This window comes from Streptomyces sp. NPDC088812, from assembly GCF_044750285.1.
In the GTDB taxonomy this organism is placed as follows: domain Bacteria; phylum Actinomycetota; class Actinomycetes; order Streptomycetales; family Streptomycetaceae; genus Streptomyces.
This window is the reverse complement of sequence record NZ_JBIVJP010000038.1, coordinates 1-46,114: the sequence shown is the minus strand read 5'-3', so window position 1 is coordinate 46,114 and position 46,114 is coordinate 1. Positions and strand designations below refer to the sequence as shown.

The 46,114-nt window shown below is 73.1% G+C and carries 38 protein-coding genes; 19 read left to right on the top strand and 19 right to left on the bottom strand.

Annotated elements, in window-relative coordinates:
• Positions 1–675: 675 nt before the first annotated feature.
• Positions 676–1,761: a branched-chain amino acid aminotransferase gene (locus ACIP67_RS41825; RefSeq protein WP_401699621.1), complete on the bottom strand. Its 1,086-nt coding sequence runs from the start codon at positions 1,759–1,761 to the stop codon at positions 676–678.
• A gap of 208 nt (positions 1,762–1,969) precedes the next feature.
• Positions 1,970–2,374, bottom strand: a complete 405-nt coding sequence (locus tag ACIP67_RS41820) for a DUF2000 domain-containing protein (RefSeq protein WP_401699618.1) — start codon at positions 2,372–2,374, stop codon at positions 1,970–1,972.
• Positions 2,375–2,492: 118 nt separating this feature from the next.
• Between ACIP67_RS41820 and ACIP67_RS41815 the strand changes: the two genes are divergently transcribed.
• Complete coding sequence (locus ACIP67_RS41815) at positions 2,493–3,035, top strand: Lrp/AsnC family transcriptional regulator (protein WP_401699615.1); 543 nt, start codon at positions 2,493–2,495, stop codon at positions 3,033–3,035.
• A gap of 7 nt (positions 3,036–3,042) precedes the next feature.
• Here the strand turns inward: ACIP67_RS41815 and ACIP67_RS41810 are convergent, their stop codons facing one another.
• The 7 genes from ACIP67_RS41810 to ACIP67_RS41780 all read right to left on the bottom strand — a co-directional run bounded on the left by ACIP67_RS41810 (position 3,043) and on the right by ACIP67_RS41780 (position 12,220).
• Positions 3,043–4,206, bottom strand: a complete 1,164-nt coding sequence (locus ACIP67_RS41810) for an aminotransferase class I/II-fold pyridoxal phosphate-dependent enzyme (RefSeq protein ID WP_401699612.1) — start codon at positions 4,204–4,206, stop codon at positions 3,043–3,045.
• A 288-nt stretch (positions 4,207–4,494) separates the two neighbouring features.
• Positions 4,495–5,709 (bottom strand): cytochrome P450, encoded by a 1,215-nt coding sequence (locus tag ACIP67_RS41805; RefSeq protein ID WP_401699610.1) that lies wholly within the window; start codon positions 5,707–5,709, stop codon positions 4,495–4,497.
• Positions 5,706–7,658: an amino acid adenylation domain-containing protein gene (locus ACIP67_RS41800; RefSeq protein WP_401699608.1), complete on the bottom strand. Its 1,953-nt coding sequence runs from the start codon at positions 7,656–7,658 to the stop codon at positions 5,706–5,708. The genes ACIP67_RS41805 and ACIP67_RS41800 overlap by 4 nt, the downstream gene beginning before the upstream one ends.
• Positions 7,659–7,795: 137 nt before the next feature.
• Positions 7,796–8,971 (bottom strand): pyridoxal phosphate-dependent aminotransferase, encoded by a 1,176-nt coding sequence (locus tag ACIP67_RS41795; RefSeq protein ID WP_401699605.1) that lies wholly within the window; start codon positions 8,969–8,971, stop codon positions 7,796–7,798.
• Positions 8,968–9,603 (bottom strand): 3-isopropylmalate dehydratase small subunit, encoded by a 636-nt coding sequence (gene leuD, locus ACIP67_RS41790; protein WP_401699624.1) that lies wholly within the window; start codon positions 9,601–9,603, stop codon positions 8,968–8,970. The genes ACIP67_RS41795 and leuD overlap by 4 nt, the downstream gene beginning before the upstream one ends.
• A 17-nt stretch (positions 9,604–9,620) precedes the next feature.
• Complete coding sequence (gene leuC / locus ACIP67_RS41785; RefSeq protein WP_401699603.1) at positions 9,621–11,030, bottom strand: 3-isopropylmalate dehydratase large subunit; 1,410 nt, start codon at positions 11,028–11,030, stop codon at positions 9,621–9,623.
• A gap of 2 nt (positions 11,031–11,032) precedes the next feature.
• On the bottom strand, positions 11,033–12,220 hold the full coding sequence (locus tag ACIP67_RS41780) for a LeuA family protein (protein WP_389515507.1): 1,188 nt from the start codon (positions 12,218–12,220) through the stop codon (positions 11,033–11,035).
• A 551-nt stretch (positions 12,221–12,771) separates the two neighbouring features.
• On the opposite strand from ACIP67_RS41780, the gene ACIP67_RS41775 reads away from it, so the two are divergent.
• The gene (locus ACIP67_RS41775) at positions 12,772–13,554 is read left to right on the top strand and encodes a thioesterase II family protein (protein ID WP_401699601.1); all 783 of its coding nucleotides are present in this window, start codon (positions 12,772–12,774) and stop codon (positions 13,552–13,554) included.
• Here the strand turns inward: ACIP67_RS41775 and ACIP67_RS41770 are convergent.
• Entirely contained in the window at positions 13,473–14,813 is a 1,341-nt protein-coding gene (locus tag ACIP67_RS41770; RefSeq protein ID WP_401699598.1) for an APC family permease, read from the bottom strand. The genes ACIP67_RS41775 and ACIP67_RS41770 overlap by 82 nt on opposite strands.
• Positions 14,814–15,511: 698 nt before the next feature.
• On the opposite strand from ACIP67_RS41770, the gene ACIP67_RS41765 reads away from it, so the two are divergent.
• From ACIP67_RS41765 to ACIP67_RS41750, 4 genes are all read left to right on the top strand, one after another.
• The gene (locus ACIP67_RS41765; RefSeq protein WP_401699596.1) at positions 15,512–16,210 is read left to right on the top strand and encodes a phosphoribosylaminoimidazolesuccinocarboxamide synthase; all 699 of its coding nucleotides are present in this window, start codon (positions 15,512–15,514) and stop codon (positions 16,208–16,210) included.
• Positions 16,207–16,914 (top strand): SDR family oxidoreductase, encoded by a 708-nt coding sequence (locus ACIP67_RS41760; protein WP_401699594.1) that lies wholly within the window; start codon positions 16,207–16,209, stop codon positions 16,912–16,914. Before ACIP67_RS41765 ends, ACIP67_RS41760 begins: the two co-directional genes overlap by 4 nt.
• 64 nt (positions 16,915–16,978) lie before the next feature.
• Complete coding sequence (locus ACIP67_RS41755) at positions 16,979–17,419, top strand: hypothetical protein (RefSeq protein ID WP_401699591.1); 441 nt, start codon at positions 16,979–16,981, stop codon at positions 17,417–17,419.
• 5 nt (positions 17,420–17,424) lie between these two features.
• Positions 17,425–18,279: an HAD family hydrolase gene (locus tag ACIP67_RS41750; RefSeq protein ID WP_401699589.1), complete on the top strand. Its 855-nt coding sequence runs from the start codon at positions 17,425–17,427 to the stop codon at positions 18,277–18,279.
• A gap of 1,047 nt (positions 18,280–19,326) precedes the next feature.
• Here ACIP67_RS41750 and ACIP67_RS41745 read toward each other — a convergent pair.
• From ACIP67_RS41745 to ACIP67_RS41725, 5 genes are read right to left on the bottom strand one after another with little or no spacing between them, the layout of a single operon-like run.
• Complete coding sequence (locus tag ACIP67_RS41745) at positions 19,327–20,247, bottom strand: homocysteine S-methyltransferase family protein (RefSeq protein WP_401699586.1); 921 nt, start codon at positions 20,245–20,247, stop codon at positions 19,327–19,329.
• A 22-nt stretch (positions 20,248–20,269) separates the two neighbouring features.
• A complete protein-coding gene (locus tag ACIP67_RS41740) occupies positions 20,270–21,388 on the bottom strand; it encodes a trans-sulfuration enzyme family protein (RefSeq protein WP_401699584.1) in 1,119 nt (372 codons plus the stop codon).
• 33 nt (positions 21,389–21,421) lie between these two features.
• Positions 21,422–22,291, bottom strand: a complete 870-nt coding sequence (locus ACIP67_RS41735; RefSeq protein ID WP_401699583.1) for a class I SAM-dependent methyltransferase — start codon at positions 22,289–22,291, stop codon at positions 21,422–21,424.
• Positions 22,292–22,323: 32 nt separating this feature from the next.
• A complete protein-coding gene (locus tag ACIP67_RS41730) occupies positions 22,324–23,574 on the bottom strand; it encodes an aminotransferase class V-fold PLP-dependent enzyme (protein WP_401699580.1) in 1,251 nt (416 codons plus the stop codon).
• A complete protein-coding gene (locus tag ACIP67_RS41725; RefSeq protein WP_401699578.1) occupies positions 23,571–24,347 on the bottom strand; it encodes a hypothetical protein in 777 nt (258 codons plus the stop codon). Before ACIP67_RS41725 ends, ACIP67_RS41730 begins: the two co-directional genes overlap by 4 nt.
• A gap of 494 nt (positions 24,348–24,841) precedes the next feature.
• Here ACIP67_RS41725 and ACIP67_RS41720 point away from each other — a divergent pair, with 494 nt between their 5' ends.
• From ACIP67_RS41720 to ACIP67_RS41685, 8 genes are all read left to right on the top strand, one after another.
• Positions 24,842–26,290, top strand: a complete 1,449-nt coding sequence (locus ACIP67_RS41720; protein ID WP_401699576.1) for an MFS transporter — start codon at positions 24,842–24,844, stop codon at positions 26,288–26,290.
• A 98-nt stretch (positions 26,291–26,388) separates the two neighbouring features.
• A complete protein-coding gene (locus ACIP67_RS41715) occupies positions 26,389–27,660 on the top strand; it encodes an adenosylhomocysteinase (protein WP_401699574.1) in 1,272 nt (423 codons plus the stop codon).
• Positions 27,661–27,851: 191 nt separating this feature from the next.
• Positions 27,852–29,123: an MFS transporter gene (locus tag ACIP67_RS41710; RefSeq protein WP_401699572.1), complete on the top strand. Its 1,272-nt coding sequence runs from the start codon at positions 27,852–27,854 to the stop codon at positions 29,121–29,123.
• A gap of 193 nt (positions 29,124–29,316) precedes the next feature.
• Positions 29,317–30,342 carry an SGNH/GDSL hydrolase family protein gene (locus ACIP67_RS41705; RefSeq protein ID WP_401699570.1) on the top strand — a complete coding sequence of 342 codons (1,026 nt, stop codon included), beginning with the start codon at positions 29,317–29,319 and terminating at the stop codon, positions 30,340–30,342.
• 126 nt (positions 30,343–30,468) lie between these two features.
• Complete coding sequence (locus ACIP67_RS41700) at positions 30,469–32,694, top strand: iron-containing redox enzyme family protein (RefSeq protein WP_401699568.1); 2,226 nt, start codon at positions 30,469–30,471, stop codon at positions 32,692–32,694.
• Between the two features lie 17 nt (positions 32,695–32,711).
• Positions 32,712–34,550: a carbamoyltransferase gene (locus tag ACIP67_RS41695; RefSeq protein ID WP_401699566.1), complete on the top strand. Its 1,839-nt coding sequence runs from the start codon at positions 32,712–32,714 to the stop codon at positions 34,548–34,550.
• 62 nt (positions 34,551–34,612) lie between these two features.
• The gene (locus tag ACIP67_RS41690) at positions 34,613–34,780 is read left to right on the top strand and encodes a hypothetical protein (protein WP_401699563.1); all 168 of its coding nucleotides are present in this window, start codon (positions 34,613–34,615) and stop codon (positions 34,778–34,780) included.
• Complete coding sequence (locus ACIP67_RS41685) at positions 34,777–36,051, top strand: ATP-grasp domain-containing protein (RefSeq protein ID WP_401699560.1); 1,275 nt, start codon at positions 34,777–34,779, stop codon at positions 36,049–36,051. The genes ACIP67_RS41690 and ACIP67_RS41685 overlap by 4 nt, the downstream gene beginning before the upstream one ends.
• Before the next feature lie 326 nt (positions 36,052–36,377).
• Here the strand turns inward: ACIP67_RS41685 and ACIP67_RS41680 are convergent, their stop codons facing one another.
• A complete protein-coding gene (locus ACIP67_RS41680) occupies positions 36,378–36,845 on the bottom strand; it encodes a DUF6299 family protein (RefSeq protein ID WP_401699557.1) in 468 nt (155 codons plus the stop codon).
• Positions 36,846–37,221: 376 nt separating this feature from the next.
• Here ACIP67_RS41680 and ACIP67_RS41675 point away from each other — a divergent pair, with 376 nt between their 5' ends.
• The 3 genes from ACIP67_RS41675 to ACIP67_RS41665 all read left to right on the top strand — a co-directional run bounded on the left by ACIP67_RS41675 (position 37,222) and on the right by ACIP67_RS41665 (position 39,340).
• Positions 37,222–37,410 (top strand): hypothetical protein, encoded by a 189-nt coding sequence (locus ACIP67_RS41675; RefSeq protein WP_401699555.1) that lies wholly within the window; start codon positions 37,222–37,224, stop codon positions 37,408–37,410.
• A 15-nt stretch (positions 37,411–37,425) separates the two neighbouring features.
• The gene (locus ACIP67_RS41670) at positions 37,426–38,250 is read left to right on the top strand and encodes a PaaX family transcriptional regulator C-terminal domain-containing protein (protein ID WP_401699552.1); all 825 of its coding nucleotides are present in this window, start codon (positions 37,426–37,428) and stop codon (positions 38,248–38,250) included.
• Positions 38,251–38,881: 631 nt separating this feature from the next.
• Positions 38,882–39,340, top strand: coding sequence for an ATP-binding protein (locus ACIP67_RS41665; protein ID WP_401699550.1), 459 nt, complete (start codon positions 38,882–38,884; stop codon positions 39,338–39,340).
• On the opposite strand, the gene ACIP67_RS41660 is transcribed toward ACIP67_RS41665, so the two are convergent.
• The 3 genes from ACIP67_RS41660 to ACIP67_RS41650 form a co-directional block, all read right to left on the bottom strand.
• Entirely contained in the window at positions 39,294–40,727 is a 1,434-nt protein-coding gene (locus tag ACIP67_RS41660) for an amino acid permease (RefSeq protein WP_401699548.1), read from the bottom strand. The genes ACIP67_RS41665 and ACIP67_RS41660 overlap by 47 nt on opposite strands.
• Positions 40,728–40,882: 155 nt before the next feature.
• Positions 40,883–41,890, bottom strand: a complete 1,008-nt coding sequence (gene argF / locus ACIP67_RS41655) for an ornithine carbamoyltransferase (protein WP_401699546.1) — start codon at positions 41,888–41,890, stop codon at positions 40,883–40,885.
• Positions 41,891–41,999: 109 nt separating this feature from the next.
• A complete protein-coding gene (locus ACIP67_RS41650; RefSeq protein WP_401699543.1) occupies positions 42,000–43,223 on the bottom strand; it encodes an arginine deiminase in 1,224 nt (407 codons plus the stop codon).
• 169 nt (positions 43,224–43,392) lie between these two features.
• Here ACIP67_RS41650 and ACIP67_RS41645 point away from each other — a divergent pair, with 169 nt between their 5' ends.
• Positions 43,393–44,595, top strand: coding sequence for an SPFH domain-containing protein (locus ACIP67_RS41645; protein ID WP_401699541.1), 1,203 nt, complete (start codon positions 43,393–43,395; stop codon positions 44,593–44,595).
• On the top strand, positions 44,592–45,494 hold the full coding sequence (locus tag ACIP67_RS41640) for a hypothetical protein (protein WP_401699539.1): 903 nt from the start codon (positions 44,592–44,594) through the stop codon (positions 45,492–45,494). The genes ACIP67_RS41645 and ACIP67_RS41640 overlap by 4 nt, the downstream gene beginning before the upstream one ends.
• The last annotated feature ends 620 nt before the right edge of the window (positions 45,495–46,114 follow it).

Sequence of the window (46,114 nt, the reverse complement as noted above, 5' to 3'; positions counted from 1 at the left end):
CGGCCCGCTGGGCATCGGTCAACGACAACGGCGGAATCTTCGGACCCGGACGACTCATACCGAACCAACGGCGAATCTCCGACTCAGGTCACTAGGGCGCTTCTGACGGATCCCCGTGGACGGAGGAGCGGCGTTCGGTGTGTGCCCTCGGCGTGCGGCCGTCGCCCTCACGGGCTCGTGCCGTGCCGCGCCGTGTCCCGCACGGCCCGCCCAGGACGCCGTGCCGCGCAGCGCCGGCATGAGGGCGGGTGGGGTCCTCGGGTCGCGCATCAGCGTGCACAGCTCCGGTGAGATGTCTCCCAGGCTCTGGGCGGCGACCTCCACCAGCTGCTTGCCGAAAGCGAGGTCGCGGGTGGCGACGTCGAGGATGGTGCCGGTCAGTTCCGTGCGGTTCTCCCAGCCGACGACGCGCAGGTAGGGCCGCCAGTCGTCGGCGAGGCCGCCGCGCCCGGCCGCCCTTGCCGGAGGGGTGGACGCGGTGGGTGAAGTCCCGCCGAGGGGGTCGAGGCCCTGCTCGCCAGGAACACCTGGAGGGCCCGGGGACGGCTTGCCTTGCGTCCTCCGAGCCCGAGCCCGAGCCCGAGCGCAGCCCGCCCCGCCCCCCGGCCGCGTCAGCGGCGCCCCCGCGGACGCCGTACCGCCGCTCGGAGGACGCGGGGCAGGCCGACCCGGGGCTCAGAGGACGCGGTGCATCCAGCCGTGCCGGTCCTCCGCGCGGCCGTACTGGATGTCCAGGACGTGCCGGCGCAGGGCCACGGTGCGGCTGCCGGGTTCGCCGTCGCCCACGGTGAACTCGTAGCCGTCGCCCTTGAAGCGGACGATGGGGGTGACCACCGCCGCCGTGCCCGCGGCGAACACCTCGGTGACGCTGCCGTCGGCGGCTCCCGAGCGGAGTTCGTCCAGCGTGACGGTCCGCTCCTCGGGGGTCAGGCCGAAGTCGGCGGCCAGGGCGAGGACCGTGTCGCGGGTGACGCCCTCGAGGATGGTGCCGAGGGCCGGGGTGACGAGCCGGCCGTCCGAGGTGACCAGGCACAGGTTCATCGTGCCGGACTCCTCCAGGGTGCCCTCGCCCTCGCTGTCCAGGTACATGACCTGGTCGCAGCCGTGCTCCTGCGCCTCGATCTGCGCGGCCAGGCTCGCGGCGTAGTTGCCGCCGCACTTGGCCGCTCCCGTGCCGCCCCGGGCCGCGCGGGTGTAGCGGCTGCTCACCCAGAGGGTGACCCCGGTGACGCCGGAGGCGAAGTAGGGGCCGGCCGGGCTCGCGATCACCGAGTAGACCACCTCGGCGGCGGGGCGTACGCCGAGGAACGCCTCGCTCGCGAACATGAACGGGCGCAGGTACAGGCTCTCCTCGCCGCCGGGCACCGGAACCCACGCCTCGTCCGCCCGGACCAGCCCCTCCACGCTGGTGAGGAAGTCCTCCTCGGGCAGCTCCGGCAGTGCCATGCGGCGGGCGGAGCGGGCGAAGCGGCGGGCGTTGGCCTCGGGGCGGAACAGCCAGACGCTGCCGTCGGCGTGGCGGTACGCCTTGAGCCCTTCGAAGATCTCCTGCGCGTAGTGCAGCACGGCGGCGCTGGGGTGCAGCGTGTACGGCCGGAGCGGGCCGATCCCGCGGTCGTGCCAGCCCCCGTCCGGCGTCCACACCGCGGTGGCCATGTGGTCGGTGAAGTACCGGCCGAACCCCGGCTCCGCGAGGATCGCCTTGCGCTCGGCCTCCGGGACCGGATCCGTCGATCGGGACAGGGGGTAGTCAGGGACCATGGCCAACTCCTCTAGCCGTGACGGGTCGTGTGCGCGCGGGAGCAGCCGCTCCCGCCGCACCCGGTCCGTCATGCTAGCGGTCGTTAACGCCAGGTCATCACCCTCGCGGCAGCTCGCGCACACGGGAGCGGGGCCCGTTGTGCACCGCCGGCCCGGCCGGCCCCTCGCGTCCCTCCGGGGCCGCCTCACCGCCGCGGGAGGGGGCCGTTCACAGCAGGGACAGGTGCCTGGTCAGCTTCGACACCTTGTTCCTCGGGCCGTGCACGATCACGCCGAGGTACTCGAGCTCCTCGGCGCCGGTGGCCTTCAGGTCGGTGAGGTAGTCCTCGTAGTCCCGCGCCCGGCGCGCGGTCTCGGTGAGCGCGACCAGGCGTACCTCGTCGGCGGCCCGTGCGCGCTCCAGCAGTGTGGTCAGTTCCTGCGCGGAGGCGGTCAGGACGGGGATGGGGTGGGTGTTGAGGCCGGGGTGGACGCCGCCCGAGGCGTCCTCGCCGTCGCGCCCGACCCAGTCGCCGATCCGGCCGCCGAGGGAGAGGGCGAGCACGGCGGAGGTGTTCGCCGCGTGCGCCGGGGGCAGGTCGTCGCGGAGCACGAGGGCGACTTTCGTTTGCATGGTCTTTCACCTCAGTAGCGGCCGTGTGTCCATCACTTCCCGCGAAGAGTAGTCCGATGGACGCCAACTGGGCTGATCAGCCGAACACTTGAGGTACGTGCATGCCACAATGGGCCGCATGGACGAACTTGATTCGGCGATCATCCGGCATCTCCAGCTGAACGCCCGGCAGTCCAACCGTGAACTGGCCCGCCAGATCGGGGTGGCCCCGTCCACCTCGCTCGAACGCGTGCGCTCCCTGGAGGAGCGGGGGGTGATCACCGGCTACCGCGCGGAGCTGAACCTCGCCGCGCTGAACCGGCACTACCAGGCGTTCGTCGCCGCGCAGGTGCGGCCGCTCAGCCGCACGGTCATCACCTCCTTCCAGGAGGCGGTCGCCAAGCTGCCGGAGGTGGTGGGCGTCTTCGTCGTCGCCGGCGGCGACGACTTCCTGATCCATGTCGCCGTGCAGAACAACGAGGCCCTGCACGCCTTCCTCATGGACCGCCTCAGCCAGCGGCGCGAGGTCGTCGGCTTCCGGACGATCGTGATCTTCCAGCACGCCCCCACGCCGCTGCTGTCCGCCCTGCCGGAGGCGTACCCCGTGTCCGCGGCGGCCCCGTCACCGGGACGCGGAGCGGGGCGCGCACGGAACACCGGACGCCTGGCCGCGGACGCCTGACGGGTCCTCAGCGTGCGGCGACCAGCCGGGACACCGCCTCCTCCACCAGGTCGCCGCTCTTGCAGAAGCTGAACCGCGCGAGCCAGGCGGGGGCACCGGCGCCCTGGTAGAAGGCGCTCGTCGGTACGGCCACCACCTGCGCGCGCAAAGGAAGTTCACGGCAGAACCGGGTGCCGTCCTCGTACCCCCAGGGGCGGACGTCGGCCTGGACGAAGTAGCCGCCCTGGCCGGGGACGGCGGGCAGGCCGGCCTTGCGCAGCCCCTCGCACAGCCGGTCGCGGTTCTGCTCCAGCTCGTCGCGGAGCCCGGCCACCCAGTCCAGGCCGGAGGTGAGCATGGCGGCCACGGCCGCCTGGAACGGCGTGCCGGACGCGTACGTCAGGTACTGCTTGGCGGAGGCCACCGCCGCCACCAGGGGCGCGGGGCCGCAGGCCCAGCCGATCTTCCAGCCGGTGACGTTGAACGACTTGCCGGCGGAGGAGATGACCAGCGTGCGCTCGCGCATGCCGGGCAGCGAGGCGAGGGAGACGTGGCGGACGCCGTCGTACACCAGGTGCTCGTAGACCTCGTCGGTGACGACCGTCAGGTCGTGCTCCTCGCAGACGGCGGCGATCTGCGCCAGTTCCCCGGGGGTGAAGACCTTGCCGGTGGGGTTGTGCGGCGAGTTGAGCAGCAGCACGCGGGTGCGCGGGCCGACCGCCCGGCGCAGCGCGTCGGCGTCGAGGGCGAACCCGTCCGCGGTGACGGCGAGCGGGGCGGCCCTCACATCGGCGCCGGCCATCCGGGCGGCCGCCGGATAGGAGTCGTAGCAGGGGTCGAAGGTGAGGACGGTGTCGCCGGGATCGCAGAAGGCGAGGAGTGCGGAGGCGACGGCCTCGGTGGCGCCCGTGGTGACCAGGACCTCGTCGTCGGGGCGGTAGCTCACGCCGGTGGTCGTGAACCGGTGGCGGGCCACCGCCTCCTTCAGCTCGGGCAGCCCGGTCGCCGGGGGGTACTGGTTGCGGCCGGCGTCGATCGCGGCCACCGCGTGGGCGAGGATCTCCGGCGGGCTCGGCAGCTCCGGCACGCCCTGGCCGAGGTTGATCGAGCCGGTCCGCTCGGCGAGCCGGGTCATCTCGGTGAAGATCGACGTCCCGAAGTGGTGGGTGCGTTCCGCTGGGGACCAGCTCACGGCCATGGTGGTGACACGCTCCTCGCTCTGCCGGGCCGGCTGCGGCCCGGGGTGGGGATGAAGGGGGGGCGGACGCCGCGGGCGGGCCGGGCGGGCCGCTGGTCGCGGTGTCCGCCCGGCCCGCCCCTCGGAGCCGGTCCGGCCCGTACGGCGGGTGCCGGCCGGGCGCCGGGGCACGGGTGTCCCCCGTGACCCTACGGGCCGCCCGGCCCCGGCGGTCGTCGTCCGCCCGGTGCGATGGCCGGAAAGGTGCGCCGGCCGGTGCGCCGGTGCGGTCGCGGCACCGGGTCAGTGCAGGGTGACGGGCATGCGGGTGATGCCCTGGATGAAGTTCGAGCGCAGCCGCCGGACCGGTCCGGCGAGGTCGAGGCCGAGCTCGGGGTCGGTGATGCGGCGGAAGAGGATGCCCAGTTCGGTGTGGGCCACCATCGCCCCGATGCAGCGGTGGATGCCGACGCCGTACGACAGGTGGCGGTTCGGGGAGCGGCTGATGTCGAACACGTCCGGGGCCTCGAACTGCGACGGGTCCCGGTTGGCCGACACGTTCCACAGGGTGACGGAGTCGCCCTCGCGCACCTCGCGGTCGCCGATCCTCAGGTCGCTCGTGGCCACCCGCATCACATAGGCGTTGGTGGAGCTCCAGCGCAGGATCTCGTTGACCGCGCTGTCCATCAGGTCCGGCCGCCGCCTGAGCAGCGCGAGCTGCTCGGGGTGGTCGTGGAGGGCGAGCAGGCCGGTGCAGGCGGTGTACGAGGACGTCTCGTTGCCGCCGACCGCGACGTTCATGCAGTTGTAGAGGATGTCCTCCTCGGGCCAGGGACGACCGTTGCGCTCGGCCTCGATCAGGAAGCTGATCAGGTCGTCCCCGGGGTTGCGGCGCCGCTCGCGGACGATCTCCGCGAAGAACTCGAAGATCTCGGCCTGGATCACCGCCAGCCGCAGCCGTTCGTCGTCGTCGGTGTCGACGTAGACGGGATCGCGGAAGCCGATCATCTTGCGGGTCAGGTCGATCAGTTCGCGGGCCTGGGCGTGGGAGACGCCCATCATGGCCATCACCGCGCCGGCCGGCAGTTCCGGGGCGATGTCGGTGGCGAAGTCGCAGCCGCCGTCGGCCCGTGCGCGGTCCACCGCCGCGTCCACCAGCTCGGTGACCTGGCGGGCGATGCGTCCCAGGATGCGGTGGGTGAAGGCCCGGTGCACCACCTGGCGGATCTGCCGCTGCCGTGGCGGGTCGGCGGCCACCAGCATGCGTCCGGCGGACGGGTCGGCCTGGCTGCGGAAGGAGCCGCCCAGCATGGGGCCGCCCTCGGAGCTGAGGCCCTCGTGGTCGTTGTAGAGGCGCGCGACGTCGTCGTAGCGGGTCACGGCCCAGAAGCCGCCGCCGTCCTCCGTGGTGTGCCAGTGGACGGGGTCGTTCTCCCGGAGCCAGGCCAGCATGTCGTAGTGCCGCTGTGCGACGAAGGCGTCGGGATCGGTCAGATCGATGGTCAGTACGGTGCTCATGCGGTCACCGGCTCCTCACGCCTGGTGCGGACGATCCCGGCCAGGGCGCCCAGTTCACTGGTGGTCAGGATCTCCCGCGCGCTGATGTCCACCGCCAGCTCGCGGACCAGCCGTCGCTGCATGCGGAACGCCAGCAGCGAGTTGCCGCCGAGGGCGAAGAAGTCGTCGTGCACGCCGATCTCCTCGACCGCGAGCAGCTCGCTCCACAGCTCCGCCAGGAACTTCTCCGTCTCGTCCCGGGGCGGCACATGGTCGGCCCGGTGCCGCAGATGGGCGTCGATCAGCTCGGCGAGGCGCTTGGTGTCCCGCTTGCCGTGGTCGTTGGCGGGGATCTCCGCCACCTTGACGATCGAGCTCGGGACCATGAAGTCGGGCATCGCCTCCTGTGCGAAGGCGCGCAGTTCCTTCAGGGACACCTCGTCGTGCGGCACCACCAGCGCGACCAGGTGGCGGTCCGTGCCGGTGCCCGCCGCGAGCACGGCGACCTCCCGCAGCTGCGGGTGGCGGGCCAGGACCCGCTCGACCTCCCGGGGTTCGACCCGGTAGCCGCGGATCTTGACCTGGTCGTCGGCGCGTCCCACGTAGCGCAGCGCGCCGTCGGGTCCGCGCAGGACCAGGTCACCGGTGGCGTACATCCGGCCGCCCGTGGCGTGCGGGTCGGGCAGGAACCTTTCGGCGGTGAGGCCGGGCCGGCCCAGGTAGCCGCGGGCCACGCCGGCTCCGGTGATGTGCAGCTCGCCGACCGTTCCGTCGGGCACCTCGTCGAGGCCGGCGTCGAGGACCAGCAGTCCGGTGCCGGCCAGTTCCCGGCCGATGGGCACGCTGTCCTCCCCGTCGGCGACGGCCTCGACCCGGTGCGCCGAGCAGGCGGTCGTGCCCTCGGTGGGGCCGTAGAGGTTGTGGAACTCGCCCGTGAAGGCGCCGGAGAGCAGCTGGCGGCAGGCCTCCGGCAGGACGACGTCGCCGCCGGTGTGCAGGACGCGGAGCGTGGCGAACGCGTCCCGGTCCTCCTTGACCACGTGGTTGAACGCCATCGTCGGCACGAGCATCGCCGTGACGCGCCGGCGGCGCAGCTCGCGGCCGATGTCGCCGGTGAGCAGGTCCGGCATGGTCGGCAGGACCACGATCTCCGCGCCCCCCGCGAACGCGTACCAGGTCTCGAAGTGGAAGGCGTCGAACGACAGGCTGGAGACGTGCCCGACCCGGTCCTGCTCGGTCAGCGCGGGCAGCGCCGGGTTGGTCGCGAAGTGCACGAGGTTGTGGTGCTCCAGCACCACGCCCTTGGGTGTGCCGGACGAGCCCGAGGTGAACAGCAGGCAGGCGGCGTTCCGCCGGTGGACGTCGGGCAGCGGATCGGCCGGCGCCGCCAGGCCGTCGAGGTCGAACTCCCACACGTCGGTGCCGGCCGCGGCGGCGCGGGCGCCCTCCCCGGGGTCGGTGACCACGAGCGAGGGGCGGCTCTCGGTCAGCATCAGGTCGCGGCGCGCGTCGGGATAGCGGGTGTCCACCGGTACGTAGGCGGCACCGGCCTTGAGGATGCCCAGCAGGGTGACGAAGACGGTGGTTCCGCGCCGCAGGTGGTAGGCGACGCGGTGCTCGGGGCCGATGCCGCGCTCGCGCAGGAGGGCCGCCACCAGGTCGGACCGCCGGTCGAGCTCCGCGTAGCTCAGGGAGGTGGTGTCGTCGCTGACGGCGGGCCGGCCGGGGTGGCGGCGGGCCGTGTTCCGGAAGAGTTCGACCAGCGTGCCGGGACTGCCCGGCGGCGCGGCGGGCAGGTCGCGCCCGTCGGCGGTGAGGGCGTCCGCGTGGGCGACGCACTCGTCGCGCGTGCCGTCGTGGCCGGTCGGGTGCCAGCCGGGGGGCAGCGGCCGGCCGGCGGGCCACACGCTCGGTGTGCCGTCGTCGGCGCGGACCAGGCGGTACAGGTCGGGGGCAGTCACTGCCGTCACAGGTTTCTCCTTGGGAAGAACGATCGGCGGGGCACCCTGGTCGGTGTGCTCGCGGGCGCCCGGGGTCCTGTCGTCGCACTCCCGCCGTCCGCCCGCGGGGCGGGCCTGGACCGGAGGCTGGAGTGCGACGACGGGCCCTACAGGCCGTCGGCCAATCGGCGTTCGGCCTCCGCGAGCACATCGGTGCTCTTGTTGAAAGCGATGCGGACGTGCCCGGAGTCGGTGGTGTGGTCGCGGAAGAAGCAGCGGCCGGGCACGACGAGGACGCGGCGCCGGGTGGCGAGCCGCCGGACGAAGGTGTCGCAGTCCTCGTCGGTGATGCCGCGGATGTCGGCCATGATGTAGCAGCCGCCCTCCGGCGCCCGGCAGGGCAGCCCGGCGGCGGTGAACAGGCCGACCATCCGGTCCCGCAGCCGTTCCAGTCGCGCGGCGGGCCGCCAGGAGGCGTCCCGGAGGACTCCGGAGGCGGCGACCGCGCGTTGCAGCGGGCCGCTGGCGCTGAAGCTGGTGGCGAGGTGCACCGCGCGCAGCCGCTCGGTGATCTGCGGACAGGCGCGCAGATGCCCGATCCGCCAGCCGCTGAGGGCGTAGGCCTTGGACAGGCTGCCGATGACGATGCTGCGGTCGCGCAGGGCCGGCACCTCGGCGGCGGACACGTGCCGTGCGCCGTCGTAGACGAACGGGGCGTACACCTCGTCGGAGATGAGGGTGACGTTCCACTTCTCGCAGAGCGCGGCCAGCTCCTGAAGCTCGGGCCGGGTGAGGGTGCGGCCGGTGGGGTTGGCCGGGGAGTTGACGATCACGGCGCGGGTGCGGGGCCCGAACGCGGCCTCCAGTTCGCGCGGGTCCCAGCGCCAGTCGGGTGCCTTCAGGCCCACGAAGCGGGGGACGCCGCCGGCCAGGGCGAGCGCGGCCAGGAAGTTCTCGTAGAACGGCTCCAGCAGCACCACCTCGTCGCCGGGGTCGACGGTGGCCAGCGTGGCCACGCTCAGCGCCTCCGAGGCGCCGGTGGTGACGGTCAGTTCGGTGCGCGGGTCGGGGCGGCCGGGGAGGGTGTCCGCGATCTGCTCGCGCAGGGCGAGGTTCCCGCTGGTGTCCTCGTACTGGTTGTCGCCGTGCAGCAGGTGCCCGGCGCCGGCCTCGAGGACGGCCGGCGGCGGCAGGGGGCTGCCGGGCACCCCGCCGGCCAGGTCGAGGGCGCCGAGTTCCTTGCCCAGGTGCAGCAGTTGGGCGAGGGAGCCGGCCGGCAGGGCGCCGACGCGGGCGGCGGCGCGGGGCAGGGCGCCGGCCGGGGCGGGGGCCGCTGTGGTCATGTCGCCTCCTGAGGGGTCCGGCCGCGCGGAACGGCCTCGTCGTCCGGACGGATCGAGGGCAGCCAGTGGGGTCGTGACGTCTCGTACGCGGTGATGGCGTCGGCGTCGCGCAGGGTGACGGCGATGTCGTCGTACCCGTTGAGGAGCAGCCACCGGGTGCGTTCGTCGAGCTCGAAGGGCCAGCTGTCGCCGCCCCCGACGACGGTGCCGGCGGCGACGTCGACGGTGACCTCCAGGGAGGGGTCCCGTTCCGAGGCGGTCATCAGCGTCTCGACGGCCGTCTCGGGCAGGACGACGGCCAGCAGCCGGTTCTTGAGGGCGTTGCGCCGGAAGATGTCGCCGAACCGGGACGACAGGACCACGGCGAATCCCCAGTCGCGCAGCCCCCACACCGCGTGCTCGCGCGAGCTTCCGGTGCCGAAGTCGGGCCCGGCCAGCAGCACGCTGGCGCCCGCCCGCTCGGGGCGTTCGAGGACGAAGCCGGGTTCGGCCCGCCAGCGGTGGAACACGGCGTCCTCGAATCCCGACTTGGTCACCCGCTTGCAGAACTCGGCGGGCATGATCTGGTCGGTGTCGACGTTGCCGCGCCGCAGCGGGACGGTGCGGCCGGTGTGCCGCACCAGCGGACGCAAGGGGTTCGGTGCCGACGTCACGGGAGGTCCTTGGGGGTGGTGAGGCGGCCGGCCACCGCGGTGGCCGCGGCGACGGCGGGCGAGACCAGGTGGACCCGGGAGCGTCCGCCGAGCCGCCCTTCGAAGTTGCGGTTGGAGGTGGTGGCGACCCGTTCCTGTCCGCTCGCGCGGTCGGGGTTGAGCCCGGGGCACATCGAGCACCCCGGCAGCCGCCACTGCGCGCCCGCCGCCTTGAACACCTGGTCGAGCCCTTCCTCCTCGGCGCGCAGGCGCACCTCGGCCGAGCCCGGCACCACGAGCATGCGGGTGCCGGCGGCCAGCCGCCGGCCGCGCAGCACGTCCGCCGCGGTCCGCAGGTCCTCCAGCCGCCCGTTGGTGCACGAGCCGACGAAGACCGCGTCGACGGTCACGTCCCGCAGGGGGGTGCCGGGGGTGAGCCCCATGTACTCCAGGGCCCGGGCCGCCGCCGCCCGCTCCTGCGGGTGCGCGAACTCCTCCGGTGCGGGCACGGTGCCCGAGACGGAGACCGTCTGCCCCGGGTTGGTGCCCCAGGACACCTGCGGGGAGAGGGCCGAGACGTCGAGGGCGACCGTGCGGTCGTAGACCGCGCCGGGGTCCGTCGGCAGGGTCCGCCAGTGGGCGAGCGCGTCCTGCCAGGCCTGGCCGGACGGTGCGTGCGGCAGTCCCGCCAGGTAGGCGAAGGTGGTCTCGTCGGGGGCGAACATCCCGGCCCGCGCCCCGGCCTCGATGCTCATGTTGCACATCGTCATCCGGCCCTCCATGGACAGGGTCCGCAGGGCCTCGCCGCGGTACTCCAGCAGGTGCCCCTGGGCACCTCCGGGACCGATCCGGGCGATGAGGGCGAGGATGAGGTCCTTGGGGGTGACGTCGTCGGGCAGGGTGCCGGTGAACTCCGCCGCCATGGTGCGCGGCCGGGGCAGCGGCAGCGTCTGCGTGGCCAGGACGTGCTCGACGTCGCTGGTGCCGATCCCGAACGCCAGCGCGCCGAAGGCGCCGAGGGTGGAGGTGTGGCTGTCGCCGCAGACGGCGGTCATCCCCGGCTGGACCAGGCCCAGTTGCGGGGCGACGACGTGGACGATGCCCTGCCGGGCGTGGCCCATGCGGTAGAGCTGGACGCCGTGCTCGGCGCAGTTGCGGCGCAGGGTCTCCAGTTGCAGCCGGCCCACGGGGTCGTGCAGTTCCCCGGTGTCCGTGGGGACGTTGTGGTCCTCGACCGCGACCGTCAGGTCGGGGCGCCGGACCGTGCGTCCGGTCAGCCGCAGTCCGTCGAAGGCCTGCGGTGAGGTGACCTCGTGCATCAGGTGCAGGTCGATGTAGAGCAGGTCGTCCGTGCCGGCCGGGCTGTCGGCCGGCCGGGCCACGCGGTGCCGTTCCCAGATCTTCTCCGCCAGGGTGCGGGGACGCACCACTACACCCCCGTGGTGGTCGCGGGCGTCACGGCGAGTTCGCGGGCGAGCCGTTCCCGGACCACCGAGAGCTCCTCGCAGTCGCCTCCGACGCGCTCCTCGACGTGGGTCCGGTACAGCTCGGTCAGTTTCTCGTCGCTCACCTGGACGCCGAGGTCGTCGAGGAGGTAGCGCAGCACGGAGCGGCCCGAGTGGCGGCCGATGAGGATGGAACGCTGCCGCCCGAAGCGCGCCGGCTCGACGTACTCGTACGTGGCCGGATTGCGCAGCACGCCCTGCTGGTGGACGCCGGCGGCCGTGCCGAAGGCGTAGGTGCCGAAGATCGCCTTGTTCCTCGGCTCCTCCAGCCGGATCACCTCGCGCAGCGCGGCGTACGCCTCGTAGAGGCCCTCCGTGGTGACGTCGGTGCGCAGGCCGAGCTCCTCGCTCTTGTAGGCGAGCAGGGCGGCGATCTCCTCGAGCGCGGTGTTGCCGGCCCGTTCACCGATGCCGCCGAGGGTGGCCTGGACCTCGTCGGCGCCGGCCTGGAGACCGGCGACGGCGTTGGCGAGCGCCAGGCCGAAGTCGTTGTGGCAGTGGGTGGAGATGCGCACCGGGGACGGCGCCCAGGAGCGGAAGGCGGCGATCAGGTCGCCGTACTCCTGAGGGGTGAGGCAGCCGGAGGTGTCGCCGATGACGAAGCAGTCGGCGCCCGCCTCGACGGCGCGGACGGTGATCTCGCGGAGCAGGTCGTGCTCGCCCCGGCTGGCGTCCTCGATGGGCACCGAGACCGAGGTGACGCCGAGGCTGCGGGCGAAGGAGACGGCGTCGACGACCTCGTCGACGGCTTCCTTCCGGGTGATCTGCCGCTTGTGCTCCAGGTGCAGGTCGCTGCCCGTGGCCATGACCTGGACCTCGTGGTTGTCCACGCCGCCGGCCTCGACGGCCGTCTCGATGTCGGCGCGGACCGCCCGGCAGAAGGTGACGAACTTCGCGCGGGTCAGGTGCTGGGATATCAGGCGGGTGGCCTGGAACTCGCTGGGCGAGGATGCGGGGAAACCGGTTTCGATGGAATCGACGCCCAGCGCCTCGATACGCAGGGCCAGATCGAGCTTGTCCTCCGGGCGCATGGCGTTCGCGGGAGCCTGCTCACCGTCCCGGAGGGTGGTGTCGAAAACGGAAACGCGACGTACCGAGGATTCCTGTTGCATTGGCGTCCTTCCATCCGATACCCGACTCGCCCGTCCCCTTTCCCCTGCCACTGCGGCACGCGAAGAAAGCGGCGCCGAGCTGGGCCGAGAGGGGTGGGAATCAAAATCGACGAAGCCGGGTATGCCCGTTGGGAGATGTGCGGCACACACAGAGAGTGATCTCTCGGGAATCGGTCGCCTCGAGGCTACCCCACGCCCTTGCGGCGGTCCATCGGAATCCCTGACTGCAAAGCCATGTTCACACTCCGGTCGACGGCCCTTCAAGAACAACGGCCGGCCCGGGATCGACCGAAGGCAATCTCCCGAATGCGCGGTCGGTCGCACGCGACCTCCCGAGGTTCGGGCACCGAACAGTAAATTTTCCGCCAGGGTGGCGGTTTCGCCGAACGGGCGGCGTGCGGCACCAAACATTCCGCAACGCACGGCGCACATATTCGGTCACCCCGACGGACCGGCACCTTCCAGAAAAGGCAAAGAATTTCTTTGAATCACTTGACACATCCGCCGGAAAAGATGGCAGAGTCCTGATCGGTCCGGGGAAGGAGCGCCGCATGCCGGCAGTCGAGAAGAGTTATCTCAGGACAGGGGAACGGAATGCCCCGGTCCGCCTGCTCGCTTTTCACCACGGGGGTGGGTCCGCACTGTCGTTCCTGCCGCTCGCCCGGAGTCTTCCGGGTCTGTGCGAGACGTTCGTTTTTGAACTCACCGGGCGGTCGGGCGACGCGGACGGGGCACCGGCGGCCGACTACGCGGAGGCCTGTGCGCGATTCGCCGCCGACGCGGTGGACATCGTGGACCGCCCCGTCGTCGTCATCGGCCACAGCCTGGGCGCGCTGTTCGCGCACAACGTCGCGGCCCTGCTCCCGGACGACCGGCGGCACCTGGTGCACACGGTGATCGTCTCCGCCTCGCGATCGGCCGTGTCCACCGCCGAGACCGCGCCGATGCCGGACGAGCCGTTCGTCGTCCGCAGCCGCGCGTCACTCCTCGGGGACCTGCGGGCCTTCGGCGGTGTGCAGCCGGAACTGCTCCAGGACCCGGACTTCGTCGACGCGACCGTCACCCTGATGGGGTACGACCTGCACCTGGCGGACACCTACACGCTCCCCGGGCCCGGCCCGACGGACGTGCCGCACCAGGTCTGGTACGGCACGGACGACGCCACGCTGCCCGAGGAGGAGCGGTCGCGCTGGGACGAGAGCTGTGTCGTACCGCCCGTCCACCGGGGTTTCCCCGGCGGCCACTTCTACCTCTACGAGCGTCCGGAGCCGGGGGCCGCGCTGGGCGAGCTCGTCACCGCGGCGGCGTCGACCGCGGCCGGCTCCTCGGCCTGAGCCCCGGGACGGCCGGCGCCGGGCCCGTGCCGGCGCCGCCAGTACAGCGCCGCGCAGCCGGCGACCGCGAGCGGCAGCACCAGCAGCCATCCGCTGAACGCCATCACGACCAGGGTGAAGACGACGGCGGCGCAGGCGGCGTACCACAGGGGGGTACGGCGGGGCAGCAGGCGCAGTGAGGCGGCCATCCCGGCGGCGGTGACGGCGGCCAGGAACGCCGAGGTGACCCGCATGAGCGGGTCCAGCGGAACGGTCAGCAGCGCGGCGGCGAGCGTGAGGGCGCCGGTGAGCACCGCCTGCACGGTGAGGCTGCGGCGCGGGACCTGGCCCGCTCCCCCGCCCTTGGCCAGCAGGCCGGGCAGCGCGCCGTCGCGGCCCAGCGCCGCCCCCAGCCGGGCGGCGCCCGCGATGAAGGTGTTGACCGCGCCCAGGCTCAGGCAGATGGCCGCGACCGCGGTCAGTCCGCGCGCGCCGGTCCCGACGCCGCGCTCCAGCAGCAGCATCAGCGGAACGTCGGAGCTGCGCGCCCGCTCCCCGAGCGCGCCGATGGTGACGAAGGACAGGCCGAGGTAGAGGACGCCGACGATGGTCAGGGTGATCGCGGTGGCCCGCGGCAGATGCCGCCGGGGGTGCGCGAACTCGGCGGACAGGTGGCTGGCCGCCTCCCAGCCGCTGAAGGCGTAGAACAGCACCAGGGCGGCCGAGCCGATCGACAGCCACCCCTCGGGCAGGAACGGGGTGAAGTGGCCGGCCGTGACGTGCGGCGCGGCGAAGACGGTGGCGCACGCGAGGAGCAGCACCAGCAGGCCGACGAGGACCAGCTGGAGCCGTCCGGACACCTGGAGTCCGGCGTAGTTGGCGGCGACGGCCACCGCGAGGATCACCGCGGCCGCCCCGTACCCGGCGCGGTGCGACAGGCCCAGCACCTCGGCGACGTAGTTGCCGCCCGCCATGGCGCCGGCCAGCACGCCGGCCGGTACGGCCGCGTAGAACAGCCAGCCCACGCAGGCGGCGGCCCGGGGGCCGAAGGCGCGGGCGACGAAGTTGGCGACGCCGCCGCCGTCCGGGTAGCGCGCGCCGAGCGCGGCGAACGTCACCGCGACGGGGATGCTGAGCAGCAGCAGGACGGCCCAGGAGACCATCGAGGCGGGCCCCGCCGCGGCGGCCGCCAGCGCCGGCAGTGCCAGCACTCCCGGCCCCAGGACGGCGCCGATGTACAGAGCTGTTCCCTGCCCCAGTCCGAGGCGGCCCCCGTGCATGAAACGTTCCCCTTCCGCACCGGACGATCACGCGCTGCCCGCCGGCCTTCGAGACACGGCAGAGCGAGGTCCCCCGCTGATCATCCGTGGAAATTCTAGGCAGCGACCTCGACCGCCCACCCGCATGCCGTACGAATGTTCGGCGCACTGGCGGAATCCGTGGTCGCGCGCGAACAAGATTCGGCGCCTTCCGTGCGCCACCGGTCATTTGACCGTCCCGATTACGCCTCGTTCCTCCGCCCATTGCCGACGTCCGGCCGGCACCCGCCGGCCCCGCCGCTCCCCGTCGTCTCCCAGCTGCCGACCGATGGAAATTGGCCACCTTTCCGAGTCCGGCCGAACAACACCCAAACCGGGCGATGTCACGCCGAAGCGACAGCATGGAATCAATGCTTCCGACCTGTTCCGCCCGGGCCGCGGCGGATGGGCATTCCGAATTCTGAGACCGCGAAGTCGATGATGTTTCCGGCGATCCGGCGGGAGGTAAGGTCTCTCCAGCCTCCACGGGCATGTACCGCGACCGCACCGGGGACTGAGTGCGGTGCGCGGGTCCGCGCCTCATGCGCAGAACGTTTCCTCCGACTTCCCGGCCGAGGGCGACGGCTCCGAGAGCCCTGTTCCCTCCGCGTGCCGTGTTCCGCTCCATTCCACCGTCGGGCCCCCGTGCACGGGGCCATCGAGTAGGGGAGGACAAGACAATGGCAGGAATCGACCGGCAGCCCGACATCGAGGGTCGCAGCAAGCGACTCTGGCTCCATGACGACGGAACCTGCGACATCGAACTCATTCCGAGTCTGCGCAGCTACACCTACGACCGTGACGAGATGATCCCGCAGACCGCGCGGCTCCGGCTCGACTTCTACGAACTGGCCGCCGCGAGACTGGCCGAGAAGGGAGTGCGCACGGTTTTCCTGGAACGGCTCGGCGACATTTTCTACCGCGCTTCCTATATTCCGGCCCCGCCCTTCGAAGTGATCGTGAAGAACATCGCCACCGGGTCGACGACCCGCAAGTATCCGGGGCTCTTTCCGGAGGGCCACCGGTTCAACCCGCCGGTGGTGAAGTTCGACTACCGCATCGACCCCGAGGACCAGCCGATCGGCGAGGACTACCTGAGGGCGGCCGGCACCGACGTGGAGGCGTTCCGCGAGGTGGCCCTGGAGACCAACGCCCTGCTGCGCTCCTGGCTGGCCCCGCTCGACCTGTGGGACTTCTGCCTGGTGATCGGCGTCGACGGCGAGGGCCGGCCGGTCGTCAACTCCGAGATCTCCCCGGACTGCATGCGGCTGCGCGACGACGTCGGCAACCCCCTGGACAAGGACCTCTTCCGGCAGGGCGCCGACCCGGCGACGATCATCTCGACCTGGACCGACCTGGTCCGCCGGGTCCGGGGATGACGGCGGCCGAAGGCGGCCGCACGGTGCTGGTGACCGGCGCCAACCGGGGAACCGGCAGGGCGGTCGCCGAGGAACTCAGGGCGGCCGGCTGGCGGGTGTGGGGGCTGGGCCGGACACCGGCCGACCTGCCCGGGGTGGAGAACGTCCACTGCGACCTGCGCCGGCCGCAGGACGTGGGCCCGGCCGTCCGGCAGGCGGCCGAACGGGCCGGCGGTCTCGACGCCGTCGTCGCCAACGGCGTGGAGCGCGCCCTGGGCGACCTGGCCACGCTGCCCCTGGAGCGCTGGCAGGAGGCCCTGGACGTCAACCTCACCTCGGTGATCGCACTGGTCCAGGCCGCGCTGCCGTCCCTGCGCGCCCGCGGCGGCCGGATCGTCCTGATGGGTTCGCACGCGGCGACCCGGTTCTTCGAGGGAGGGGCCGCCTACTGCGCCACCAAGGCCGCGCTCAAGGCGATCACCGAGGTGCTGCTGCTGGAGGAGCGCCACCACGGGGTGGGCACCACGCTCGTCAGCCCGGGCGCCATCGCGAACCTTCCCGGTGACACCTCACCGCTGAAGATGGCCACCTCCTCGGTGGCCGCCACGGTCCGGTGGGTGCTGGAGGCGCCCGGCGACACGGTCGTCGGCGAGGTCGAACTGCGTCCGGCCCGGCTGCCCGAGGAGGTACCCGTCACCGGCCTGGACCGTCTCCAGGCCGTATGAACCCGCAGGCCGCGCGAGAGCGGAGGCCGTCCCGACCGCAGGCCGTACGAACGCGGAGGAGACCATGAGCGAGCCCGGCACCACCACCCGTCCGTCCGTCGACTGGGACGCCGGCATCGGCGTCCTGACCATCCGGGCGGACGGCCTGGCACCGCACGCCCAGCGGGCCACGGTCACCTTCCACTCCCGCGTCTGGATCTGGCTCGACGACCACGCGCGGCCCACCACCGTCGACCTCCTCGACGTCCCCGAGATCATGGCGCGGGTGGTGCCCCGGGCCCGGCGCGCCCACGACGGGGAGCCGGGTGACCGGGGCGTGATCCGCTGGCTGCTCGATCCCGACAGCGACTGGGTGTGGATGCCGCTGGGCGGCGGTCCCGACCGGAGCCGGCTGGCCCGCGAGGGCCGGGTGGAGGTCTGGCTCACCGGCGACCTGCCGCTGCGCGTGCGGCTGTGGGTCCCGGTGAGCGGAACGGCCGACCGCGACGCCGGGGCACCGCGGTGAACGGCGTGGCCGGTGTGCGGCTGGTCTGCACCGATCTCGACGGCACGCTGCTCGACGCGGCGGGCACCGTCGGCCCGGCCACCCGCGCCGCCCTGGCGGAGGCGGACCGCAGGGGCCTGCCCGTGGCCTACGTGACGGGCCGGCCCCTGCGGGACGCGCTGGGCGCGGTCCACGACCACGGGTTCCGGGGGCTCGTCGTGTGCAGCAACGGGGCGGTGACCGTCGAGGCGTCCACCGGCCGGGTGCTGGAGCGGCGCGGGTTCACCGCCGGGGACGCCGCGCGGCTGCTGGCGCGCCTGCGGGCCCGGGTCCCCGGTGTGGTGCTGGGGGTGGACACCGTACGGGGGCTCTGGCTGGAGCCGGGGTTCGCGGAGCTGGTGCCCGACTGCTGGACGCACACGGCGGTGCCGGACGCCGTGGCGGCCCTGTCGGCGGACGATCCGCCGGTGAAGGTCCTGGCCGTGCACGCCGGGCTGCCGGCCGCACCGCTCGGGGACCTGCTCGTGCGGCCGGGCGACGCGGTGGAGGCCACCCGTTCGACACCGCACTTCGTGGAGATCTCGCCGCGCGGCGTCGACAAGGGCACCTCGCTGCGCCGGCTGGCCGGCCACTACGGCGTGCCGGTCACGGCCACCGCGGCCGTCGGCGACATGCCCAACGACCTGCCGATGCTGCGGGCCGCGGGGCTCGCCGCGGCCGTGGCGAACGCCCACCCGGAGGTGCTGGCCGCCGCCGACCTCGTCCTGCCCGGCAACGAGGAGGAGGGCGTGGCGCGCCTCGTCGAGGCCATCTGCGCCGGCCTGCCCGCCCCGACCGTCCGACCCGGTGAGCGCGGCCCAACCGCCCGTCCCGCCCGGTGAACCCGGCCTGACCGCCCGCCCCGCCCGGTGAACCCGGCCCGACCGCCCGCCCCGCCCGGTGAACCCGGCCCGACCGCCCGCCTCACCCGGTGAGCCCGGCCCGGCCGCCCGCCCCGCCCGGTGAACCCGGCCCGGCCGTCCGCCTCACCCGGTAGCGCGGCCCGGCCCGTCCGCCCCGCCCGGTGAACCCGGCCCCGCCGTTCGGCCGGACGGGCCTCCCCGCCCGGTGAACCCGGCCCGACCGTCCGCTCCGCCCGGTAAGCCCCGCCCGACCGTCCGACCGTCCGGTGAGCGCGGGCCGGGCGAAGGGCCGGACGGACCAGCCGGATGCCGAGCGGACCGCCGCCGGTTCACCCGGACACCGGGGGACCGCCGTGGGTCCAGCCCGGCGTTCGACGGACCGCCGCCGGGTGGCCCCACGCCGAGTGGACCGCCACCGGCCCAGCCCGACATCCGCCGGACCGCCGCCGGTCCGGACCGACACCGCGCGGACCGACGCCGAGCGGGCGGACCACCGGGCGGGCGGACCAACGGGCGGGGGGACCAACGGGCGGGGGGACCGCCGTGGGTCCAGCCCGGCGTTCGACGGACCGCCGCCGGGTGGCCCCGCATCGGGTGGACCGCCACCGGCCAGCCCGACATCCGCCGGACCGACGCCGGGCAGGCGGGCAGACGGACCGCCGAGCGGGCGGACCACCGGGCGGACCGCCAGGCGGGCGGACCACCGGGCCGACCGACGCTAGGCGGGCGGACCACCGGGCCGACGGACCACCGGGCCGACCGACGCCAGGCGGGCGGACCACCGGGCCGACGGACCACCGGGCCGACCGACGCCAGGCGGGCGGACCGCCGGGCCGACGGACCACCGGGCGGACCACCGGGCCGACGGACCACCGGGCCGACCGACGCCAGGCGGGCGGACCGCCGGGCCGACGGACCACCGGGCGGACCGCCGGGCCGACGGACCACCGGGCGGACCGCCGGGCCGACGGATCACCGGGCCGACCGCCGGGACGACGGACCGCCGGGCCGACGGACCGCGTCGGTTTAGCCGGGCAGGCGTTTGCGCAGGGCCGCGATGTGGTCGGGGGTGCTGCCGCAGCAGCCGCCGACCAGGGACAGGCCGTAGCGGCCGGTCCGCTCGGCCATGAGGTCCGCGAACTCCTCGGGGTCGTGCCGGACGGGGACGTACCGGTCCACCGGTGTCCAGTCCGCGATGCCGGAGCGGTCCTCCAGGTTGGGATAGGCCCCGAAGGGGACCGGGCAGTCGTGGGACCAGCGGTCGAGCACCCGGTCGGTGCCCTCCAGGGTGGTGCAGTTGACGCAGACCAGCGCCGCGCCCGCCGCGGCGACCGCCCGCGCCGCGTCCGTCACGGACTCGCCGGACAGCAGGGCGCCGTCCGGACCGCAGACGAAACTCACCCACACGGGCAGTCCCTCGCGGACGCAGCCGTCGACGACGGCCACCGCCTCGCGCACGGTGTTCATGGTCTCCGCCAGCACCAGGTCGACGCCCTCCGCGGCGAGCTGGCGCACCATCCAGGCGTGCTCCTCCCGGAGTTCCTCCTCCGGCGGCACCAGGGACGGCTGGTAGCAGTCCTCCACCGGGATCACCGACGCGGCGAGCACCGGGGACCGCCCGTCGGGGTCCGGCCGGACCGAGCCGCGGGCCAGTGCCACGGCCCGGCGGACCAGGACCTCGGCCGCGTGCTCGTCGGCCCCGGCGCGCAGCAGGGTGCGCCGGTTGGTGCGGAAGGTGATCGCGGTGGACAGGTCGGCGCCGGCGGCGGTGTACTGCCGGTGGATGTCGGCCAGTTGCCGCTGTCCCTCCAGGTCCAGCAGGGCGGCGCTGGTCCACCACGGCTCGGTGACGCTGATCCCGAGCCGTTGCAGTTCGGTCCCCTTGGCGCCGTCGACGAGCACCGGCGAGCCGGGGGACGGCCGGGCCGCCCCGGCCGCCGGGTTCACCGTGCCTCCCGCGCCCGCCGGATCACAGCGCCCGTTCCAGGTCCGCGGCGAGGTCCCGCACGTCCTCGATGCCGACCGCCAGCCGGACCAGGTTGTCGCCGATGCCCAGCCGCCTGCGGGTCTCCGCCGGGATGGGCCGGTGGGTCATCAGTGCCGGGCACTCGATCAGGGACCGCACGCCGCCGAGGCTGACCGCCACGGCGAACCGCTCGACCTTCTCCAGGAGTTCCTGCACGTCGCCCAGGTACTCGAAGGAGATGATCGACCCGAAGCCGTCCATCTGCCGTGCGGCGATGTCGTGCTGCGGGTGCGCGGCCAGCCCCGGGTAGTGCAGCGCACCGGTCTTCGGCGACCCGCTCAGCAGCTCCACCAACTGCTCGGCCGACTCGTTCTGCCGCCGGACGCGCAGCGACATCGTCTTCACACCGCGGTGGAGCAGGTAGCAGTCCAGCGCCCCGGGCACGTTCCCGGCCGAGGTGCGGTACCGGAAGAACGAGGTGTGGAAGTCCTCCCGGTTGTAGACGAGGGCGCCGCCGATGACGTCGGAGTGGCCGGAGATGAACTTGGTGGTGCTGTAGAGCGAGATGTCGGCGCCCAGTGCCAGCGGATGCTGCACGACCGGGCTGGCGAAGGTGTTGTCGACCAGGACGGGCACACCGGCGGCGTGGGCCCGTTCGCTGATGGCGCTCACGTCGGCGACCTTCAGCAGCGGGTTCGTCGGGGTCTCGACCCAGATCAGACCGGTGTCGTCGGTCAGGGCCGCGTCGAGGGCGTCGAGGTCGGTCAGATCGACGTACTCCACCGTGATCCCGTAGCGGGGCAGCAGGTCGAACAGCGAGAAGGTGCCGCCGTACACGTCGTCGGAGGAGATCAGTTTCTGGCCGGGCGAGAGCAGGCTGAGGGCGGTGGTGCCGGCCGCCTGGCCCGAGGAGAACGCCAGGGCGTACGAGGCGTCCTCCAGCGAGGCGAGACAGCGCTCCAGCGCCTCCCGGGTCGGGTTCTCGCCGCGGCCGTAGAAGTAGCGCAGGTCCTGCTGGGCCCGCTGCTCGAAGGTGGAGGCCAGGTGGATGGGCGGCACGATGTCGCCGGTGCCGGGATGGGGTTCCTGGCCGACCTGGACCAGCTTGGTGTCGAATTCCATGAGGGGTCTCCCTGGGAGGTCGGACGGTCTGGCTCAGGCGGGCTTGACGGCCCGTACGCAGTGAGCGACGCAGGGGACCGCGAGGCCCCCGCCGTCCGTCTCGAAGTCCCTGGCCGCCGTGGCGACGGCCTGGACGGTCCGCTGGTCGCGCTCGTCGCCGAAGGTCTCCGCCAGCTTCGCCCGGAGCCAGCCGGGCAGCAGGTCCCAGGAGAAGTCCACGAACTCCGCCACGTCGCGCGGGGTGAAGACGATCCGGCACTCCTGGTGGCTGACGTCCTGGAAGCCGGCCTTGGTGAACCGCTCGCACAGCGCCTCGGCGTCCGCCATGCTGAACGGCCCCGGGGCGCCCGGCGGCGGGGCCGGCAGGCCGAGCCGGGCCGCGGCGATCCCGAAGGCCAGGCTGAGCATCGGGACCTGGGGCGGGGTGCCCCAGACGGCGGCCGTGAAGGTGCCGCCGGGGCCGAGCGCGCGGAAGGCGGTGTGCAGGACGCGGTCGGCGTCCGGGAGGAACATCAGGCTCCAGCGGCTGACCACCGCGTCGAACTCGCCCTCCTCCAGCTCCAGTTCCTCGGCGTCCTGCCGGAGGAACCGGACGTTGGTGAGCTCCTGCTCGACCGCCCGGCGCCGGGCCACGGCCAGCATGCCCTCGGCCTGGTCCACACCGACCACCCGGCCCTCGGGCACCCGCGCGGCGGCGGTGAGGGCCGGCTGGCCGGTGCCGCTGCCGATGTCCAGCACCGAGCCCGTGCGCCGCAGTCGCGACCCTTCGAGGAGGATGCGGGTCACCGGGTCGGCGCCTCGCTCGAAGAGTTCGTACCACCTGTCCCAGCCGGAGCTGAGTTCGTGCCAGTTGCGTTCCTGCTGCGCCTTGAAGGCAGACGCGGCGTTCTGGTTGTCCGTCAAGGGATGGACCGTCCTTTCGCGGGCCGCGCCGTTCAGAGGTCGAGGAAGCGCTCGTCGGGGTGTTCGTTGCTCCAGAAGCCCTTCTCGGCGGTGGCGACCGTCTCGACGAGCCGGTCCACCTCCTCGGTCGTGCTGTAGACCCCGAACGAGGCCCGCACGGTGCCGACCACGCCGAGGCTGTCGACGAAGGGCATGGCGCAGTGCACCCCGGTGCGCACCATGATCCCGTGGGCGCTCAGGTGGTTGCCCACGTCGTAGGGGTGCAGACCGTCGACGCCGAACGAGACCAAACCGCCGGAGGGCTGCTGGGCGCCGAACACGCGGACCCCGTCCAGGGCGCGCAGCCCGGCGGCGGCGCGTGCGGTCAGCTCCGTGTCGTGCTCCCGGACCCGGTCCAGGCCCAGGGCGGTGAGGTAGTCGACCGCCGCGGCGAGTCCGACGGCCCCGGCGATGTTCGGCGTGCCGCCCTCGAAGAGGGTGGGCGCCTTGGCGACGGCGAGCGGTCCCGCGAGGGTGACCTGCTTGACCATGCCGCCGCCGACCAGCATCGCGTCCATGCGCTCCAGCAGCTCGGCCCGCCCGTAGAGCACGCCGATGCCCATGGGCGCGTACATCTTGTGGCCGGAGAAGCAGTAGAAGTCGGCCCCCAGCGCCTGCACGTCGACCGGCCGGTGGGCGACCGCCTGGGCGCCGTCGACCAGCAGCGGGATGCCGCGGGACCGGGTCGCCGCGGCGATCTCCTCGACCGGGTTGACCGTGCCCTGCACGTTGGACACGTGCGCCACCGCGGCGAACCGGGTGCGGTCGGTGAGGTGCTCGACGAACGCCTCGGCGGAGAGCTCTCCGTCGGCGTCGGTGGGGACCACGCGCAGCACGGCGTCCTTGCGCTCGCACAGGCGGCGCCAGGGCAGGAGGTTGGAGTGGTGCTCCATGCCGCTGACGACGACCTCGTCGCCGGCCCCCACGACCTGAGCGGCGTAGCCCTCGGCCACCAGGTTCACCGACTCCGTGGTGCCCTTGGTGAACGCGATCTCCGCCGCGTCGGCCGCGTTCACGAAGGCGCGCACGGTCTCGCGCGCGGCCTCGTAGGCGTCCGTCGCCCGCATGCTCATGGCGTGCACGCTGCGTCCGACGTTGGCGTTCGACTCGGAGTAGTAGCGCACGACGGCGTCGAGGACCTGGCGCGGCTTCTGGGTGGTGGCGGCGTTGTCGAGGTAGGCCAGGGGGTGGCCGTCCACCTGCTGGTTCAGGATGGGGAAGTGTTCCCGGACGTCGGCAGTCATCTGCTCACCTGCTTGAAGAGAGAACGGAAGGCGGACAGCAGCTCGTCCGGCATCGGGACGGTCTTCTGCGGGGAGTACGGCCGTTGGGACGGCGGTACGTAGTCGTGGTCGGAGGGGCCGGGCACGGACCCGTCGGGCCGGCGCAGATGCGGGCCGAAGTAGAACCAGCAGATCTGCCCGACGGTCTCCGACAGCAGGACGGGATGGCAGGCGGGGCGGTACATCTTCATGTGGTCCCAGGCCGCCATGAACTCGCCGCGTGCGGTGAAGCGATTTCCGCGCGCCGCGTGGCCGAACGCGTCGTGAACGGCGCGGAAAAGGTCGTTGAAGAGAAGCCGGACCCCGCGGGAGGAAACCGGCGAGGGTTCGAGCATGGGGTGGTCCTCAGGACGCTGGGCGTCCTGCGTCCCGCTCTCCTGCCCGTTCTGCCCGTGTCCGTTCGCCGTGAGGAAAACATAGAGTTTCCGGTCGGCGTGCAATTGGTCGGACAGGGTGGCGGAGGAAGTGTAGGGCTGTCCCTCGGAGAGCCACGGTTCGATGGTGACGCCGTTTTCCCGTAACACCTCGAACTGGTCGAGCGTGTCTTCCTTCAGCATTTGGTACTGAAGGGCCTCTTCCTTCGTCCCGGAGGTGAGCGGGGCCTGGCCGTACCAATTGGCTATCGACTGGCAGACCACTCCGTCCATATGGAGGGAGGCATTCCAGTTCGGGTCTTTGTCGAGTGACCGGGAAACGACGTAGTGGCGGGACAGCCGCTGCAGGTCGAGCTTCATGCAAGCCCTCCCGCGCTTCCCCGCCCTCGCCTGCCGGACCTGGACACTCGCCGCTTTCTGGAAGGCGGCGGCAGGTCGGCTGCGAGGCGAACGGGAAGACACGGGAGGGAATCGGACGGAGCCGAGGACGGCGGGCACCGGCCCGCCGGCGGTGCGCTTAACAGAACGCCGGGCGTCGTGCACGAGTTTCTACGACATCGAGTCGTTTCTATGGGCGACACTGTGGTTCCCCCTTTCAGCGCTTCGAACGTATCCCCGCACCCTCACTTCGGACAAGGCATCTCCCCGTCCACCATCCGAGATAATCTCGCGATGATGGCCGAAAATCCCCGGCGGACATCCGGACAGCGGTCCGCGCCGCAGGCCAGACGCCGCTCGCGGATTGTCCGAAAGCAGATGCCTCATACATCGGCGTCCGGATGTCATTGTGGATCGTTCGGCTAAGCTCGCCGAGCCCGGACCGAATCCCCCTTGTCGAAAGGCTGTGTTCCAGCATGTCCGAAGCCGGAGCGCTCGATCGGGAGAGCACAGGAAGCCAGGTCGCGGGGCAGAGAAACCGGCCCGGTGCGCTGGTGCTGCTCTGCGGTGTGCAGCTGATGCTGCTGCTGGACTTCTCGATCGTGAACGTGGCGCTGCCCAGCATGGAGTCCTCCGTCGGACTCGGCGCCGTGGGGACCCAGTGGGTGGTCGGCGCCTACGCACTCGGCTTCGGCAGTCTGCTGCTGCTCGGCGGGCGGCTGTCGGACCTGCTCGGCAGGCGTCTGATGCTCGTCGTGGGCGTGGCGGCGTTCGGCGCGGCCTCCCTGGTCGGAGGCCTGGCCACGGCCCCGGAACCGCTCATCGCCATGCGGGCCGTGCAGGGCGTCGGTGCCGCGCTGATCGCGCCGGCCGCGCTCTCCCTGATCACCACCGGCTTCCCCGACGAGGGCGAACGCAACCGGGCCCTGGGCTGGTTCAGCGCCGCGTCCGCCAGCGGCTTCGCCATCGGCGTGCTGCTCGGTGGCGTACTGACCGAACTCGCGGGCTGGCGTGCGGTGTTCTTCGTCAATGTGCCGCTGACGGCCGTCGCCCTCTTCGCGGCGTTCAAGGTGCTGCCCGGGGCCGGCGGCGCGCGGGGCGAGCGCACCTACGACCTGCCGGGCGTGCTGCTGTCCGCCGCGGGCTTCGTGGCCCTGATCAACGGACTGAGCCAGGTTCCCGACGACGGCACCCACGCGGCGATCAGCTGCTCGGTGGGCGTCGTCCTGCTCGTCGTCTTCGTGGTGGTGGAGGCCCGGTCGGCCGCCCCGCTGGTGCCGCTGGGCATCTTCCGCAGCCGCTCGCTGAGCGTCGCCAACGTCGCCAGCTTCCTGATCCCCGGCGTCATGGGCACCACGGCCCTCCAGCTGTCGCTCTTCCTCCAGCAGGTCCAGGGCCGCTCGGCCCTGGAGACGGGCTTCGCCTTCCTGCCCCTCGGCCTGTCCGTCGTCGTGGCGGGGCCGCTGTCCGCCCTGTCGGCCGGCCGGTTCGGACCGAAGGGCGTGTGCGTCGTCGGCGGCGCCCTGGTGACCGGCGGGGTGTTCCTGCTCTCCCGGATCGAGGCGGACAGCGGGTACGCGGGCGACGTGCTGCCCGGCACGATCCTCATGGGGATGGGGTTCGCCGCCTTCTTCTCCACCGCCATGATGGCGGCCACCGCCGGGGTGCCGGAGAGGCTCCAGGGTCTGGCCGGCGGACTGCTCAACACCTTCCAGCAGGTCGGTACGGCCGCCTTCGTCGCCATCCTGGTGAGCCTGGCGACGGCCCGCACCGAGTCGCTCGGCGCTCCCACCCCCGACCACCAGGCCGCCGGATTCCAGACGGCCTTCACCGCGGGCGCCGTCGTCGCCCTGGTCACCACGCTGCTGGTGGCCGTCGCCCTGCCCGGGCAGCGGGCCGTGGCGCGTACCGAAGCCACGGCCTGACACCGATCCCGGCCCGACCGCGACCGCCCGCACCGGACGGTCGACGGTGATGGCCGACAACCACCATGCCTACCGGAGAGCGAGGCTAGCTTCCCGCCATGTCTGAACTGCCCCAGCACGATGTCAAGGACAAGGCCCTCAGCACGCAGGGCGTGCGCCGGATCGAGTGGGCCGAGCGCAACATGCCCGTGTTGCGCCAGGTACGAGAACGGTTCGCCAAGGAAAAGCCCTTCGAAGGCGTCCGGTTCGCCGCGTGTATGCACATGACCACGGAAACGGCCGTCCTGCTGCGCACGCTGAAGGCCGGCGGCGCCGAGATCGCGGCCTGCGCCAGCAACCCGCTGTCCACGCAGGACGACACGGTCGCGGCGCTCGTGGTCGAGTACGGCATCTCCGTCTTCGCCGTCAACGGCATCGACCGTGACGGGTACTACCGGCACATCAACTCCGCGCTGGACATCGACCCCGACTTCGTCTTCGACGACGGCTGCGACCTGGTCAACACGGTCCACACCGCCCGCACCGAGCTGCTCGGGAGCATCAAGGGCGGCTGCGAGGAGACGACCACCGGTGTCGTCCGGCTGCGGCAGATGGCCGATTCCGGTGCCCTCAAGTTCCCGATGGTGGCGGTCAACGACACCGACACCAAGCACATGTTCGACAACCGGTACGGCACCGGCCAGTCGTCGCTCGACGCGATCATGCGGGCCACCAACCTGCTGTTCGCCGGGCAGACGGTCGTCGTCGCCGGTTTCGGCTACTGCGGCCAGGGCGTCGCCCAGCGCGCGGCGGGGCTGGGCGCCCACGTCGTGGTGACCGAGGTCGACCCGACCAAGGCGCTGGACGCGCTCATGCAGGGCTACCGGGTGATGCCGATGGCGGAGGCGGCCCGCGTCGGCGACGTCTTCGTCACCGTCACCAGCAACCGGGGCGTGCTGCGCCAGGAGCACTTCGAGGTGATGAAGGACGGCGCGATCCTGTCCAACGCCGGCCACTTCGACGTCGAGGTGGACGTCGCGGCGCTGGAGGCCATGGCGGTCGAGAAGCGCTCCCGTATCCGTCACCAGACGGACGAGTACGTGCTCGCCGACGGCCGCAGCCTGCTGCTGGTCGCCGAGGGCCGGCTGGTCAACCTCGGCGCCGCCGAGGGCCACCCCGCCTCGGTGATGGACATGTCCTTCGCGGACCAGGCGCTGACGGCCGAGTGGCTGACGGCGCAGCACGCCTCCCTGGCCCCGCAGGTCCACGAGGTGCCCACCGAGATCGACAAGTCCGTCGCCCGGCTGAAGCTGGACAGCATGGGCGTGACGATCGACTCGTTCACCGACGACCAGAACGAATACATGAATTCCTGGGAGTACGGTTCCTGATCGTTTCCCGTCCGGCTGAACCGGAACGGCCACGGGCCGGCAGGCGAACTCCGCCTGTCGGCCCGTTCGTTGTCCGGGCCACGTAAATCGGAACCGTTCTGGCGTGCGGCGTCTCAGGTGCCGAGATCCCCGTTGCGCAGGCAATAACAGGTCAGTAACCTCGCTGTCACGCGTTCAAACGGGGGTTTGCTGTGCGCATTCGGGGGTCCGCAGTACTGCCTGCTTCGGGGGCGCAGCGCGCATTAGCCCTGGCCACACTGGCCAGTTCCACCGGAAAAGGAATATTCCTCACCACCGGTGTCCTCTATTTCATCCGCGTGGTCCGCTTACCGGCCATGGAGATCGGGGTCGCCTTCAGCATCGCGGGATTCGTGTCCCTGATCCTCGGCGTCCCGGCCGGCCATGTCGCCGACCGGCGCGGGCCGCGGGCCGTCTTCGTGGCCAGCCTCCTGCTGAGCGCCGCCGCGACCGGCGCGTTCCTGCTCGTCCACGCCTCCTGGTCCGTGCTGCTCGTCGTCGTCCTCGCGACCGTCGCCCAGGCCACGCTCCTGGTGGCCCGCGGCCCCATCATCAACGACATCGCCGACGGCCGGCCGCAGGAACTGCGCGCGTACATCAGGTCCGTCACCAACGTGGGCATCGCCGTCGGGGCGATGGCGGCCGGCTGGGCCGCGCAGGCGGACACCACGCAGGCGTACCACCGGCTGATCCTGCTGAACTGCGCCTGCTTCCTCGTGGCGCTGCTGCCGGCCTTCCGGATCCCGCGCACGGAGATCGTCGAGGCGCCCGAGCAGACCGGCGGCCGGTGGGCCGCCCTGCGCGACCGGCCCTACCTCGCACTGTCGCTGCTGGACGGCGTCCTGTCCATCCAGTACCGCGTGCTCACCGTCGCCCTGCCGCTGTGGGTGGTGAGCGCCACCTCCGCACCGCGCTGGATGATCTCGGCGGCCGTCGTGGTCAACACGGCCATGATCATCCTGTTGCAGGTCGCGGTCGGCCGCCGGGTCGACACACCCCGCCGTGCCGCGCTGGCGCTGCGCCGGTCGGGGTGGGCCTTCTGCGCGGCGTGCGCCGCCGTCGCGTGGGCGGCGGGGTCCCCGGCCTGGGCCGCCGTGACCCTGCTGGGGGCCGCGGTCGTCGTCCACAGCGTGGGCGAACTGTGGCAGGCCGCCGGGGGCTTCGAGGTGTCCAACGTGCTCGCGCCCCGGCACGCCATCGGCCAGTACCTGGGCGTCTTCGGCATCGGCATGGGACTGGCCGAGTCGTTCGGCCCGGCACTGCTGACCTGGCTCTGTATCGGCTGGGGAAAACCGGGCTGGCACGTCATGGGCGCCCTGTTCCTCGCGGCGGGCCTGGCCGCCCCGGCGGTCGTGCGCTGGGCGGAGTCGACCAGGGTGCGGTACGCGCCGGGCGCCGGCCTGCCGGCGGGCAAGCCCGCCGCCCTCTCCTCCGAAGCCGTCTGACGGCCGCGGCCGCCCGACCGCCCTCGGCCGCCCGACCGTTCGACGCCGTACGACCGCACGTCCGACACCGTACGACCGCACGTCCCGAAGCCGTACGACCGCACGTCCCGGGACCGTAAGACCGCACGTCCCGACTTCCACCGCCCGGCACGCCGGTGCCGGGCCGGATCGACCGAAAGGAGGCGGTTCGTCCATGACCTCTCATCGCGCGGAACTCACCCCGCAGATGCTCCAGTACGCCGAGAAGTTCGACGACCGCGGTGAGATCCGCTGGCTGCCCTACCTGATGTACTTCCACGCCGCGGACCACCGCTCCCAGGTGGTGAACACCGACCGGCTCGGCTTCCGCCTGTCCGAGGGGCAGGGACAGCGGGCGTCGGCCGGCGGACGGGTGCCCGAGGGGCCCGTCCGGCTGATCGCCGGCAGCTCCACCGTCTTCGGGATCGGCGCCTCCTCGGACGCGGACACCCTGGCCTCCCGGCTGTGGGACCGTCACGCGCCCGCCCTGCCGTGGCTGAACTTCGGCGGCCGGAGCTTCAACTCCGCCCAGGAGCTGCTGCTCTTCACTCTCTACCGCCACCTGGTGCCGCAGATCGAGGAGATCGTCCTGTTCACCGGGTTCAACAACCTGGGCCTCGCCCGGCTGCCCCGCTGGATGCAGGGCGACAGCGGCGCGTTCTTCAACGGCCACGAGTACTTCGAGCAGGTGCAGGAGCTCCAGGCCCGGCAGCGCCGGGCGACCGGCCAGTCACGGTGGTCGGCCCGCCGGGCACCGCAGCGCTCCGAGGCGGAGCTGACCGTTCCGGACCTCTCCGGGCAGCTGGACCTCGCCGTCGAGCTGACGCTGCGCCACCTCGACACCTGGCGGCTGATCGCCCAGGGCCTCGGGGCCCGGCTCACCTTCGTCCTCCAGCCCCTCGCACCGTGGGTGCGCGAGCGGCCGGCCCGCCAGGAACAGCTGCTCTTCGACGAGCTGGACGGCATCGCCCATTTCAGCCAGGCGTACGGCGACATCTGCACGATCGAGGCGGGGCGGCGGTACGCCGATCAACTCCGCGGCGGCTGCGAAAAGCTGAACGTTCCCTTCCTCGACCTGAACCCCGTGCTCGGCTCGGCGATCAAGGACGAGGACTGGGTGTTCGTGGACCGTATTCATTTCACCGACGGGGGACACGACATCGTGGCCGGCCTGCTCGCCGAACAACTCGCCCTCCGGTGACCTGACAAGGGGAATTCCATGGGTTTCATCCGCAAAATCGTCGATGCTCTCTTCCGGCGCCGCCGCAGAAAGCGGAACGACGACGCCTCCATTTATCCGATGTTCTAGGAGGGAGGACCGGAAACGATGTCTTCGACAGTCCTGCGACCGACGGGGAAACCCGGGCGTGACACCGCGCGGCCCCCCTCCTGGGCCAGGGCGTGGTACGCCGCGTTCTGCGATCCGGAGAGCCCGCACGCGGACCGGGTGCCGGTGGCCGACGTCCGCGACGCGATCGACCGGTCGGTACCGTCCGGCCACGCCCCCGAGGACCTGGAGGCACTGTGCCGGGAGGCCGGGGCCTGGGCCGCCGACGAGACGCGGGTCTTCCGGGACCTGGCCGGCCGGGCCCGGACGGAGGCCGTCCGTGAACTCGTGGCGCAGCGGCTGGCGCTCGACTGCTCGCCGTTGAACCTGGTGTCGGGCGCATGGCTGCAGTGGCTGAGCAGCATGGCCGAGGCGGACGACCCCGCGGCCCTGAGCGCGCTGACCCTGTACGCCTCCGACGTCGGGGTCGGTCATCCGCGCGCCTCCCGGGGCCACGCCCATCTCGCCCTGCTGCAAGGCCTGCGGGTGGCGGAGAACGCGGTGCCGGCCGCCCGTACCGCGCTCGACACGAGGGTGCGGGAGGACGCGTTCGTCCTCCCGGCGATCCTGCTCCTGATGAGCCGGCGGCCGGAGGACTTCCGGGCCGAAATCCTCGGCGCCGACCTCTGCCTCCGGCAGGTCGGCCTGCTGCCCGCGATGGCGCCGCTCAAGGACCTGGTGGACGCGGGCGCCGACTGGGACGCGCTGCATCCCGGCGCGCCCCGGCCCCAGGACCCGGCGGGCGGGCTGAAGGCCTCGCTGGCGGCGGTCGACGCCCTGGTGGAGCAGTCGCCGCCGCAGACGCGTGCCCGCGTCCTGGCGGGGGCCCGGTGGGCGTTCACGGCGCTGAGGGAGTGGCACGAGGCGCTGCGCGGCGAGCTGGCCAAAGTCCTCGACCCGCGCCGGCAGGCCGCCGACCTCATCCGGCTGCGCGCCCGTGAGGGCGCGGTCTACCACCGCTCCTTCCAGCTGGCGGGCCGGCCGCTCGCCGAGTGGCTCGACGAGGCCCGCGACGACCCGTACCCGCTGCTCGCGGCGCTCGCCGGCAGCTCACTGGTCCGCCCGGGCCGTCCGGAGCGCAGCCCCCTCGTCAACGGTCTGGTCGGCGAGCGCGGCGCGATGTTCCGCGTCTTCTCCGAGGAGGACCTGGCGGTCCTGCGCCGCTGGATCGCGTCCCTCCCCGACGGCGACGACGGCAGCGACGACGGCAGCTCGCCGGAGGACCCGCCCGCGCGGCGGGCGAGCGGGGTCGCCACGGCCACGGACGGGCCGTCCCCGCGCCCGTGGGCCTCGGTGCGGGCGGCCCTGGAGGAGGAGCCGCCGGGCGGCCGGGCCCCCGCGGACCTGCGGGAGGCGTACGTCCTGCTGCAACGCCGCGCCCAGACCCCGGCCGTACGCGCTTACGCCCTGGAGTACGTCCACGGGTGGCTGGGCCGGGCACGGGTGCGGATGGCCCGGCAGGACATGCCGCTGCCCGACAGCTGGCCCGCCGAGGGGCTGCGGCCGTGGCTGTCCGGGCAGCACGACCGGCACGCCGAGGAGTTCGAGCGCACCTCGGACGCCGGGCTGCCGACCCGGGAGCAGTTGATCGAGTCGACGCTCCAGCTGGCCCCGCTGACGATGATCGACGGCGCCTGGCTCCAGGGGTTCACCGACTACCACCTGGCGTCCTCGGACATCGGACACTCGCTGTTCGAGACGTACTGGGACGAGCTCGGCAACGGCCACCCGCGGCTGAACCACCCGCTCATCTACCGGGAGCTGGTCGCGGACATGGGCGTGGACCTCCCGCCGACCGGCTCGGCGGAGTTCGCCCGCTGGCCGGGGTTCCGGGACGGCTCCTTCGAACTGCCCGTGTTCTGGCTGAGCATCGGCCGGTTCCCGCGGACGTTCCAGCCGGAGGTGCTGGGGCTGAACCTCGCCATGGAGCTCTCGGGCGTGGGCGGCAGTTACCGGCGGGCCCGGCTGGCGCTGCGCGAGCACGGCTTCAGCACGCGGTTCGTCGACATCCACAACACCATCGACAACGTCGCGACGGGACATTCCGCGTGGGCGGCGGACGCCATCGACGCGTTCATGTCCTCGGCCGCGGTGGGCAGCGGGCTCCAGGCCCGCGAGACGGCCTGGCGCCGGGTGCGGGAGGGCTACCGGTCCCTCAGCCCGCCCACCGGCGTGCACGCCTGGCTGGCGGACCGGCGGGCCCGGTGGCAGAGCAGAAAGCGTTGAGCGGAAGGGAACGTGACATGGCCGATCTGATTCTGGGCATCTCGGCGTACTACCACGACAGTGCGGCCGCCCTCGTCGCCGACGGCGTCCCGGTCGCCGCGGCCCAGGAGGAACGCTTCAGCCGCACCCGGCACGACCCCGGTCTCCCCGGGCAGGCGGTCCGCTACTGCCTGGAGGAGGCGGGGGTCCGGCTCGACGACGTGGCGGCCGTCGCGTACTACGAGGATCCGGCGCTGAAGTTCCGGCGGGTCCTCGCCACGTACCTGGGCGCCGTGCCGCGCGGCGCCGCCTCCTTCCGCACGTCGCTGCCCGAGTGGCTGGCCTGGAAGCGCTCCACGGTGCGCACGGTGCGCGACGGCCTGGCGGAGCTGGGGGCGGGCCGGGTCCCGGAGGTCGTCGCCCGCCGGCACCACGAGTCGCACGCGGCGTCGGCCTTCTTCCCGAGCCCCTACGAGTCCGCCGCGGTCCTGTGCGTCGACGGGGTCGGCGAGTGGGCCACGACGACGCTGTGGCACGGACGGGGCACGAGCCTGGAACCGCTGGCCGAGATCAGGTTCCCGCACTCCCTGGGGCTGCTGTACTCCGCCTTCACCTACTTCTGCGGGTTCAAGGTCGACTCCGGTGAGTACAAACTGATGGGGCTGGCGCCGTACGGCACTCCGCGGTACGCCGGCCTGATCCGCGAGAAGCTCATCGACCTCAAGGAGGACGGGTCCTTCCGGCTCGACATGCGGTACTTCGAGTACCTGGCGGGCCAGGTGATGACCGGCCGGGCCTTCGAGGAGCTGTTCGGCGGGAAGCGCCGACAGCCGGAGGCGGCGCTCACCGAGCGGGAGTTCGACCTCGCCGCGTCCGTCCAGGCCGTGACCGAGGAGGTCGTCCTGCGGCTGGCGCGCACCGCGCGGCGCGTGACCGGTGAGAGCCGGCTCTGCCTCGCCGGGGGCGTCGCCCTGAACTGCGTCGCCAACGGCAAGGTCATCCAGGAGCGGGTGTTCGACGAGGTGTGGATCCAGCCGGCGGCCGGCGACGCGGGCGGTGCGCTCGGCGCGGCCCTCGCGGTCGCGCTCGAACGGGGAGCCGGACGGCCCCACCTCGGCAGCGGCCGCGACGCCATGTCGGGCTCCCTGCTCGGCCCCTCCTACGGCGCGCGGGAGACACGGGAGTTCCTGGACGGCGTCGGCGCCGTCTACACGGAGCTGGATCCGCGGGACACCCCCGGTGCGGTGGCCGACCGCCTGGCGCAGGGCGCGATCACCGGATGGTTCCAGGGGCGGATGGAGTTCGGCCCGAGGGCGCTGGGCGCCCGGTCGATCCTCGGCGATCCGCGGGACGCCGACATGCAGTCGGCGATGAACCTGAAGATCAAGTTCCGGGAGTCGTTCCGGCCGTTCGCCCCGTCCGTCCTGCGCGAGGACGTGAAGGAGTACTTCGACCTGCCCCAGGAGAGCCCCTACATGCTGGTGGTCGCGGGGGTGGCCCCGTCCCAGCGGCTCGCCGTCGAGGAGAGCGCCGACGACGTCACCGGCCTGGACCTGCTCAAGGTGCGGCGGTCGACGATCCCCGCGGTGACCCACGTCGACCACTCGGCGCGGGTGCAGACCGTCGGCGAGCAGGACAACCCCGCCTACCACCGGCTGCTGTCCGCGTTCAAGGAGCGGACCGGCTGCCCCGTGCTGGTGAACACCTCGTTCAACCTCCGCGGGGAGCCGATCGTCAACACGCCGCGCGACGCCTACACCTGCTTCATGCGCAGCAACATCGACGTACTGGTCCTCGGTGATCTGCTGCTGGAGAAGAAGGACCAGCCCGCCTGGCGCGAGACGGAAGACTGGCGCGAAGCGATCCCCCTCGACTGAGCCGGCCCCACCGCCGTCCGACGGGCCGTCGGCGGCGCAGCACCACACGGAGAAGGACCTCGATGCGAAATCTGCTGCTGTCCATCGTCTACTACGTCCTGGTCGTCCCGGCCGGCCTGCTCGCCCGGCTGGTCAGGGACCCGCTCGCCCGCGGCCTGGACCGGGGCGCCGACACCTACTGGGTCACCGGTACCGGTGGTGTCACGGGCCGGAAGGCGGCCGTCCGATGACGACGTCCGACGCCCGTCCGGGGACGGAGGGTCCGGCCCGCGCCCTCGCGTTCGTCGAGAGCAACCTCACCGGCACGGGCATGCAGGCGCTGCGGCTGGCCCGCTCCCTGGGACTGCGCACCCTCTTCGTGACCTCGGATCTCGACCGCTACTCCGTGGACCCGGACACGGCACGGACGATCCGCGAGGTCGCGGACGAGATCCTGCACTGCGACACGCAGAGTCCGGAGGCGATCGAGAAGGCACTGCTCGCCTCCGCGACACCGATGGCCGGCGTGATGACGGTCATGGAGTACTACGTGCCCACGGCGGCGGCCACCGCGCACCGCATGGGGCTGCCGGGGCCGGACCCCACGGCGGCGGACATCGCCCGGGACAAGCTGAAGACCCGCGTGCGGTGCGCCGAACGCGGCGTGCCGGTGCCGGAGTTCCGCTTCGTCCACGACGCCGAGGAGGTCGACGCGGCGCTGGCCGTGACCGGCCTGCCCTGTGTCGTGAAGCCGATCGACGAGTCGGCGAGCATCGGTGTCGCCCTGTGCCGCACCCGGGACGAGACCGTCGCCCGGGTCGCCGACATCGCCGGACGGCCGACCAACTCCAAGGGCCAGCCCCGCGTTCCGGGCGCGCTGCTCGAGGAGTGCCTGTTCGGGCACGAGGTCAGCGTGGAGACCTTCACCGTCGCGGGTGCCACGACGGTCCTGGGCGTCACCGACAAACTGCTCGGCCCCACACCGCACTTCGTGGAGCTGGGCCACACGTTCCCGTCGTCCGTGGGCGAGGCGGCGGACCGGGCGGCGGACCTGGCGGTGGCGGCCCTGGACGCCATCGGCTTCGACTTCGGTCCGGCTCACGTGGAGGCCAAGCTGACGCCGCGCGGGCCCGTGCTGATCGAGATCAACGCGAGGACGGGCGGGGACTTCATCCCCGATCTCGTCGAACACGGGACGGGGGTGCCGCTGCTGCGGGCCTCGGTCGTCGCCCACAGCGGCGGGCGTCCCGACCTCACGCCCACGCGGGCCCGGGGGGCCGCCATCCGCTTCATCGCCGGACGGTCGGGAACGGTGGACTCCGTTCCCGACACCGGCGTCCTGGAGAACTTCCCCTCGGTCGTCGCCTTCCGGGTGAAGGCGACCCCGGGGCAGCGGACCACCTGGCCGTCCCACAGCCACGAGCGGCTGGGTCACGTGATGACCTGCGCGGCGACCCCCGGCCAGGCCGCGGCGGACGCCGACGCGGCCCTCGCCCATCTGGCGCCCACGTACCGCGAGTGACCCGCGCGCGGGCGGCTCCGGCCGGGGGCGGCCCGCACCCGAGGGCTCCCGCCGGGGACGCCTGCGGGGCGGCACCCCCGCCGAGGGCGGCCTGTACGCACGTGTCACCCGCAAGGGACGGCCCACGGCCCACAGCCCGCCACCGCCGGTGCGGCGGCCGGATCGGCGGTGGCATGACCGCCGGTGCGGGGGCCGGATCGGCGGTGGCATGACCGCCGGTGCGGGGGCCGGATCGGCGGTGGCATGACCGCCGGTGTGGTGGCCGGGTCGGCGGTGGTGGAGCCGCCGGCCCGGCCGTTCGGCCCTCGATCCGGTGTGACCGGCTGCTACCGGGCCGCCTTCGCCGGCGCGCCCTCCTGCTGCTGGGTCTCCCCGGTCAGCGTGATGTCCTTCTGCTCGGCCGCGTGCAAGTGGGGCAGGGGCACGAAGCCCGTGGGCCGCAGTTCCATCAGCGTGGCCTGGACGTGGGCCTCGCCGGGCGTGAGGGCGTCCGGTGCGGCCTTGCCGGTGTTCACCCAGCGGTGCTCGGCGCCGTCGCACACCGCCCGGGTGCCGCCGATGCCGTACTGGGTGGACGAGGTGCTCCGGCCGATGGACGTGCTGAGGACGACGGAGCCCGAGTCGCCGACGCAGCGGTAGGTGCCGGAGAGGGTGACCGTGCCGTCCTCGGCGATCTTGCCGGTCGGGTCGACGGTGACCGTCTCGGACGTGTCGGCGGCGGCGGATGCCGCCGGGGCGGCGAGCAGAAGCAGGGCGGCACCGGCGGCCGCGGTCAGGACGGGGCGCAACGACATGGAAGGACCTCCTGTTGTGGGGGCTTCCACTGGTACCGGGCGATCGCCTCCGATCCCGTGACCGTCACCCCTTCGGTGGCGAGTCCGCGCCGCGCGTCGGCGGACGGTGGCGGAGTCGCCCTGGTGCTGTCACGATCGGGGACTCCGGCGAGCTGCTGCCCGACGGCCGGATGGTGGCCCCGCACCGAGTGGTGGCCCCGCACCGGGTGACGGCCGCGCGGCCGGCCGTCGCCGCCCGATCGGTCCGGAAGGACGGCGAACCCGTCGAGCCCGACGAGGGCCCGCTCGTGCCCCGGCCGGACGATCCCCACGGCCGCCGTCGCCGGACAGCCGCGGCCCGCCGCCGCACGCGGCCCGGTCCGGCGGCACGGGCCCGGTGGGCGGCGACGTCCGTGACGTACACGGTGACGCGCGCCGGCCGGCGCCGTACGAGTGCCCGCGCGAGACCGTCCTCCTGGCCGCCCGGCGGCGCACGGCGACGGGCGGACTCCAGCGGTTCCGGTTGCGCACCGCCGCCGACGCCGATGCGGACACCGATGCGGACACCGATGGTGACCAGCAGTGATGCCGACGACCTAAGATGATCAACGTGTCCGACCAGCCTGCACCTCGGTCTCTCATCGTCACGCTCTACGGCGCGTACGGCCGCTTCACGCCGGGCCCGGTGCCCGTCGCCGAGCTGATCCGGCTGCTCGCCGCGGTCGGCGTCGACGCGCCCTCCGTGCGCTCCTCGGTCTCCCGGCTGAAGCGCCGCGGACTGCTCCTGCCGGCCCGCACCGCGCAGAACGCGGCCGGCTACGAACTGTCCGAGGAGGCACGGCAGTTGCTCGACGACGGCGACCGGCGGATCTACGCCACCGCGCCGCACGGCGACGAGGGCTGGGTGCTGGCGGTGTTCTCCGTGCCGGAGTCGGAGCGGCAGAAGCGGCACGTCCTGCGGTCCCGGCTGGCCGGTCTGGGCTTCGGCACGGCCGCCCCCGGCGTGTGGATCGCGCCGGCCCGCCTGCACGAGGAGACCCGCAACACGTTGCGGCGGCTGCGCCTCGACCCGTACGTGGACCTCTTCCGCGGCGAGCACCTGGGCTTCGCGCCGACCGTCGAGGCCATGGCCCGCTGGTGGGACCTGGCGGCCGTGGCCAAACAGCACGAGGCCTTCCTGGACCGGCACGAACACGTGCTGCGCGCCTGGCAGGCCCGCGCGGACACCCCGTGCGAGGAGGCCTACCGCGACTACCTCCTCGCCCTCGACTCCTGGCGCCACCTGCCCTACGCGGACCCCGGCCTGCCCGCCCGCCTGCTCCCCGACGACTGGCCCGGCGCGCGCTCGGCGGCCGTGTTCCGGGGGCTGCACGAGCGGCTGAGGGACGCGGGCGCGGAGTTCGCCGGGGTGCCCGCGACCGCCTGACGGGGTCGGCGGCTCAGCGACGGCCTGCCCGGTGGGGACGTCGATGGCGTCGGCGCGGTGTACGGCGAAGGCACGGGCGACGTCGGCGGCGTCCTCGGCCGTCGTGCCGCCCTCGGCCCAGTCGGTGGCGGAGATCCGCACCGTCATGGGCGCAGCTCCTTTGGCCATGGCCCGGACGGTGTCGCACACCTCCAGCGGGGCCGCGGCGTAGAGGCCGGCGGGGGCGACGGTGGCCACGCCGTCGGCGGGGGTGGCGCGGAGGTGGTGCCGGTCGGGGTGCGGGCGGCGGAGCCGGTGAAGGGACTCGTGAGGGCGGCCTCCTCGACGAGCGGTCACCTTCGGAATCATCGCCGTTGCGCGACTGTCGTCAGGAGTGCGCGACAGAGGGGGCGGGTATGCCCCCGGGGGAGTCACCGCCTGACCTGTCCGCGTCACAGCCGTCACCGGTCCTCGATAACCCGGTAACAGCGGGATCGGGGGCGCGAGCGGGGCCGTTGAGCCGGGTAGGCCGACCGGTGACGCGGTCGGCGGTCCCGGACGGCGACCGCTCCGCGCCTCGGCGGGAGGCCCGCCGTACCATTCCCCGAGCCGAAAGCAGGACCGCCTGATGTCGAGCACAGGAACCTGCGCCATGAACGGACCCGCCGTGCACGAACACCCCGCCTCACCCGCCTCCTGGCGCATCGCGCTGCCGCACTCCGCCACGGCCGTGCCGGTGGCCCGCGCCCTGGTCCGTACGGCCCTGGCCGATCTGGAGCACGGGGCGGACAGCGACACGGCGGAGCTGCTCACCGCCGAGCTGGTGGCGAACGCCGTGGAGCACACCGCCGGGGACGACCCGATAGAGCTGGTGGTGCAGCTGCTGCCGACCGGCTGCCAGGTCGAGGTGCACGACCCCGACCCGGCCCCGCCCGGCGATCTGACCCGCCCCCGCGGCGGGGAGCCCGACCCCTGGAAGGAGCACGGACGCGGTCTGCTGCTGATCCGCGCCCTGAGCTCCTCCTGCGGCCACCGCCCCACCACACGGGGCAAGGCGGTGTGGTTCAGGCTGGCTGCGGTTCCGCCACAGCGGCGTCCGCGTCCCGCGTGACCTGCGGCAGCCGGGAGTTGCGGCGCCCGTAGAGGACGTACAGCACAAGACCCGCCGCGAGGAACAGGGCGAACTGCAACCAGGTCGCCCAGCCCGTCTCGTACATCAGGTACAGGCAGCAGCCGACACCGAGCAGGGGCAGCAGGGGGAACAGCGGTACGCGGAAGGTGCGGGCCAGGTGCGGGTCCCGTCGGCGCAGGGCGATGACGGCGATGTTGACGACGGCCATGATGGCCAGGGTGCCGATGGTGCACAGGTTCATCACGGCGTCCAGGGAGGCGAAGGCCGCCGGGAGCGCGAAGACGACCGCGACGATCAGCGTGCCGGCGACCGGCGTGGCGGTGCGGGGCGAGACCCGCTCGAAGACGCGCGGCACGAGTCCGTCCCGGGCCATGGCCAGCAGGATGCGGGTCTGGCCGTACATCACCGCGAGGACCACGGACGCGATGGCGACGACCGCGCCGAAGGCGATGATCCCGCCGCCGACGGAGGAGCCGGTGACCTTGTCGACCACGTGCGACAGAGCGGCGGGGCGGCCGCCGACCTCGTCGCCGCCGACGGCGCCGATCGCGGCGAGCGCGACCGCGCAGTACAGCAGGGTGACCACGCCCATGCAGACGAGGATCGCCACGGGCACGTCCCGGCGGGGGTTCCTGGCCTCCTCGCCGGCCGTGGTGATCGCGTCGAAGCCGATGTAGGAGAAGAAGGCCGCGGTGGTGCCGGCGCCGATGCCGCCGAGGCCGGCCGGGGTGAAGGGGGTGAGGTTGCCGTCCCGGAAGGCGCTGAGGCCGATCGCGCAGAAGACGACGAGGACGGCGATCTTGAGGACCGCCATGGCGGCGGTGGCGCGGGCGCTCTCGCGCACTCCGCGCACCAGCAGGACGGCGGCCATGGCGATGACGAGGACGGCGGGCAGGTTCACCGCTCCCCCGTCGCCGGGGCCGGCGGACAGGGCGGCGGGCAGCTGGTGGCCGGTGAGGCTGTCGAGCAGCTCGTTGACGTACTGGCTCCAGCCGACGGCGACGGCGGACACGGAGACGCCGTACTCCAGGAGCAGGCACCAGCCGACGACGAAGGCGGTGCTCTCGCCGAGGCTCGCGTAGGCGAAGGAGTACGAGGAGCCGGAGACCGGGATGGCGCCGGCCAGCTCGGCGAACGCGAACGCGGTGAAGACGCAGGTGATCGCGGCCAGGACGAAGGAGACGACGACGGCCGGGCCCGCCTGGGCGACCGAGTCGGACAGGCCGACGAAGATGCCGGTGCCGACGATGGCGCCGACGCCGAAGCAGACCAGCTGGAAGAGGCCCATCGTGCGGCGCAGGCCGTGGCCCTCGCGGTCGGCGCCGGACGCGGCCACCAGGAGGGCGGGGGATTTGATGCGGGGCATGCGGGTGGTGCTCGTTTCTGGTGGTGCGGGGGGTGACCGGATTCGGTCGCGCGGCGGCCTCGGAAGGGGTGGCTCCGGGCCGCCGGACAGCACAGGGCCCGGTGGCGGGCGTCGTGGGGGTGCGAGGTGGGGGGTGCGGGTGCGGCGGGGTGCGGTCAGGCCAGGGTCGCCACGAGGACGGCCTTGATCGTGTGCAGCCGGTTCTCCGCCTCGTCGAAGACGACCGAGTGGGCCGACTCGAAGACCTCGTCCGTCACCTCGAGGGAGTCCAGGCCGTGGCTCTCGTGGATCTCGCGGCCGACCTTGGTGCCCAGGTCGTGGAAGGCCGGCAGGCAGTGCAGGAACTTCACGTCAGGGTTGCCGGTGGCGCGCAGGACGTCCATCGTCACCGCGTACGGGGCGAGGGCGGCGATCCGCTCGTCCCAGACCTCCTTGGGCTCGCCCATCGACACCCACACGTCGGTGGCCACGAAGTCGGCGCCGCGCACGCCCTCCTCCAGCGACTCGGTGAGGGTGACGCGGGCGCCGGTGGTCGCGGCGAGCTCATGGGCCCGCTCGACGATCTGCTGGGCGGGCCAGTAGGTCTTGGGGGCGACGATCCGCACGTCCATGCCGAGCAGGGCGCCGGTGATCAGGTAGGAGTTGCCCATGTTGAAGCGGGCGTCGCCGAGGTAGGCGAAGGCCGTGTCGGACAGCGGCTTGGCGCAGTGCTCGGTCATCGTCAGCACGTCGGCGAGCATCTGCGTGGGGTGCCAGTCGTCGGTGAGGCCGTTGAAGACGGGCACGCCCGCGTGGGCCGCCAGTTCCTCGACCTTGTGCTGGCTGTCGCCGCGGTACTCGATGCCGTCGAACATCCGGCCGAGGACCCGCGCGGTGTCCTTCACCGACTCCTTGTGGCCGATCTGGGAGCCCACGGGGTCGAGGTAGGTGGTGGAGGCGCCCTGGTCGGCGGCGGCGACCTCGAACGCGCAGCGGGTGCGCGTGGAGGTCTTCTCGAAGACGAGGGCGATGTTCTTGCCGCGCAGGTGCTGGACCTCGGTCCCGGCCTTCTTGGCGGCCTTCAGTTCGGCGGCCAGCTCGATCAGGCCGCGGAACTCCTCCTGGGTGAAGTCCAGCTCCTTGAGGAAGTGGCGGCCGGCGAGGGCGGTCGGGACTGTCGCCATGGGGCGCTCCAGAGGTGCGGTGCATGAGGTGCAGTGACAGGGACCCTTGGAAGTCTATACGACGCACAGCATTTATATACAGAGCGTCTCGTCGCCCCGGCCCGAAGGCCTATACGGCCCCCCGTTCGACCGGACAGCTCATGCAGCGTGGCCCTCCCCTCCCCCGTCCCAGTTCGCTGCCCGGGATCTCGATCACCTCGATGCCCTGTTTGCGCAGGTGGGTGTTGGTGGTGGCGTTGCGTTCATAGGCGACGACGACGCCCGGTTCGACGGCCAGGACGTTGCAGCCGTCGTCCCACTGCTCGCGCTCGGCGGCGTGCACGTCCTGGGTCGCGGTCAGCACCCGGATCTCGCTGAGGCCGAGGGCGGCCGCGATCGCGCGGTGCATATGCTCCGGCGGGTGGTCGGTGACCTTCAGCTCCTTCTCGCCGACACCCGGCTCGATGGTGTACGAGCGGAGCATGCCGAGGCCCGCGTACTGGGTGAAGGTGTCCCCGTCGACCATCGTCATCACGGTGTCCAGGTGCATGAACGCGCGCCGCTTCGGCAGGTCCAGGGCCACGATGCTCTCGGCCGAGCCCGCGGCGAACAGCTTGTGGGCGAGCATCTCGACGGCCTGGGGGGTGGTGCGCTCGCTCATGCCGATCAGGACGGCGCCGTCGCCGATGACGAGTACGTCCCCGCCCTCGATGGTGGAGGGGTAGTCGGCCTGGCCCTCGGACCAGAGGTGGAACGTCTCGTCACGGAAGAGGGGGTGGTGGCGGTAGATCGCCTCGAAGTGGACCGTCTCGCGCCGCCGGGCGGGCCGGCGCATCGCGTTGATGGAGACGCCGTCGTAGATCCAGGCGGAGGTGTCGCGGGTGAAGAGGTGGTTGGGCAGCGGACCGAGGAGGAAGTCGTCGAGTTCCATGACGTGGAAGCGGACCGAGGTCGGTTCGGGGTGCGCCTCCAGGAACTCCCGCTTGGTGATGCCGCCGACGAGGAGTTCCGCGAGGGCGGGCGCGGGGAGGTTCTCGAAGGCGGCGCGGAGGTGGTCGGTGGCGAGCACCCCGTACTCCTTCTCGTCGAAGACCCGGTCCAGGACGAGCTGCCGGGCCGCCGGGATCTCCAGGGCCTCGGTGAGCAGATCGCCGAAGAGGTGGACGGCGACGCCGCGGTCGCGCAGCACGTCAGCGAAGCCGTCGTGCTCGGCGCGCGCCCGGCGCACCCAGAGCACGTCGTCGAAGAGCAGGGCGTCCTTGTTGCTGGGGGTGAGCCTTTTGAGCTCGAGATCCGGCCGGTGCAGGATGACGCGGCGCAGCCGCCCGGCCTCGGAGTCGACATGGAATCCCATGGCTTCATCCTGGCCGTCGCGGACCGCCTTCACCCCCCTGCCGGCCCCGATTCCCCGTGGATCCGCTCACTCCTGCCGCTTTTCGTCCCCTTGACGACAATCGATCATCCCTATTATCGTCGTACTGACGACATCCGGTGCGAGGCACGACGTCCAGGGGGACCCTTTCATGGCCGACATCACCCGGCGCCTGGGCTGGCGCCACCTGCGGGGCGCCCCGACGGCCCACATCCGCCACCACCGCTCCGGCAAGCTCGCGCACGACGGGCCGGGCCTCAGCTTCTGGTACCGCTCGCTGACCGCCGCGCTCTCCGAGGTCCCGGTCGACGACCGGGAACTGGCGATGACCTTCCACGCCCGCACCGCGGACTTCCAGGACGTGGCCGTGCAGGCGACGGTGACCTACCGCATCAGCGACCCCGCCGTCGCCGCCGCCCGCCTCGACTTCTCGATCGACCCGGACACCGGCGGCTGGCGCGGCGCGCCCCTGGAGCAGCTCGGCACCCTGCTGACGGAGACGGCCCAGCAGCACGCGCTGGACGTCCTCGCCCGTACGCCGCTGTCGGCGGCGCTGGTGGACGGGGTGGCGTCGGTGCGGGAACGCGTCGCGGCGGGACTGTCGGCCGAGCCCCGGCCGCCGGCCACGGGCATCGAGGTGGTGGCCGTGCGGGTCGTCGCGCTGCGGCCGGAGCCCGAGGTGGAGCGGGCGCTGCGCACCCCGGCCCGCGAGCAGATCCAGCAGGAGGCCGACCGGGCGACGTACGAGCGGCGGGCGGTGGCCGTCGAGCGGGAGCGGACGATCGCCGAGAACGAGCTCGCCAGCAAGATCGAACTCGCTCGGCGCGAGGAGCAGCTGGTCGAGCAGCGGGGCACCAACACCCGGCGGGAGGCGGAGGAGAGCGCGGCCGCGGACAAGGTCCGGGCGGACGCGGAGGCGTCCCGTACCGTGCGACTGGCGGAGGCGGAGGCCGCGCGCTCGGTGAAACTCGCCGAGGCGGAGGCGGCGCGGGCCGTGAAGCTCGCGGAGGCGGAGGCCTCCCGGGCCGTGAAGCTGGCCGAGGCGGAGGCCGACAAGCAGGTGCGGCTGGGCGACGCCGAGGCCCGGCGCACGGAGCGGCTGGCCGAGGCGGAGGCGGCCCGCGCGGTACGGCTCGCCCGCGCGGAGGCGGAGGCCGCGCGCGAGGTGGGCGAGGCGCGGGCACAGGCCCAGGCGGCGTGGCTGCGGGTGCACGCCGAGGTCGACGTGGCGACGCTGCACGCCCTCACCGGGACCCGGCTCGCGGAGAACCTGCCGCACATCGACAGCGTGACCGTCTCGCCGGACGTGCTGACCGGGCTGCTGGCCCGGCTCGGCGCCGGGGGCCGGGAGTGAGCCTGGCCCCGCGGGCCGTGCTCGTCCACCGCACCACGGAGTACGAGGAGCTGGTGGCCCGGCACGGCACGCACGGCCAGGCCGCCTTCTTCCTCGCCTCGCGCGGCCGGGACATCGAGGAGGTGGCCGAACGGCACCGCGGCACCCGGCGGGCGCTGGCCGAGGTGACCGCCGCCATCCCGCTGACGTGGCGTCAGACGCGGGTCGAGCGGGCCGACCTGGACCGCTTCCTGTTCGCGCCCGAGGACGTGGTGGTCGTGGTCGGCCAGGACGGGCTGGTGGCGAACGCCGCCAAGTACCTGACCGGGCAGCCGGTGGTCGGCATCGACACCGACCCCGGGCGCAACCCCGGCGTGCTGGTCCGCCACCGGGCACGGGACGCCGGTGCGCTCCTGCCGTCCGCGCTCGCGTCGGCCGGCACGCGGGTGGAGGAGCTGACCATGGTCGAGGCCGTCGCCGACGACACGCAGCGGCTGGTGGCCCTGAACGAGATCTATTTCGGCGCGGCCGGCCACCAGACCGCCCGATACCGCCTGGGCCTCGAGGACGACGGGGGTGTCGTCGAGGCCCAGGCCTCCTCCGGAGTGCTGGTGGGGACCGGCACGGGGGCGACCGGGTGGCTCCGGTCGGTGTGGCGGGAGCGGGGCGGCGGGCTGCGCCTGCCCGCGCCCACGGACGAACGCCTGCTGTGGTTCGTCCGCGAGGCCTGGCCGTCCCCGGCCACCGGAACGTCCCTGGTGGCCGGGGAACTCGCCCCGTCGGCCCGCCTCCGCCTCACCGTCGAGTCCGAACGCCTGATCGCCTTCGGGGACGGCGTCGAGACGGACGCCCTGGAACTGACCTGGGGCCAGACGGTCCGGGTGGGCGTGTGCGAGCGGCGCCTGCGGCTGGTGGGCTGAGGACCGGCGCCATGCGGCACGCGGGGCACGCGGGGCACGCGCGGCACGCGCGGCACGCGGGGCACGCGCGGCACGCGGGGCACGCGGGGCACGCGGGGCACGCGCGCCCGTGGGCGCCCACGGGCTGCGTCCGCCTCGTTGGCCTCGTCGGCCGCGTCGGCCTGGGCGACACCGGCTGGTCGGCGGCGGGCCACCGCGCCGCCGGGCCGGGCCGCCAGGTCCCCGAGGCGTCAGGGCCTGGGGCGTCACGGCCTGGGGCGGCACGGCCTGGGGCGTCAGACGCCCGGACCGGCCGGCCCCCGGCGGGCCGGCCGGTCCGGGCGGCCCCCGGCGGGCCGGCCGCCAAGCTGCCGGAACCGCAGGCATCCGATCAACCAGGCCCCAGCCGCAAGGCCAGCTGGACCCACCAGGCCTCAGGCCGCCAGGCCTGGCGGGCCTCAGGCCTGGCGGGGCCACAGGCCTGGCGGGCCACAGGCCTGGCGGGCCTTCAGGCGAGCGGGTCGGCCAGCCCCGACCGCGGGCCGTCGGGCCCCGGGGCCGGGCGGGCGGGCCCCGGGGCCGGGCGGGCGGGCCCCGGGGCCGGGGGGGCGGGCCCCGGGGCCGGGCGGGCGGGCCCCGGG

Coding starts and splice junctions, on each gene's coding strand:
- ACIP67_RS41825 (WP_401699621.1), bottom strand. CDS start 1,761: ATGGTCCCTGACTACCCCCTGTCCCGATCGACGGATCCGGTCCCGGAG.
- ACIP67_RS41820 (WP_401699618.1), bottom strand. CDS start 2,374: ATGCAAACGAAAGTCGCCCTCGTGCTCCGCGACGACCTGCCCCCGGCG.
- ACIP67_RS41815 (WP_401699615.1), top strand. CDS start 2,493: ATGGACGAACTTGATTCGGCGATCATCCGGCATCTCCAGCTGAACGCC.
- ACIP67_RS41805 (WP_401699610.1), bottom strand. CDS start 5,709: ATGAGCACCGTACTGACCATCGATCTGACCGATCCCGACGCCTTCGTC.
- ACIP67_RS41795 (WP_401699605.1), bottom strand. CDS start 8,971: ATGACCACAGCGGCCCCCGCCCCGGCCGGCGCCCTGCCCCGCGCCGCC.
- ACIP67_RS41780 (WP_389515507.1), bottom strand. CDS start 12,220: ATGCAACAGGAATCCTCGGTACGTCGCGTTTCCGTTTTCGACACCACC.
- ACIP67_RS41775 (WP_401699601.1), top strand. CDS start 12,772: ATGCCGGCAGTCGAGAAGAGTTATCTCAGGACAGGGGAACGGAATGCC.
- ACIP67_RS41770 (WP_401699598.1), bottom strand. CDS start 14,813: ATGCACGGGGGCCGCCTCGGACTGGGGCAGGGAACAGCTCTGTACATC.
- ACIP67_RS41765 (WP_401699596.1), top strand. CDS start 15,512: ATGGCAGGAATCGACCGGCAGCCCGACATCGAGGGTCGCAGCAAGCGA.
- ACIP67_RS41760 (WP_401699594.1), top strand. CDS start 16,207: ATGACGGCGGCCGAAGGCGGCCGCACGGTGCTGGTGACCGGCGCCAAC.
- ACIP67_RS41755 (WP_401699591.1), top strand. CDS start 16,979: ATGAGCGAGCCCGGCACCACCACCCGTCCGTCCGTCGACTGGGACGCC.
- ACIP67_RS41740 (WP_401699584.1), bottom strand. CDS start 21,388: ATGGAATTCGACACCAAGCTGGTCCAGGTCGGCCAGGAACCCCATCCC.
- ACIP67_RS41730 (WP_401699580.1), bottom strand. CDS start 23,574: ATGACTGCCGACGTCCGGGAACACTTCCCCATCCTGAACCAGCAGGTG.
- ACIP67_RS41725 (WP_401699578.1), bottom strand. CDS start 24,347: ATGAAGCTCGACCTGCAGCGGCTGTCCCGCCACTACGTCGTTTCCCGG.
- ACIP67_RS41720 (WP_401699576.1), top strand. CDS start 24,842: ATGTCCGAAGCCGGAGCGCTCGATCGGGAGAGCACAGGAAGCCAGGTC.
- ACIP67_RS41715 (WP_401699574.1), top strand. CDS start 26,389: ATGTCTGAACTGCCCCAGCACGATGTCAAGGACAAGGCCCTCAGCACG.
- ACIP67_RS41705 (WP_401699570.1), top strand. CDS start 29,317: ATGACCTCTCATCGCGCGGAACTCACCCCGCAGATGCTCCAGTACGCC.
- ACIP67_RS41700 (WP_401699568.1), top strand. CDS start 30,469: ATGTCTTCGACAGTCCTGCGACCGACGGGGAAACCCGGGCGTGACACC.
- ACIP67_RS41695 (WP_401699566.1), top strand. CDS start 32,712: ATGGCCGATCTGATTCTGGGCATCTCGGCGTACTACCACGACAGTGCG.
- ACIP67_RS41690 (WP_401699563.1), top strand. CDS start 34,613: ATGCGAAATCTGCTGCTGTCCATCGTCTACTACGTCCTGGTCGTCCCG.
- ACIP67_RS41685 (WP_401699560.1), top strand. CDS start 34,777: ATGACGACGTCCGACGCCCGTCCGGGGACGGAGGGTCCGGCCCGCGCC.
- ACIP67_RS41680 (WP_401699557.1), bottom strand. CDS start 36,845: ATGTCGTTGCGCCCCGTCCTGACCGCGGCCGCCGGTGCCGCCCTGCTT.
- ACIP67_RS41670 (WP_401699552.1), top strand. CDS start 37,426: ATGATCAACGTGTCCGACCAGCCTGCACCTCGGTCTCTCATCGTCACG.
- ACIP67_RS41665 (WP_401699550.1), top strand. CDS start 38,882: ATGAACGGACCCGCCGTGCACGAACACCCCGCCTCACCCGCCTCCTGG.
- ACIP67_RS41660 (WP_401699548.1), bottom strand. CDS start 40,727: ATGCCCCGCATCAAATCCCCCGCCCTCCTGGTGGCCGCGTCCGGCGCC.
- argF (WP_401699546.1), bottom strand. CDS start 41,890: ATGGCGACAGTCCCGACCGCCCTCGCCGGCCGCCACTTCCTCAAGGAG.
- ACIP67_RS41650 (WP_401699543.1), bottom strand. CDS start 43,223: ATGGGATTCCATGTCGACTCCGAGGCCGGGCGGCTGCGCCGCGTCATC.
- ACIP67_RS41645 (WP_401699541.1), top strand. CDS start 43,393: ATGGCCGACATCACCCGGCGCCTGGGCTGGCGCCACCTGCGGGGCGCC.